The 45039-nt window shown below is 38.4% G+C and carries 43 protein-coding genes and 3 pseudogenes (1 of these 46 only partly in view); 29 read left to right on the top strand and 17 right to left on the bottom strand.

Annotated features, from left to right (window positions below):
* From ACF8D3_RS08435 to ACF8D3_RS08425, 3 genes are all read left to right on the top strand, one after another.
* On the top strand, window positions 1-903 hold a 903-nt coding region (locus tag ACF8D3_RS08435; protein WP_392471075.1), incomplete at its 5' end, for a DUF2345 domain-containing protein.
* A gap of 2 nt (window positions 904-905) precedes the next feature.
* Window positions 906-2015 (top strand): DUF2515 family protein, encoded by a 1110-nt coding sequence (locus tag ACF8D3_RS08430; protein ID WP_392471074.1) that lies wholly within the window; start codon window positions 906-908, stop codon window positions 2013-2015.
* Entirely contained in the window at window positions 1999-2889 is an 891-nt protein-coding gene (locus tag ACF8D3_RS08425) for a hypothetical protein (protein ID WP_392471073.1), read from the top strand. The genes ACF8D3_RS08430 and ACF8D3_RS08425 overlap by 17 nt, the downstream gene beginning before the upstream one ends.
* A gap of 120 nt (window positions 2890-3009) precedes the next feature.
* On the opposite strand, the gene ACF8D3_RS08420 is transcribed toward ACF8D3_RS08425, so the two are convergent.
* On the bottom strand, window positions 3010-4005 hold the full coding sequence (locus ACF8D3_RS08420; RefSeq protein ID WP_392471072.1) for a glycosyl transferase family protein: 996 nt from the start codon (window positions 4003-4005) through the stop codon (window positions 3010-3012).
* Between the two features lie 247 nt (window positions 4006-4252).
* On the opposite strand from ACF8D3_RS08420, the gene ACF8D3_RS08415 reads away from it, so the two are divergent.
* Window positions 4253-5398 (top strand): acyl-CoA dehydrogenase family protein, encoded by a 1146-nt coding sequence (locus ACF8D3_RS08415; RefSeq protein ID WP_392471071.1) that lies wholly within the window; start codon window positions 4253-4255, stop codon window positions 5396-5398.
* 42 nt (window positions 5399-5440) lie between these two features.
* Here ACF8D3_RS08415 and ACF8D3_RS08410 read toward each other — a convergent pair.
* Together ACF8D3_RS08410 and ACF8D3_RS08405 are read right to left on the bottom strand one after the other, a co-directional pair.
* Window positions 5441-6041, bottom strand: a pseudogene (locus tag ACF8D3_RS08410) (hypothetical protein).
* Window positions 6042-6329: 288 nt separating this feature from the next.
* A complete protein-coding gene (locus tag ACF8D3_RS08405; RefSeq protein WP_392471070.1) occupies window positions 6330-7277 on the bottom strand; it encodes an alpha/beta hydrolase in 948 nt (315 codons plus the stop codon).
* A 195-nt stretch (window positions 7278-7472) separates the two neighbouring features.
* Between ACF8D3_RS08405 and pheA the strand changes: the two genes are divergently transcribed.
* The 5 genes from pheA (at window position 7473) to ACF8D3_RS08380 (ending at window position 14883) form a co-directional block, all read left to right on the top strand.
* Window positions 7473-8582, top strand: coding sequence for a prephenate dehydratase (pheA, locus tag ACF8D3_RS08400; RefSeq protein WP_392471069.1), 1110 nt, complete (start codon window positions 7473-7475; stop codon window positions 8580-8582).
* 106 nt (window positions 8583-8688) lie between these two features.
* The gene (locus tag ACF8D3_RS08395) at window positions 8689-10938 is read left to right on the top strand and encodes a bifunctional prephenate dehydrogenase/3-phosphoshikimate 1-carboxyvinyltransferase (protein ID WP_392471067.1); all 2250 of its coding nucleotides are present in this window, start codon (window positions 8689-8691) and stop codon (window positions 10936-10938) included.
* Window positions 10939-11205: 267 nt separating this feature from the next.
* Entirely contained in the window at window positions 11206-11589 is a 384-nt protein-coding gene (locus ACF8D3_RS08390) for a hypothetical protein (protein ID WP_099948572.1), read from the top strand.
* 237 nt (window positions 11590-11826) lie between these two features.
* On the top strand, window positions 11827-13257 hold the full coding sequence (locus ACF8D3_RS08385) for a formylglycine-generating enzyme family protein (RefSeq protein WP_392471066.1): 1431 nt from the start codon (window positions 11827-11829) through the stop codon (window positions 13255-13257).
* A 165-nt stretch (window positions 13258-13422) separates the two neighbouring features.
* Complete coding sequence (locus ACF8D3_RS08380; RefSeq protein ID WP_392471064.1) at window positions 13423-14883, top strand: aminoacyl-histidine dipeptidase; 1461 nt, start codon at window positions 13423-13425, stop codon at window positions 14881-14883.
* A 33-nt stretch (window positions 14884-14916) separates the two neighbouring features.
* Here ACF8D3_RS08380 and rtcA read toward each other — a convergent pair whose 3' ends face one another.
* The 4 genes from rtcA to ACF8D3_RS08360 form a co-directional block, all read right to left on the bottom strand.
* Window positions 14917-15963: an RNA 3'-terminal phosphate cyclase gene (gene rtcA / locus ACF8D3_RS08375; RefSeq protein ID WP_392471063.1), complete on the bottom strand. Its 1047-nt coding sequence runs from the start codon at window positions 15961-15963 to the stop codon at window positions 14917-14919.
* A gap of 258 nt (window positions 15964-16221) precedes the next feature.
* Window positions 16222-16680 (bottom strand): DIP1984 family protein, encoded by a 459-nt coding sequence (locus ACF8D3_RS08370; RefSeq protein WP_212639478.1) that lies wholly within the window; start codon window positions 16678-16680, stop codon window positions 16222-16224.
* A gap of 26 nt (window positions 16681-16706) precedes the next feature.
* On the bottom strand, window positions 16707-17264 hold the full coding sequence (locus tag ACF8D3_RS08365; protein WP_392471062.1) for a hypothetical protein: 558 nt from the start codon (window positions 17262-17264) through the stop codon (window positions 16707-16709).
* Window positions 17265-17293: 29 nt separating this feature from the next.
* Window positions 17294-18565, bottom strand: a complete 1272-nt coding sequence (locus ACF8D3_RS08360; protein ID WP_392471061.1) for an RtcB family protein — start codon at window positions 18563-18565, stop codon at window positions 17294-17296.
* 649 nt (window positions 18566-19214) lie between these two features.
* Here ACF8D3_RS08360 and ACF8D3_RS08355 point away from each other — a divergent pair.
* Window positions 19215-19506, top strand: a pseudogene (locus ACF8D3_RS08355) (hypothetical protein).
* Window positions 19507-19525: 19 nt separating this feature from the next.
* Here ACF8D3_RS08355 and ACF8D3_RS08350 read toward each other — a convergent pair.
* Window positions 19526-20486 (bottom strand): annotated as a pseudogene (locus tag ACF8D3_RS08350) (ribonuclease Z).
* 114 nt (window positions 20487-20600) lie between these two features.
* On the opposite strand from ACF8D3_RS08350, the gene ACF8D3_RS08345 reads away from it, so the two are divergent.
* The gene (locus ACF8D3_RS08345) at window positions 20601-20816 is read left to right on the top strand and encodes a hypothetical protein (RefSeq protein WP_392471060.1); all 216 of its coding nucleotides are present in this window, start codon (window positions 20601-20603) and stop codon (window positions 20814-20816) included.
* A 104-nt stretch (window positions 20817-20920) separates the two neighbouring features.
* Window positions 20921-22516: an RNA repair transcriptional activator RtcR gene (gene rtcR, locus ACF8D3_RS08340; protein WP_392471059.1), complete on the top strand. Its 1596-nt coding sequence runs from the start codon at window positions 20921-20923 to the stop codon at window positions 22514-22516.
* Here the strand turns inward: rtcR and ACF8D3_RS08335 are convergent, their stop codons facing one another.
* A complete protein-coding gene (locus ACF8D3_RS08335; protein ID WP_392471058.1) occupies window positions 22517-23587 on the bottom strand; it encodes a DUF2157 domain-containing protein in 1071 nt (356 codons plus the stop codon).
* Between the two features lie 88 nt (window positions 23588-23675).
* Window positions 23676-24305 (bottom strand): alpha/beta hydrolase, encoded by a 630-nt coding sequence (locus ACF8D3_RS08330; RefSeq protein ID WP_392471056.1) that lies wholly within the window; start codon window positions 24303-24305, stop codon window positions 23676-23678.
* Between the two features lie 124 nt (window positions 24306-24429).
* On the opposite strand from ACF8D3_RS08330, the gene yaaA reads away from it, so the two are divergent.
* The 4 genes from yaaA to ACF8D3_RS08310 are packed head-to-tail and all read left to right on the top strand — an operon-like array spanning window position 24430 to window position 26609.
* Window positions 24430-25212, top strand: coding sequence for a peroxide stress protein YaaA (gene yaaA / locus ACF8D3_RS08325; RefSeq protein ID WP_392471055.1), 783 nt, complete (start codon window positions 24430-24432; stop codon window positions 25210-25212).
* Between the two features lie 19 nt (window positions 25213-25231).
* Window positions 25232-25495, top strand: a complete 264-nt coding sequence (locus ACF8D3_RS08320; RefSeq protein ID WP_061518360.1) for a hypothetical protein — start codon at window positions 25232-25234, stop codon at window positions 25493-25495.
* A gap of 10 nt (window positions 25496-25505) precedes the next feature.
* Window positions 25506-26123, top strand: a complete 618-nt coding sequence (locus ACF8D3_RS08315; protein ID WP_392471054.1) for a metal-dependent hydrolase — start codon at window positions 25506-25508, stop codon at window positions 26121-26123.
* Window positions 26124-26153: 30 nt separating this feature from the next.
* A complete protein-coding gene (locus ACF8D3_RS08310) occupies window positions 26154-26609 on the top strand; it encodes an NUDIX hydrolase (protein WP_392471052.1) in 456 nt (151 codons plus the stop codon).
* Between the two features lie 54 nt (window positions 26610-26663).
* Here ACF8D3_RS08310 and ACF8D3_RS08305 read toward each other — a convergent pair whose 3' ends face one another.
* The 5 genes from ACF8D3_RS08305 to ACF8D3_RS08285 all read right to left on the bottom strand — a co-directional run bounded on the left by ACF8D3_RS08305 (window position 26664) and on the right by ACF8D3_RS08285 (window position 29394).
* On the bottom strand, window positions 26664-27449 hold the full coding sequence (locus ACF8D3_RS08305; protein ID WP_392471050.1) for a thiazole synthase: 786 nt from the start codon (window positions 27447-27449) through the stop codon (window positions 26664-26666).
* Window positions 27450-27472: 23 nt separating this feature from the next.
* Entirely contained in the window at window positions 27473-27670 is a 198-nt protein-coding gene (gene thiS, locus ACF8D3_RS08300; RefSeq protein ID WP_004879934.1) for a sulfur carrier protein ThiS, read from the bottom strand.
* 10 nt (window positions 27671-27680) lie between these two features.
* A complete protein-coding gene (locus ACF8D3_RS08295) occupies window positions 27681-28046 on the bottom strand; it encodes a DUF423 domain-containing protein (protein ID WP_136457882.1) in 366 nt (121 codons plus the stop codon).
* Window positions 28047-28153: 107 nt separating this feature from the next.
* A complete protein-coding gene (rpoH, locus tag ACF8D3_RS08290; RefSeq protein ID WP_007481934.1) occupies window positions 28154-29023 on the bottom strand; it encodes an RNA polymerase sigma factor RpoH in 870 nt (289 codons plus the stop codon).
* A 131-nt stretch (window positions 29024-29154) separates the two neighbouring features.
* Window positions 29155-29394 (bottom strand): sulfurtransferase TusA family protein, encoded by a 240-nt coding sequence (locus ACF8D3_RS08285; protein WP_312103510.1) that lies wholly within the window; start codon window positions 29392-29394, stop codon window positions 29155-29157.
* Between the two features lie 354 nt (window positions 29395-29748).
* Between ACF8D3_RS08285 and ACF8D3_RS08280 the strand changes: the two genes are divergently transcribed.
* From ACF8D3_RS08280 to fba, 3 genes are all read left to right on the top strand, one after another.
* Window positions 29749-29961 carry a cold-shock protein gene (locus ACF8D3_RS08280; protein WP_000126912.1) on the top strand — a complete coding sequence of 71 codons (213 nt, stop codon included), beginning with the start codon at window positions 29749-29751 and terminating at the stop codon, window positions 29959-29961.
* 101 nt (window positions 29962-30062) lie between these two features.
* A complete protein-coding gene (gene rhlB, locus ACF8D3_RS08275; RefSeq protein WP_004879923.1) occupies window positions 30063-31214 on the top strand; it encodes an ATP-dependent RNA helicase RhlB in 1152 nt (383 codons plus the stop codon).
* A 204-nt stretch (window positions 31215-31418) separates the two neighbouring features.
* On the top strand, window positions 31419-32456 hold the full coding sequence (gene fba, locus ACF8D3_RS08270; protein ID WP_004879920.1) for a class II fructose-bisphosphate aldolase: 1038 nt from the start codon (window positions 31419-31421) through the stop codon (window positions 32454-32456).
* Between the two features lie 91 nt (window positions 32457-32547).
* On the opposite strand, the gene ACF8D3_RS08265 is transcribed toward fba, so the two are convergent.
* Both ACF8D3_RS08265 and ACF8D3_RS08260 read right to left on the bottom strand, forming a co-directional pair.
* Complete coding sequence (locus ACF8D3_RS08265; RefSeq protein WP_392471049.1) at window positions 32548-33864, bottom strand: peptidylprolyl isomerase; 1317 nt, start codon at window positions 33862-33864, stop codon at window positions 32548-32550.
* Window positions 33864-36317: an LPS-assembly protein LptD gene (locus ACF8D3_RS08260; RefSeq protein ID WP_007481857.1), complete on the bottom strand. Its 2454-nt coding sequence runs from the start codon at window positions 36315-36317 to the stop codon at window positions 33864-33866. Before ACF8D3_RS08260 ends, ACF8D3_RS08265 begins: the two co-directional genes overlap by 1 nt.
* A 118-nt stretch (window positions 36318-36435) precedes the next feature.
* On the opposite strand from ACF8D3_RS08260, the gene ACF8D3_RS08255 reads away from it, so the two are divergent.
* From ACF8D3_RS08255 to kdsB, 10 genes are all read left to right on the top strand, one after another.
* Entirely contained in the window at window positions 36436-37449 is a 1014-nt protein-coding gene (locus tag ACF8D3_RS08255) for an aminoglycoside phosphotransferase family protein (RefSeq protein WP_392471048.1), read from the top strand.
* Entirely contained in the window at window positions 37449-38138 is a 690-nt protein-coding gene (gene murU, locus ACF8D3_RS08250) for an N-acetylmuramate alpha-1-phosphate uridylyltransferase MurU (protein ID WP_392471047.1), read from the top strand. Before ACF8D3_RS08255 ends, murU begins: the two co-directional genes overlap by 1 nt.
* Before the next feature lie 175 nt (window positions 38139-38313).
* Window positions 38314-38949 carry a 16S rRNA (guanine(527)-N(7))-methyltransferase RsmG gene (gene rsmG, locus ACF8D3_RS08245; RefSeq protein WP_392471046.1) on the top strand — a complete coding sequence of 212 codons (636 nt, stop codon included), beginning with the start codon at window positions 38314-38316 and terminating at the stop codon, window positions 38947-38949.
* 18 nt (window positions 38950-38967) lie between these two features.
* Complete coding sequence (locus ACF8D3_RS08240) at window positions 38968-39750, top strand: ParA family protein (protein WP_061518366.1); 783 nt, start codon at window positions 38968-38970, stop codon at window positions 39748-39750.
* Window positions 39747-40634, top strand: coding sequence for a ParB/RepB/Spo0J family partition protein (locus ACF8D3_RS08235; protein ID WP_392471045.1), 888 nt, complete (start codon window positions 39747-39749; stop codon window positions 40632-40634). The genes ACF8D3_RS08240 and ACF8D3_RS08235 overlap by 4 nt, the downstream gene beginning before the upstream one ends.
* Window positions 40635-40681: 47 nt before the next feature.
* On the top strand, window positions 40682-41311 hold the full coding sequence (locus tag ACF8D3_RS08230; protein ID WP_019384477.1) for a MotA/TolQ/ExbB proton channel family protein: 630 nt from the start codon (window positions 40682-40684) through the stop codon (window positions 41309-41311).
* A 15-nt stretch (window positions 41312-41326) separates the two neighbouring features.
* The gene (locus ACF8D3_RS08225) at window positions 41327-41755 is read left to right on the top strand and encodes a biopolymer transporter ExbD (RefSeq protein ID WP_004879903.1); all 429 of its coding nucleotides are present in this window, start codon (window positions 41327-41329) and stop codon (window positions 41753-41755) included.
* Complete coding sequence (gene msbA, locus ACF8D3_RS08220) at window positions 41752-43479, top strand: lipid A export permease/ATP-binding protein MsbA (protein ID WP_392471043.1); 1728 nt, start codon at window positions 41752-41754, stop codon at window positions 43477-43479. The genes ACF8D3_RS08225 and msbA overlap by 4 nt, the downstream gene beginning before the upstream one ends.
* Before the next feature lie 2 nt (window positions 43480-43481).
* The gene (lpxK, locus tag ACF8D3_RS08215) at window positions 43482-44495 is read left to right on the top strand and encodes a tetraacyldisaccharide 4'-kinase (RefSeq protein WP_392471042.1); all 1014 of its coding nucleotides are present in this window, start codon (window positions 43482-43484) and stop codon (window positions 44493-44495) included.
* Between the two features lie 9 nt (window positions 44496-44504).
* Window positions 44505-45039 carry the 5' portion of a 3-deoxy-manno-octulosonate cytidylyltransferase gene (kdsB, locus tag ACF8D3_RS08210; protein WP_392471041.1) on the top strand. Its footprint extends 227 nt past the window's final position, so 535 of the gene's 762 nt are visible here — the first part of the coding sequence; its start codon is at window positions 44505-44507; the stop codon falls past the right edge of the window.

Below are 45039 nucleotides of genomic sequence, written 5' to 3'. Positions count from 1 at the left end.
GCAGTACGTGCAGGTGAAGGCTTACTCATCACCACTCATAGCCAAGAACAAGCTGAAGGTGAACATCTTGATGCACAACCTGCTAAGCAACAGCTGGAAGGCAACCAGAGCAATGCCAAAGCCTTGAGTGAAGTGGCGAAGAACCAACAGACGGATGAGATTGAATCGTTAGAACAGCTAAAAGACTTTGCTGATCAGATTCAAGAAAAAATCGCCCAATTTAAAAAATCATTATTGTTGTTGAACTCGCCAGCAGGTATTGGTCTAAGCACCAATGAAGATATTCATCTTTCTGCGGATGGACAGATCAACAAGTTTGCAGGCGACAGTATCAATTTAAGTACACAGAAAAATCTGATTACGCATGCACAAAACCGAATCAGCTTGTTTGCCGCGCAGAGTGGGATTAAGCAGGTCGCTGCTAAAGGCAAGTTTGAAGTTCAGGCACAGTCAGATGGAATGGATTTGCTTGCTAAGCAAGGGATTCAGATTATTTCGACCGAAGACCGCATTGAGATCACTAGTCCGAAAGAGATTGTGATTACAGCGGGTGGTTCTCAGATCAAGTTGGATGGTTCAGGTATTTTCCCGACCACAGGTGGAAAGTTTGAGGTGAAGGCCGGGCAGCATTTGTTTAAAACAGGTCAGGCATTAGGTGTAAATATTAAAGGGTTACCAGCCTTAGAGTTATTTAATGAACAGTTTGCATTAACACTTCCTTCGGGGGAGCCTTTTAAAGAAATGGATTATAAAGTTAGTTCTGGTGATGAAACTTTTATGGCACAGACCAATAAGAAAGGATTGACTAAGCGTATCCATTCACCACAAGAAAAAGAGCTTAAGCTGGAGTTGAATTGGATGAATTTACAAGTTGACCCTGACATTAATGGAGATCAGGAGTAAAAATGATTGGAAGTTTAGAGTGGCAAAGCAATACCAATACGACTGAGAATAGTTGTAAAGAAGTACAGTGTGACTGTTCTACTTTTTGGGAGATTTATCAACAGCAAGCCATTATGCGTTTGTCAAACTTACAGGATCAAAAGACCAATACTTATAAGTTAGAACCGGGCTATGAAGCCCGAGCACGTCGTATAGCCTCTGTATATGCAAAAATATATTTAGAGCAAGAGATTTCGGGAAATAAACAGTTAAAAGGGCGCTACTATTGGATGGGTCTAGGGGCTTTTGCATCTAAAACAGTCGCTGCAGTTTTTAAACATGGATTAACAAGAAATGGATATAAGTGGATACCTTTAGGTTTTGTACGTGATCCAGTACATTCATTTGCTAAAGGTAACTTATGGCTATTTATGGATATAGCCCCATGGCATTACGGATGGAGTGCTTCATCCTTCTCATTTAATCAATGTAAAGTTCAGAGAAATGTTTCTAATTATAGGCATATTAAAAAGGAGGTTATGAATTTACCTTGGTCAAATTGTCTCCCTGTTATTAGCAACTTACAGTGCACAAATGAGATAATGATTGGATTTGCTAAATTACCGGCTATTGAGCAAGTTTTCAAACAAAGTCTTGCAGAACAAAAAAAATTTAAAACCTCTGCAAAAGATCTTTTTTTACATCTTTTGACTATTGCTGTGCAAGAACAGTCAAATATTTTACAGGAAGTTGTATGGAAAGATTGGAAAGTACAAGGTCAAGCTATTATTCAACGTACGACAGGAACACCAGAAAGTACATTAGTTTTATCTAGTGACTATGACTCGGATGTGGTTAGGAAAAATAAACTGGGACAATATAAGGGGCGACTTGCAAATGAATTATCTCAATTACCTGAAAGTGCGTATAGTGAGCCAATCGAAGGAACAAAAGTTGAGAACTATGATAGTCGCATGAAATGGATTCAAAAGGCGGCTGAAAAATATCATCGTCTTATGCAGAATGAAAAAGGTCGTAAATTCTTAGAAAAAGAGCTAATGATCATCGCAGGTTGGGGGAATAGTAAAGCTGAGTTTAAAGTAGGGAGTGATAGTAATGATGGAAAAATTTAAATTATTATTTTTCTTTCTAATTTTTACTTTATTTGTATCCGCTTGTCAGCCTACCACTAATTTAAATGAGAATTCAGAAATGAATAGACCACAAGAGTATATTTTGCATTTTGGCGCACAGGGTGTTCAGGATTTTTCAAAATATAGTAAAGAAGACGTAGATCATCAGCCTGCAGGAATGAGCTTCCATTCATTAGATTTTTCACCACCGAATTTAGCTAAGATAAAAATTGAAAATGGAACGAACAGTTTAATATTGGATAACGTGTTTTCAGTGTTGGGTAGTCAACTTTCTTCAAAATCGAAAGACGGAATTCAAATTTTGGATATTAATGCAGGGTTGACTAAAGAGGAATTTGTTCCCCCTGAACAAGCGTATGCTGCTTATGTTGATTTGATGAAACGTATTAATCAAGCAGGATGGAAAAATTACTTTTATCGTTTTTCTCCTCGAATCTCAAAGGAGGATAACTTAAAATATGTAATGGGAAACGGAGAGGTAATAGATCCTGCTTATATTTTCACTTTTGATGAGTGGAAAAAAGTAATAAGTCATGTTCCTGCAAAATCAATTGGCTATAGAGTCTATGCTAATGACATACTTTTAGATATTACATTACAACAAACATCTATAAGTGAATCGAATCAAGAACAATATATGTTGCGCTATAGTTTTCAAACAATTCGATACGATGAGCTTAATAGTATTTCAGATTCAGATGAAATGACAGCTAACGAGCTTGAACAAGCATTTCAAAGTTCTCTTATCGAAGATAAGCAATCACGAACTAAAGCAGAAGAAGAAGCGAAACAGAAGGGATATAAAATAGATGAAAACTATCAAGATCCTCAAGTTTGGAATTATGTGAAATAATAGATATAGTTAATTTAAAGTGTGCTAGCTCAAACTCAACCTGACAGGAACACTAAAAAATGGGTACCCGTCGGATCAGGTTTGAGCTAGTGCATATAAATCATTTTGGATTGCTTTTTATTAGGAACGACTATTCCATAACTCTTTCGCCATTTCCATCGCTTCATCATAACTATTCACAGCACCCATGGTATACAACGCGATTCCCATGGTTTCGATGACCGCTAATTCGCCATATTCATGAGACTGTTCGCCAATCCAAACTGCTTTAAATACAGCAAGGTCTAATTCTTCTTCAATCGGGCTACGGTCTGGTGTTAATTTTGGCAATTCATGTTCATATAATTCGCCGCTTTTAATTCCACAAATTAAAGTCTTTGCATCTGGATTACGTTCAAACTCTCCACCTTCACCTTTAATGACAGCACTTTTTTGATAGCCTAAACGAAAAGCCGTTTGCTGATGTGAAGTACGATAAGCAGGGTGGAAAATTGCTTGTAAAGTCGCTTTAGCATCAAAAGGATTAATCAATCGAGCAAGCGTATGAATTGGAGAACGAAGCCCCATCACATTACGTAGTGAAATCAATTCACTGAGAATTGGTGAAATGACTTCAAGTGGTAAAAATGCAAAATTGTGTTGAGCAAGCTGATTTTGTACATCATGTTCACTTTGGCAAATCGTATAGCCCAAGTACTCTAAAACTTGTTCAGTATAAACGCGGTTGATAGTGTGACCTGATGCACCGTGCATCACAATTTTGTAACCATGATGAGAGAGAGTCAGTGCGGCTAATAAGAACCACGGATAATGTTTACGCTTACCCGCATAAGAGGACCAATCAAGGTCAACTTCGAGAGGTTTAAATGAGAGTTGATCACGAGTAGCTTGAACAAAACCTGCAAGTTCATCTACAGATTCTTCTTTTACGCGAAGTAGCATAAGAAAAGCGCCGAGTTGAACATCAAGTACTTCATTTTTAAGGATCATGCTAAAAGCTTGATAAGCTTCTTCGTAGCTAAGTGAACGAGAGCCAGTTTTACCTTTACCTAAAATACGAACATATTGCGCAAAAGGATGTTCTTCGGTTTTGTAAATATTTCGTTTCGTGTTCATGATCGTATTTAAAGCGATGGCTAAGAATTAAAACCAATATGACATAAAAGTGACGTATTTAGCGTAAAAAATGAAAGAAGCTGTTTAATCAGTAAACAATTGTCGTTATGAAAAGCGTATTGCAAACAAAATTATTGACCGAATGAGTCTAGTGATTTGATGCAAACGGGACATGACATCTCGAAAAAAAGTTATTAGCATGACGGCGAACTTATTTTTAAAACAAAGAAAGCGAAAGGAAATAATGATGTTAGCTTACGATGCAGATTTGGAACTCTTCCGTGATAATTTTAAACGCTTTATGAGCGAAAATATTGCTCCCCATTACGACCAGTGGGAACGCGAGGGCATTATGCCGCGTTCAGTTTGGACATTGTTAGGTGAAAATGGATTCCTGTGTGTAGATGTACCAGAAGAATATGGCGGCTACGGTGTTCCTACCCATTATTCATTGATGTTAGTTGAAGAGTCTGCACGTGCAGGCTATTGCGCATTATCAACAGCTATTTCATGTCATTCTGAAATTGCTGCGCCATATATTCAACACATTGCTACAGAAGAACAGAAAAAGCATTGGTTGCCAAAAATGGTTTCAGGTGAAGTCGTTGGTGCAATTGGGATGACGGAACCAGGTGCTGGGTCTGACTTACAAGCAATGCGTACTAGTGCAATTTTGCAAGATGATCATTATATTCTTAATGGCTCAAAAACTTTTATTTCAAATGGTCAACATGCTGATTTAGTTGTTCTTGCAGTGAAAACAGACCCGCAAGCGCGTGCTAAAGGTGTGTCTTTGATGCTCGTAGACACACATCTTGAAGGCTTTAAAAAGGGAACGAACTTAGACAAGATCGGTTTGCATTCACAAGATACATCTGAATTATTCTTTGATAACGTCAAAGTACCCAAAGATCAATTGCTTGGGAATGCTGGATCTGGTTTTGCTTATTTAATGCAAGAATTACCGCGTGAGCGTACTGCAATTGCTTCTACAGCACTTGGTGCAATTCGTGGTGCAATTGATTTAGCGACGGCTTATGTCAAAGAACGCCAAGCGTTTGGTCAAGCAATTGCGCAATTCCAAAATACGCGGTTTGTTTTAGCTCAAGCAAAAATTGATGAATTGGCAACTGCTGCATTTTATAACCAAAATGTAGAGCTCTACATTGAAGGTAAATTAGATGTGGAAACAGCGGCTGCATTAAAGAGCTTTAGTACTGATATGCAAATGAAAGTAGCAGATAATTTACTACAGTTATTTGGTGGTTATGGTTATATGACCGAATATCCAATTTCACGTTTCTTCATTGATGCACGTATCCAGCGTATTTACGGTGGAACAAATGAAATCATGAAAGAGATCGTAGCTCGTGGATTGATTGGTAAAGCCTAGTTAACTTAGATCAGCCTGTTCAAAACAGCAGGCTGGTTTTGATTATTTTGATGAAAGAATAACGATAGGATAATTCTGCTGCTTAGGTTGTTTTTGCAGTGCTTGATTTATTTTAATTAGAAAAGCATCAGCCTTGTCTTGATTTGGCCAATGATCATTGTATTGACTTCTCTTTTGAATATTTACACCACAACCCGTGATTTCCATGTTCTTGGGATTAAAAGACCAATCGTTTGGATCTTTTAAAAGAACATCTAAGCGATCATCGCAACTTTTCCATAACTGAGCAAATTCATTGTTTATCGCTGGGGCAGCGTCTACGACACGGTAAGCAGTAAAGCCTTTAAACTCGGAATTGAAGAACTGTAAAAAAAGTTGTGACTGGCGTTCCTCCCCAGATCATTGCTGTATTTGGTGCAAGTTCTATTTCAGTCAAATTTCTCTCATCTAATGCTTTGTATTGTTGATCTATTTGTTTTGAATCTATCAGTTTATAGGTGAGTTTACTTTGTGAGGGAACGATTAAATGTCGAACGTGGGTTGTTGTGGTTGTATAAAAATAAGGGGAAGCATCCCGGCCACAGCCGTTTGGGTTATAGCAGCCAATACAGCCTGTTAAACCTAAACTACTTAGTACAATCATTGGAAATGAGATTATTATTTTCATTTTTACTATTTGGTCTTTTAAAATTTGATTATAACCAATTCAGCAAGAATGAAAATTTGGATTTAAATGTTTTGTTAAAAGCATTTAAACACTCAATGTTTTTATCATTTTTAGTGTGTAATTGGCCGTTGGATCAATTGGTCATTCTGTTGCATAGGTAATGAAGTAACTTGAGTTATCGCTACAATTACAACCCGCATTAGGCAACCACTACATGCAGTTAAATTGATACTCACTAAACTTAGTCAACTAAGGCCGAAAATTTTACTCATTGTTTTCTTGTATCGGTTCATCAAACAAATTCGCACAACTTTCTAGCTGACAACCAGCAAGCATGATTGCTTTTGGTAAGCTTGCGTACATGTTTGTTAAATGTTGTTCAGCAGGGTGTTTGAAGTCCCAGTATAAAAACTGTTGGGTACGTTGGTTTTTGAAGTTTTGATAAAAGTGATTCTGCTTTTGTTGAGATTGAAGATCAGGAGTTGCATTTTTGCGATGTTCATGTGTTCCAACAGTAGTCATTAACATCAGTGATTTAGTTTTATCTCTTTTATTCAACCAATCATTTTGCTTTTCTAAAAGCATATAGTCATCAAACCATAGCGAAGGGCTTGCAGCGATGTATCGTTGAAAGCTTTGTGGCTGAGTAAATATCGCATGAAGTATAAATAACCCACCAAATGAGTGTCCAAATAGGCTTTGTTGTTTTGTATTTACGTTGATTCGTGACTCGATTTCAGGTTTGAGCTCTTTTTCAATAAATTGAAAAAATTGATCTGCTCCTCCGTATTTGTATTTGGCTTCAGATTGAAATTTTGCAGAAGCTTTCGGGGTATAGTCTAAAGCGCGTTTTTGAACATCAAATGTACTTTGATTAGGATAACCAATCGCGATTACAGCTACAGGACTTAAACCTAATTTATTAGCACCAGCACCAACGGATTTTGCTATGTTAGTGGCACTATCAAATGCAGCATTTCCGTCCAGTAGATAGAGTACTGGAAAGCCATCTTTTGGCGTGTCTGTTGTAGGAACAGCAACTTGGATTAGATATTCATGTGCAGTGTATTTAGAGTTTAATATAAAGCTTAGTTTATTTTCAGTCTTTGTGAATGAATGATTTATTTTTTCATTCACCGAAGTTGCTTGGGCAGATGTAGAATGAATGCTTGTAATGATAGCGAAAGCCAAAATACTAAAAAGTTTGAACATGATTGAGTTCGCAACAATAAAATCTAAAAGAATTTAATATATAATGAAAATCATTATCAATAAAGAATGTTTATAAAAAAGAGTTAAAACTCATCGTGTTTAATGCGTGAAAGTATTGCTATACTAAGCCGAATAAACAATTCAACGATGAATTGTAATCCATTCTTATAGATGATTTTGCTGAGGCTGCATTCAATGGTAAACGATGGACAAAACACATCGACTTCACTTAATTTAGAACAAATTCGCGACGATATTGATAGTGTTGATCAACAAATCCAAGAATTACTTAACCGTCGTGCTTCTTTAGCTGAAGCTGTAGCGAAGGCAAAGTTTGCAGCTGAAGATAATCCATTGTTTTATCGTCCTGAGCGTGAGGCGCAAGTCCTTCGTAAAGTGATGGAGCGCAATCAGGGGCCACTTTCTGATGCGACAATGGCTCGCTTATTCCGTGAGATTATGTCTGCTTGTTTAGCACTTGAAGCACCGCAAAGTATTGCTTTCTTAGGGCCTGAAGGGACTTATACACATTCAGCTGTATTAAAACATTTCGGTAAAGATGCAGTTGTGCGCCCATTACCAACGATTGATGAAGTGTTCCGTGAAGTTGAAGCTGGTGGTGCGCATTATGGTGTTGTTCCAGTTGAGAATTCATCAGAAGGTATCGTAAACCACACTTTAGATTGCTTTAAATCATCTACTTTAAATGTGATTGGTGAAGTAGAACTTCGCATTCATCATCAATTTCTCGTATCTGAAAATACTCGTAAAGACAGCATCAAACAGATTTATGCACATCAACAAACCCTTGCTCAATGTCGCAAATGGTTAGATGCGCATTATCCAGGTGTAGAGCGTGTAGCGCTTAATTCAAATGCGGAAGCTGCTCGCCGTATTCGTAATGAGTGGCATTCTGCCGCTATTGCATCAGATATTGCTGCAAGTATGTATAACTTAGAGATATTACATAGCAATATTGAAGATAACCCTGAAAATACGACTCGTTTCCTTGTGATTGGTCGCGAGAAAATTCCACAAAGTGGTAATGATAAAACGTCTTTACTGATCTCTGCACATGATCGTGCGGGTGCTTTATTGGAAATCCTTGCGCCATTTGCCAAACATAAAATTAGTTTGACTAGTATTGAAACTCGTCCAGCGCTTCCTGAGAAATGGGCTTATGTTTTCTTCATTGATTTGGAAGGGCATATTGATCAAGAAAATGTAGCTGCAGCATTAGATGAAATTCGACCTAATGTAAAAGAATTGCGAGTATTGGGTTCATATCCTATCGCTGTTTTATAGTTCAATTTATTTTAAATCCGTTCCAGTCTCCCTTTTTAAAGGGAGATACTTTCCGATCTTTTTTAAAGAGAGGTTAGAGAGATTTTCAGATAGGCAAAAATGTTTTATGTCTCAACCATTATTTAAGAAAGTTGCATTTATTGGGCTTGGGCTGATAGGGTCGAGTCTTGCTCGTGTGATTGTGGCAGAACAGCTTGCTGGTCAAATTGTTGCGTCAACACGCTCAAAAAAAACATTAGAAGATGCCAAAACACTAGGGCTTATTCAATACGGTTATGCAACACCTGAAGAAGCTGTTCAAGATGCAGATTTAATTGTTTTAGCCTTACCTGTCAGAGCGACGCAAAAAGTACTTGAACAGATCAAACCTTACCTAACTGAAAATGTCATTATCACAGATGTTGGTAGCACTAAAGGTAATGTGGTTGAAGCTGCTAAAGCGGTCTTTGGTGAAAATTTACCTATAGGTTTTGTACCAGGACATCCAATTGCAGGTGCCGAACATACAGGTGTGCATGCGGGTAAAGTTGATTTATTTGCCAATCATAAAGTGATTTTGACGCCACTACCGACTAGTGCAGATTGGGCTGTTGAGAAGTTGATTCAACTATGGTCTGCTGCAAAAGCAGAAGTTATATGCATGGATGTGAAGAAGCATGATGAAGTGCTTGCACATACAAGCCACTTACCACATTTGATGGCATTTAATTTGGTTGAGCAGCTTGCAAACCGTGAAGATAATTTAGACATTTTTCGCTATGCTGCAGGTGGTTTTCGTGATTTCTCACGTATCGCAGCAAGCGATCCTCAGATGTGGCATGACATTTTCTTTGCCAATAAAACTGCAATCTTGAATGCTGTAGAGGGTTTTGAACAGCAGTTATCAGTTTTGAAGAAACTGATTGAACAAGAAGATTCACAAGCATTGATGGGTTTGCTTGGCCATGCGCAAGCTGCACGCCAACACTTTAATCATATGTTAGCCAAAAAACCTTTGATGGAGAAAAACAAGGTGACACAGCAATTTACCATTTTGCCCGGAAAGAAAACATTTACAGGTAAATTCACCGTACCAGGTGATAAGTCTGTGTCACATCGCTCTATCATGTTTGGTGCGATTGCAGAAGGCACAACTCATGTAACAGGTTTCTTGGAAGGCGAAGATGCTTTAGCAACTCTCCAAGCTTTTCGTGATATGGGAGTGAGTATCGAAGGTCCAAAGAATGGTGAAGTGACGATTCATGGCGTTGGAATGCAAGGTCTAAAAGCACCTGCTGGTGCTTTATACATGGGTAATTCAGGCACAAGTATGCGCTTGTTGTCTGGAATGCTTTCTGCTCAAAAATTTGATTCTGTCATGACAGGTGATGCGTCGCTGTCTAAGCGTCCAATGGAGCGTATTGCAAAACCATTGCGTTTGATGGGAGCGCAAATTCAAACCACAGGTGAGAAAGGTACACCACCAGTTAGCATTACGGGTAGCCAAGTTTTAAAGGGTATTGATTACGACTTACCAATGGCTTCTGCTCAAGTTAAATCAGGTATTTTACTAGCAGGTTTATGGGCTGAAGGTGAAACTTCGGTAACAGAACCAGAGCCAACGCGTGATCACACAGAACGTATGTTGCGTGCTTTTGGTTATGATGTGAAAACCGAAGGCAATAAAATCTCACTTGAGGGTGGTGGTAAGTTAGTCGGTACTGATATTCAAGTTCCTTCTGATATCTCATCGGCTGCATTCTTCATGGTGGGTGCCGCAATCACAGAAGGTGCTGATGTTGTTCTTGAAGCTGTTGGAATCAATCCAACACGTACTGGTGTGATCGAAATTCTTAAGCAGATGGGTGCTGATTTGACGGTAGAAAATGAGCGTATCGCAGGCGGCGAACCTATCGCAGATATTCATATCAAAGGTTCTCGTACACTCAAGGGTATTCACATGCCTGAAGATCAAGTACCTTTAGCAATTGATGAGTTCCCAGCATTATTCATTGCTGCAGCATGTGCGGAAGGTCAAACAGTATTAACTGGAGCTGCTGAATTACGTGTCAAAGAATCTGATCGTATCCAAGTGATGGCAGATGGCTTGAAAATCATGGGCATTGATTGTACGCCAACAGAAGACGGTATCATTATCGAAGGTAAAGGCAAGTCAGGAGACTGGTCAGCAATCTTTAATGGTGGTGAGATTGAATCACACCATGACCATCGCATAGCAATGAGTTTTAGTATTGCTGGTTTAAGAACCGCTGGTGCGATTACAATTCATGGTACAGAGACGGTTGCGACTAGTTTCCCAACTTTTACTGAACTAGCAAATGCTGCTGGTTTGGATTTACAAGTTGTGAACCAATAATTTTTAGGATAGCAGCATTTAATTCAATAAATGCTGCTATCTCAAGCTGATTTATAACAATAAAGTTTCAAATCTCTCATCTCTATTGAAAAATAATTAAGTTTTGTTTTGTACATATCTAATCGGGTCGAAATTCCTAAAATTTGAACAAGAAGTAAGACAATCGGCTAATCAATTAAAGACAATTGTATATATAATAATTCATACCGCTGCAGTAGGCTTTACTCTGCGATCCAGAGTTAAAAACATAAAAATAGAGGGAATACCATGAGAACGTTGCAATTCATAGCAGATTGCCCAAAACATGGATTGATCGATCATCCACCGAATGAATGTTACATTACTCAAGAGTATGTAGCAGCGTTATTGTATAAGCAATTAGAACAATATGGTTTTGATGCTCAACACATTAGACATGAACATCAAAAGATTGAAGTTCGTATAGATAACCATCATTTGCCACTCTCTATTTTATGTTCTCAGCAAGATACGGAAGGACATATCTTGTGTCAAATTTCAGCCAATCCGCAGCAAGAACAAGCATGGTTTGAACGTATTGAGACACAAAGCATCATTCGTCAATTAGCTCAAGCTGTTGAAAATAGTTTAAAAGCTGAACATAGTTTTTCTGATTTTGTTTGGAAATCTTAACTATACATTTTCAGTTCTATATATCTAAAGTGGATAACAAATCTGTTGATCCACTTTTTTTATTAATATTAATTAGAAATATTTTTTTTTGTAGTGACATTATTTAATAAAAATCAACAAATGAAAAAATAATAGTGTTTGAATTTTGAACTACTTTTCTATTAATTTAAAAATGATTTTTAACAAAGAATTACTCAATCTCCTCCTTTAATTCATAATATTTTCCAGAGAATTAATATGACCACTATATCTAGTAATTATCTTAAAGGCTTTAGTGTATTGTTCGTTTCTTTACTTGCGGCATGTAATAGCGATGATCAAAATACAACTAAAAATGCTTCTAACCAAAAACTAGTCGATGGAACAATTTTATCCCTACAGAATTTAAGTCAAAATTTAGTATGGCAAGAAAATCAATGTGATAGTGTTTATTCTAAAGTGATAAATGATGCGAACATTGCTGAAAAATCGGCTTTGGAGTTAAGAGCAAAGCTTAATGATACAAATAATTTAAGTATGTTCTTGGATCAGCAGATTATTCCAAAATTGACTCAGCTCACTGATGAGTCAACTACATTAAGAGCTAGATGTAATGCTCCAGATTATGACGGAACAGGGGTGAGTATTGAAAGGCCTGCGATGTTAAGAGAGATGTTAAGCGAATGGCAAGGGACTATAAATTTATTGATTCGTCAAATAAATAACACTCCTAATATGAATCCTAAAATTAAATTAGCAGCTTTAACACATACAAACATTAATGAAGCAACACCAGAAAAAACAAAGTTTAAAGACTGTTCGGATAGTTTTTGTCCAGAAATGACGGTTATTCCTTCTGGTAGTTTTTTGATGGGTGGAAATCTGCAAGAGCAAGAACAACAAAATGTTCCCGCTCAGTCGCGACCGTATGAATTACCCCAACACATGGTGAGAATCGAAAAGCCATTTGCTATGTCTACATATGAAACAACCATTGCAGAGTTTCAAGCATTTCAAAAGGAAACTGGCTGGCAGGGACAAGGCTGTCGTAATTGGGAAGCACGTGATGGGGTTTTTAATATGTGGTATCGAGATGATTTAAACCCAACTAACTCAGGTATGAACCAAACGCCGCAAGATCCTGTTGTATGTGTACGCCGTGAAGATGGGAGAGTATTTGCAGAGTGGTTATCCAAAAAAACAGGGCAAACCTACCGTTTACCTACAGAGGTCGAATGGGAATATGCTGCTCGTGCAGGAACTTCGACTGCATTTTACTGGGGTGATGATTTGAATCGAGATCAAGCTTGTAAATATGCAAATGTGTTAGATCCAACCACAGTTTCTGCATTGCCACAAACAAGCTCGTGGAACTTATTTAATTGTACTGATGGCTATGCTTATACCTCACCTGTTGGGAAGTTTATACCAAACAACTTTGGTTTATACGATATGACAGCAAATGCACGGGAGTGGGTAGATGATTGTTGGCACTCAAATTATGAGAATGCACCTGTAACTAATCGTATTTGGGGAGAGGAGAATAACGGACAATGTAATTTCCCTGTGTTACGTGGAGGTGCATGGATATACAACACTTATAATGCTCGAACAGCCTATCGAAATGCTTATGTAACTTCTCAAGCACGTTCGATCATGTGGGGATTCCGCTTAGTTCGTGAAATTTAGCTATCACTTTTAGTTTACTAAGGAATGATTGATCATTTTCATTAAAAATCGACGTAAGTTTTAAGCTAAGAAATAAACTAAATTTACGTTGATTGAATATTTACTTTTTAATGATTTAAGTATATTTAAATCCATCATATACATTATTTTTGTGAGTATAACTGTATGATACAGTTTGATTTTTCTAAACTATCTCCCCAAGTGGTTTGGCGACATTTTGAGAATTTGTGTGAGATTCCACGACCATCAAAACACGAACAACAGTTAAGACAACATCTAAAAGATTGGGCGGAACAGCGCAACCTAGAAACCTATGTTGATGACATTGGCAATTTAATTATTCGAAAAGCTGCTACAGCGGGTAGAGAGCAAGTTGCAGGTGTGATTTTGCAGGGACACTTAGATATGGTGACTCAGGCAAATCGTGGTACTCAACATGATTTCTTTAAAGATCCCATTCAACCTGTATTAAAAGATGGCTGGCTTATTGCTGAAAACACGACATTGGGCGCAGATAATGGTATCGGAGTAGCACTTGCACTTGCTGTATTAGAATCAAATGATGTTGCGCATGGTCCGATTGAAGTCCTACTCACTATTGATGAAGAAGCAGGAATGAGCGGTGCTCGTTTGCTTGAGTCGGGTGTTTTAACAGGGCAATGGCTATTTAATATTGATACCGAAGAATGGGGTGAGCTCTATCTTGGCTGTGCAGGCAGTATTGATCTAGAAGTAGGACAGTCACTTCAATATGAACCAGCACCTGAAAATTTGATTTTTGTTGATCTGTTGGTATCTGGACTAAAAGGTGGTCACTCAGGTGTTGATATTCATCTGGGGCGTGGTAATGCCAATGTAATTTTAGCTAATTTCCTGAATGACTATTTAGCGCAATCCAATGGACGATTGGTTGAGTTTATCGGTGGAACCGCACGCAATGCTATCCCACGTGAAGCTGTAGCAACAATTGCAATTAAATCGGGACAATTACTTGAGCTAGAAAAAGCAGTTGCTGTGATACAAGCTGAATGGCAAAAAAAGTTACAAGGCATTGATGATCAGTTGCAAATCACCGTGCAGCAGAATGCTAATCAGATAAATGAAGTTATTATCTTACAACAGCAACAAGCTTGGTTGCAGGCATTGGCAACGTGTCCATATGGTATTTCACAGTGGAGTCGTGCTTTACCTGATGTGGTTGAAACCTCGAATAATATTGGTGTGGTCAAACTGACTAAAGATGAGGCGAAGACTTTAATTATGGTTCGTTCGATGGTGAACCAAGAAGCACTAACATTCGCCCAGAATATCCAACTGCACTTTGCCAATTTTGAAATTCAGTCTGAGTTAACGCCGTTGGTGTCGGGTTGGACACCAAATCCAGATTCAGCTGCATTGAAATGTCTGCAACAAGCTTATCAATCTGCATTTGAAATTGAGCCGAATTTAAAAGTCATACATGCAGGTTTGGAGTGTGGAATTATTGCTGAACACTATCCAGATTTACAGATGGTATCTTTTGGCCCTGATATTCAAGGTGCACACGCACCAGGTGAAAGAGTTAAAGTAGATACGGTGGAGAAGTGCTGGAAATTATTGGTCACGGCTTTGGAATCTGTAAGATAAATTTCATAGAAAAGAAGCTCATTCATGAGCTTCTTAAACTTTGACAATGACCTGAAACAGATTTTTGTCTAGTTCAATAAATTCAATTGCACAATCAATAAATTTTTCAATCATCACGACTTGTGTGCGGGTATGTTCGCTAATACATTGTGCGGTAAATTCACCACCTTGCCCCAATGCCAAAGGTAATAGTAACTGATCCGCTAAATATTCATCGACAGCAGCATTAGATTCCATATATTGCTTCACCTGTTCAGCCAAATGATTGGCTATTTGTTCTGCACTTTTGCGCATTTCACCTAAAGCTGTGAATAGCTGAACGTGATGTTGATGTTCAACTTTGACATACGCTGTATTGCCTTGACTGATGCCATTTAAATGGAATTGCTGCTGAGTATCTAATTTCAATCTTTTATTTAACGTTGCAAGTTCCCGTTGTGCAATTTGTGCTTCTTCGGAAAGGTTGAGTGCTGCTGCAAAAGCCTCAGTACTTTGCAAAGCACCACGATCTAATAAATTTAGTTTGTTTCGATGTTGCCAAGGCTGAATCTTGATTTGAATTTCACCAGCACCAATCGGGAAGAAACCTGCTTTATTTAATTTAAACTCGACTCCTATTCCAAGTTTTTCTAATGCTGGTAAAAAGCAATGCTCGATAAAATCTGCCGTTGGCGCAAGCGGATTGTGAGTGCCGCCAGAAATAGCTAATTCACTTGCTTCATGTTGCAATAACAACGCAGGTAAAAGAGTTTGCAAAACCAGTGTTGTACTTCCAGCTGAACCAATCTGGAATTGGTATTTTCCATTTTGTACATGCTGTGGCGCAAAATATAAACGCTGGCTATGGAGTTCAGCACCTTCTACATAAGCTTGGCTGATGTGTTGAGATGCCTGTACACAGACTAAATGCTGACGCATTAAGCCTGGCTTTTTACGCCCAGCGCGAATGTTGATTAATTCAAATGCTTGACCTGTAATCATCGAAAGGGCCAGGGCAGTTCTTAAGATCTGCCCGCCACCTTCACCTTGTGAACCATCAATTTGGATGGTTGCTGGCATATTTGCCAAAGCCTTATTCACGTCTATTTTCCTTATTTTCTAATTTAATGAACATACTGTCAGTACATGGTAATGCGAAGTAACGCGTGACTTTGCTTTTGGCAAAGGTTTGCTAGGTACATGGTGCTGAGCCTAATCAGTGAAGATTGATGCACGGCTCACATGCTGCCATAGCCGCCTGAATTATTTTCAATCCCTCAGATCGGAGTAAAGCAGGATCTTGTACTCGCCCAGTATGTCCAAACTGTGCTTGTGAACTAAATCCACAAAATTTGTTGTCTATTCGACTAAAGTAATCTGCCAGTTTGCAGCCTGAATTTTGATATTTAAATCACGTAATTTTGCACTGATATCATCAGCTTGTTTTTGCAAATTGGAAACAGGAATGACTTTTTGCCACTTAATTTCCCGTGCGCTATAACGGTCAGGTTCACGATGTGTGTTGGCAATCGCATCAATGAGAATCTTATGCTGTTCGGCATAACTATCACGTAAGCTTAATAGGGACAGCAATATTTTGTCATCCTCTAATTTTGCTTGCGCATTGGTTAAATGAATACGGCAAATCAACTGATTGCTTTCTTGGGTTAAAGCAAATACCTGTTTGATCAGTTCATTTGGATCTTCACTCGGTTCATCACCATCTTGTACCAATACATTGGCGTTGATCCGTTGTTTTAATGAAGCGAGCTTTTTTTGTTGATCGCTTCGAAGTAAAAGTGCTTCTGCGAGTTTCATCTTTTATTTTCCTAAAAATTTATTCTTTAATCTGTTGAGCTTGCAAGTAGTAAACAGCCTTTCTTTAGCTGTGGTGAGTAGACAGTTAGGCACCAATTCCCCCACCATTCTCGGCCGGGTTCAAAATAATCATTCCATTCGGAATCGTTATCTCGACCACTACCTGGGTAGCCAACCCAATCATATATTTCACAGTCTTTTTCAGTTAAAAGACATAATTGCGTAAATGTTTTGAAGAATGCTACTCGATGAGACTGGGCAAGGGTTGTTCCATAGGGTGGATCAATGATTGCCTCTAACAAGCTTAAAAACCAATTGTGTCCAGAAAATAGATTAGGTTTGTCCAAACAATTAAGATTTACTAGGCTGCGATCTAATTCCTCTATGGCTAGTGAGTTCAAGTATGACGTTCTTTCTAAGGCTAAACTTTCACAATTCAATAGCATCTGTTGATGAATAGTCAGCGTATTTGAAGATTCTGTTTGATGTGTGACATCAAACAACAAAACTTCAAATACGGCTTGTATGGCATCAAGATTAGATTGTAAATCTTTGGTCTTCAAATGATCTAATTGGACAAACATATGCTCACCTTCTGGTTGTGCTCAGGTATCTATCCCTTTACACAAACCACTTGTCGTAATGTATAAACCACTTCAACCAAATCTTTTTGTGCATTCATTACATCTTCAATCGGTTTATAAGCTGATGGAATTTCATCAATCACAGCCGCATCTTTACGGCATTCCACACCTTCAGTCTGGGCGACCTGATCTTCGACAGTAAAACGGCGTTTGGCTTCCGCACGGCTCATCACACGACCTGCACCATGCGAACATGAACAGAAGGATTCCTGATTTCCAAGACCTCGAACAATAAAGGACTTAGCACCCATTGAACCTGGGATAATTCCATATTGTCCAAGTTTGGCACTTACAGCGCCTTTACGTGTCACCATTACTTCTTCGCCGTAATGTTCTTCCTTTTCCACATAGTTATGGTGGCAGTTTACGGCTTCCAAACGTGCTTGGAATGGCTTTGGAATAATCGTTGCTAAAGCCTTGATCGCGGCTTGCATCATAATTTCACGGTTTTTCATCGCGAAACGTTGTGCCCAGCCTACAGCAAACCAGTAATCATCAAAATGTTCTGTTCCTTCAACTAAATATGCTAAATCTTTGTTGGGTAAGTTAATAAAGTGTTTTTGCATATCTTTACGTGCCAGCTCGATAAAATGATTACCGATGGCATTACCCACACCACGCGAACCGGAGTGCAACATAATCCAAACATGGTCATGTTCATCCAAACAGACTTCTACAAAGTGATTTCCAGTACCTAGTGTTCCTAGCTGTTTTCGGTTATTGGTATTTTTCAAGCGAGGGTGCTTCGCACAAATCAACTCAAAATCTGCAACTAAATCGGCCCAAGCTTGATCTACCATTTCAGGTGGATTTTCCCAAGAACCACGATCTCGTCCACGGCCTTTGGTCATTCCGTGTGGAATCAAACGTTCAAGTTCGGTTCGTAAAGCATGTAAATTATCAGGTAAATCCGATGCGGTTAAGCTAGTACGTGTGGCCATCATTCCACATCCGATATCGACACCGACCGCAGCAGGGATAATTGCACCTTTAGTTGGAATCACACTTCCGATTGTTGCACCTAAACCAAAGTGAACATCAGGCATAACAGCCATCCATTTATAAATAAAAGGCATTTGCGCGGTTTGTAGCAATTGTTGTTTTGAGTTGTCATCAACAAGTACTCCGTTGGTCCACATTTTGATCGGCATACTTTTTTCATTTTGAAGAACCTGATAAGCACGTTGTTGCTGTTCTTGTTCAAATTGAGCTTGTTGGTTGATTTGTTCAACGACAGACATTTTCATTTTCCTTTCAAAGCCTGCCTGCCAAGCGTTTGCAGGCAGGTGATATTCACAAGATCCCAATGATGTTGTGTGATTATACTGTTGCAGTGAGTGTGCCAACTTTTTTAAAAATGTAGTAAATTTAATTTAATACATTGATATTTATTAATAAGATTTAATATTCAAATAACATTATTCATTTTGATAATGAAAATTTTAATAAATAATATATAAAAATATATATTTTTTTATCTTTAATTCTATTTAATGCCCCGCTGCATTTTTATTTGTTCGAGCGAATTGTTGTTCTTTTTCAATTTTTAACCACAAAGTACTCTTGGGCGAAATGTGCGTTTGGAGTGATAAGCTGTGATTTCGATAGCTTAAAATTGCTTTCATTTTCTTTCGGTTACGATTTAAGACCGATGATTTTTAAAATAGCCAAATCGTTTTTTATACCAACGAGTAGCTTGTAGGTGGTAATGCTTTTGATTGAGCAAGTATAAAGCTTGATCAATGTCTTGATCGTCTTGAAGATAGACTGTAATGGACATGCTTTGCGTTTTTTAGACTGACACCTGTCTTTTAAGAAAAAGAGTTATATAGGTCTTTGTTTAAAGACATGTTATAACCATAGCAAAATAGAAATAAATTGCCAATTCCTATGGGTATTTTGCGTTATTTGCTCTCGATTTTTTTTATTTATTACTGGGATATTTTGTCTTATAAATTTTTTAGTAGACGATTTTAATCTTATATTTCTAGCGATAAGTTTGGTCTGTTTTCTGCTTGTTTATTGGGTAAAACCAAAACGAGAAAGCCATCGCCATCGAGATAATAGTTGGAATTGGCTAGATTTAATTGATTTTCCGGTAGAGATTATTTACTGGATCATCACTTTACCATTTCGCTTGTTACGAGGTCTGTTTGACTTTTTATCTCCAGACATCCCTTAATTAAAATGCCGTATCTCATTTATTTTGGCTTTACTTTACTTAGTTGTCCTGTCGCATCTAAGGAAAATTGATCAAAATCATCAGCTAAATAGAAATTACCTTGATAATATTGATGGACTTCATCAGCAATCGCTTGCTGTCCAGCACTGTCTTGATGGCGTGGGCTAAAGTGTGTCAGGATCAGATTAATTAGACCTTGTTGTTGAGCAAATTCTGCAACGATCTTTGCGGAACTATGCATTGGGCCTGACCCCACTTTATCTAAAACGGCTTGGGTGTAGGTGCTTTCATGAATCAAGAGTTGGGCATCTTGGCAAGCTTGTGCCAACAACTCAGGATGATCATTGTCACCACCAACAATCGCTTGAACGCGTTGTGTTAGGATTTGAATAAAATCAGCCGCTTTTAATGTTTGCTCGTTAAACTGGACGTCTAAGCCTTGCTGTAAATCGCCCCAAACTTTGCCTTTTGCTACGCCGAGTTGAATTAAGGCTTGTGTATCTAACTTCTTCTGAGTGTATTGCACAATAATACTAAATGCAAAACTGGGTACGCGATGACTGAGTCGATGGGAATGAATCGAAAGTTCATCAGTTATTTGCTGTATTTGAGTTGCCTCATTTACATCAATGAAATTAAGCGGGTAGGGTAAATGCAGATCGGTCAGCTGGGCTGTGATTTCATCCATTGTTGAATTTCTTTGGGGCGATAATGGTTAAAGATGCGGTACGTGCATTCATGCCTGCACTCGCCAATAAACCAACTAATCCATAACAGTGATCGCCGTGAACATGAGTAATGCAGATCGCAACTAGGTTTTGTAATGAGAGTTTAGCCTGTTGAATGCGATGCTGTGTGCCTTCACCAGCATCAACTAATATCCAATCTTTATTCTTGCTATTACGGATCGCTAAAGCTGAGACGTTGCGTGTCAGTGTGGGTGTACTTGAAGATGTGCCTAAAAAAGTAAAATGAAGCATCTTGTTGGAATTTTTTTAATGAAAAGGTCATTGTATATGAAAATATAAAATTTTATAGAAAATGATGTGCAAAGATCATAAGATCAATAAAAAGATTTAAGGGCATAGCCTCGAATGAGTAAACTAGGATGTGTATGTGGTCATGTGATTGTTGATCAGACAGATCAAATTCCATACAAAGCTTCTTTTATTACTGATGTTGATTTATTTGATTTTTATGATGCAGTCGATGACACGATGAATACTTCTTTAAATCATAAAGAGACATTTTCTGAGCAGATTATAGATAGGTTTATAAGATATTCTGCAGATATGTATGAATGTACGTAATGTGGGCGATTATGGATAGGTATTGGAAATAATCAGTTTAAGGCTTTTCTTCCTGAATCAGGGAAATATCAAGCTATTTTAAATATTCAACATGATAGATTTAAATGAATAAAAAAAACGTTGTAATTGGTTTTGTTGGTTCTACTTTGGATCAAGGGAAACGTCCTGATCGTTGGCAGCGTTGGCGTCCAACGCTGAGTCTTCTAATGCATGAAGATCTGATCGTGGATGAACTGGTACTATTACATGATCGACAGCATCATAATTTAGTCAAATTTATTGCTCAAGATGCTCAGAGCGTGTCACCGTCTACTACGGTGTCGGGTCAGCGAGTAAGTATCCGTGATCCTTGGGATTTTGCTGAGGTTTATGGTGCGCTATATGACTTTGTGAAAAGTTATTCATTTGATACCGAAAAAAATAACTATCTTTTGCATATCACCACAGGCACGCATGTTGCTCAAATCTGTTGGTATCTCTTAGTTGATGCCAATTATTTACCTGCCAAACTAATTCAAAGTGCGCCAAATCAACAAAAAACACCCGAAGGTGAATATCGCATCATTGATCTTGATTTGTCTCGCTATGATGTTCTTAAACAGCGTTTTGAAGATGAACAGCAACAAAACTGGCAACAATTGAAAGCCAATATTTCAACCTATAACCATGAGTTTAATGAGCTGATCACAGAAGTTGAGTTGGTTGCGACACGTTCCAGCGCGCCGATTTTGATTATGGGCGCAACAGGTGTAGGTAAATCCCATCTAGCCAAACAAATCTTTCAATTAAAGAAAGATAAGTTTCATTTAAGTGGGCGTTTTGTTGATGTGAACTGTGCGACGTTGCGTGGTGATAGTGCTATGTCGAGTCTATTTGGTCATATCAAAGGTGCGTTTACAGGGGCAGCAGCTTCACGGACAGGATTGTTGAAAAGTGCCGATCAAGGTATCTTGTTTTTGGATGAAATTGGTGAGCTTGGACTAGATGAGCAGGCGATGTTGCTTAAAGCGCTTGAGGATAAATCCTTTTTTCCTGTCGGAAGTGACAAAGAGGTTCAGGCCGATTTTCAATTGATTGCAGGAACGAATAAAGACCTGAGAGCAGAAGTGCAAGCAGGTCGTTTTCGTGAGGATTTATGGGCTAGACTAAACACATGGACTTTCTTTTTGCCGAACCTTAAAGATCGAATTGAAGATATTGCTCCAAATGTTGAGTTTGAATTACAACGTTTTGCTGCAAACCATCAAAGACAATTACGTTTTCAACGTGATGCACTCGATATGTATTTAAAATTTGCTAAATCAAGAGAGGCATCGTGGCAGGGTAATTTCCGTGATTTAACTGCCAGTGTGACACGATTAGCAACCTTATCCAGTGGCGAGTTAATCCGCTCAGAAACGGTGGAAAAGGAAATTCAACGTTTGAAGCAGCTGTGGTCGATTCAAGCCACACAAAACCACTCTAAAGACGTAGATATTCTACTGAAATACTTAGATCAAACGCAGTTGAGCGAGATTGATGAGTTTGATCAGATTCAACTACGAGGAGTACTTCAAGTCTGTGAAAATTCTAAGTCGATGGCAGATGCTGGACGTCAACTGTTTGCTGCTTCACGCCAGCAACGTAATACCACCAATGATAGTGACCGAGTCAAAAAGTATTTGGCTCGGTTTGGTTTAAATTGGAGTGATTTTCAATAGTTATTTAACAGGATGATTTCTTTTGTTCTGAGATTGGCTCGAGAGAAACTCTAAATTCCATAGTTTTTCAGCATGTCGACCAATCCACCAGAACGAGGCTGCGAGCACAATAAAGAAAATTGCTTTATGCATTCCATTCCAGAAAAACTCAAAATATTTGGTATAAAGATTTAGAAATAAAAAGGTAATACCAAAGCCACGAGATGTTGCATCATCATGTTTTAAACCATATACGATTGCAATAATCGCAATAAAACCAAATAAGATGCCCCAGTGTAAGAGTTCATATTGTTTAACACTGTACCAACTATTCAAGTCGCCATAATTTCCAAAGATTGACAGAATCCATAATGCAATAAATAAATACAGTAATCCCATCACGTAAGTTGAGTGTGCAAAGTTTTTAAAGTAAGTATATCGTTTAAACAGTAAACTCAAGCCAATCAGTACTATGCCGAACATGACGAAGCGTAAAGGAAAATTCATGCCTAGATAGTATGCGCCCCAACCTGACATATAGCCTGTCTCTGCACCGAACCATGAACCTAAGGAGAGAAGTGAAAAGACCCAAATGAGTTTGGATGGAAACCAAAATGCGAGTGCAGCATAAATGACAGTGGAGAGTAAAAATAATAAAGAAAAATGCCCGCTGCCCGTGTCGATTGCTTGTCCAAAATAAGCAACAGAAGCTGCAGTGGAAATTACGCCAGCAAAAATAATGGCCTCATTACTAAATTGATGTAATGGTTTTGTTTTGCGTCGACGATAGGCAAAAGCATAAAAACCAGTTGCCACGCCAGCAAAAATCAGACATGGAGTGATCTTTGAGTCAACGAATATTCTCGCAATCAAGTCTAATAAGAATTTATCGGCAGTGATTGCAGCAATTGCTATGACTGCACAGATCATTGAAATCCAAAAAGAATATTTAGCTAGCCGTTCCCAATCAAAGGAGCGAACAGAAAAGCTATTTTGTAAATCCTTTGCAACATCAGGGGTGATCGTACCTTGTTGTTGCCAATACTCAATGGTTTGCTTTAAAAAAAGTCCCTGTTTTTTATTTAACTTCATATAGAACCCTAATGCCTATTCATCTTTACTGATATAACAGACATCGGATTCAAAACAAGTATACTTTTTTAATAATTTGTTGTTAATTCTACAGTTTTAAAAAGCGAGAAATGACTTGTCTTAATTGCTTTAAATAACCTGTAAAAAAGTGGTTAGCGCCTGGCAGAATAGTAATCGGATGTTTTTGCGGTTTTGCCCAAGCGATCATGTCTGAAAGCAACGTAATATCATCTTGTTCACCATGAACAAATAGAATATCTCCGTCAATCGCTGGCGTTTTATAGTGACGTAAGTCAACCACAGAACCAGTAGGTAGTCCGCATAATATCAATTGTTTTGGGCGTAAGTCTTCACTCAACTGAGCTTGGCATTTCGCTAAAACATGAGAACCAAAGCTGAAACCACCTGCGTAGAATGTTAAGCCTGCATGCTTTGAACGTGCGTATTCAATCACAGCCATAATATCATCCGTTTCGCCGTGTCCTTGGTCATGCGTGCCTTCACTACCTGATAGACCGCGAAAACTAGGGCGATAAACAACGCAGCCCATTTCATTAAATATCTGAGCCAATAGGACGGGAACTTTGTGGTGAGGTGTTCCACCTTGTAAAGGATGAGGGTGGCAGACGACAGCAAAGCCAGTAATTTCACCTTTGGGTTGATCTACAAACATTTCGATTTGACCAACAGGACCTTGGATGAAGATTTGCTCAGACATAAGATAAATAATGAATAATGGAAGAATCCACTATTTTACCGATAATGAAGAATGAAAACACGAATTGGCATTAAAAATTATCAACTGTTATAGTTTCACTAAGATAAATTGATATTGATTGAATATGCTTGCTTTAATTTCTCCAGCGAAAACACTAGATTATGAAACTGCTTTACCGACAGACACATACACACAGCCTCGTTTATTAGAACAATCACAACAATTGATAGATGTATGTCGTAAGTTATCTGCAACCGAAATCGCCACTTTGATGAGTGTAAGTGAGAAAATTGCCAACTTAAATGTTGATCGTTTTCGTGACTGGAATGCGGATTTTGATTTTTCCAATGCACGCCAAGCTTTGTTTGCATTTAAAGGTGATGTGTATACAGGTTTAGATGCATATCATTTAAAAGATCAAGACATTGATTTTGCCCAACAGCATTTACGCATGTTGTCTGGTCTTTATGGTTTGTTGCGTCCGTTGGATTTGATGATGCCGTATCGTTTAGAAATGGGTACAAAACTAAAAAATGCACGAGGTCATAATTTATATGAATTTTGGGGAAATATGATCACGGATCAAATTAACCAAGATTTGGCTGAAATTGATGCAAAAGTATTGGTAAATTTAGCTTCTGACGAATATTATAAATCTGTGAATGAAAAGAAAATTCAGGCAGAAATTATTAAACCTGTATTCTTAGATCAAAAAAATGGAAAATATAAAGTCATTAGTTTCTATGCGAAAAAAGCGCGTGGCTTAATGGCAAGATATTTGATTGAAAACAAATTGAATCAAGCAGAACAATTAAAAGCGTTTGATAGTGAAGGTTATTACTTTGATGCCGAAAGTTCTTCAAATAAAGAATTGGTATTTAAAAGGGATGAGCAACACGCATCTTAAAAAAAAGGGGAAAGGTGAGATGTTAACTAAAGAACATTTATTAAAACATGCAATCTCACCAGATCAAGTCTCTATCAAAGGGCATCTGACTGAACCACGTAGTTATGGTGTTTATGCCTTACCTTTAGATGCTGATGGAACAAGACGTTTTCGTTTTGGAAATCACCCAGTACGTCAACAGGAACTTAAACATGAGTTTGGTTCCTGTAAGCTTTATCAATTATTTCTTGATCGAAAACAAGCAGAAACTTTAGCGAAGTGGTTGAATAAAGAAATTCAGTGATGGAGCTATCATGCAACAATATTTAGCGATCCTAGAAAACTCATGGTTCGATTTAGATCGACATTATCAATTTTCTGAACCACAGAAAGTTTTTAATAAGTTGATTGCTGCCTACAGTGAAAAGCAAAGGGCCTATCATACCGTTCAGCATTTGTATGAATGTTTGCTTTTAGTTGGAACGATTCGATCTGATTTAAATGATGCGAATGCAGTTGAGTTAGCACTTTGGTTTCATGATGCGGTCTATGATCCGCAAGCAAAAGATAATGAGCTGAAAAGTGCGGAGCTATTCGTACAGTATTTGGCTCAAGATTTATCAATTGATATTGTTGAAAAGATAAAGCTATGGATTATTGCGACGCAAAAGCATGAAGCAACGAATGAGCTAGATTTGCAATTTTTACTGGATATTGATTTGACCATTCTAGCTGTTTCACCAGAGCGTTTTGATGAATACGAACAGCAGATTCAGCATGAATATGCTTGGGTAGATCCAGATGTTTATTCGATTAAAAGAAAACAAGTCCTAGCGCATTTTTATCAGACAGTACCGCTGTATCAAACTGAATATTTTCAACAGAATTTTGAGCAGAGTGCCAAAAATAATTTAAAGAATATAATAGAATAAATGATTAAAGTTCATTCGTTGAGTTTGTAAGTGAAAGATTTAACATTAGATATTGCAGAGGGAAAACTAAATATTCGTGTGGCTGCTTGGATAGAGCATGAAGATCAGATTTTGGTTTCTACATTTCCTGATGGAAGTATTTCTTTAGTGGGGGGTCGATTAAAATTTTCAGAAACTACTCTAGAGGGGATTCAACGAGAAGTGCTTGAAGAAACAGGAGAGTATTTCAATTCGCCTGTGCTTTTCGCGATTGTTGAGAACTTTTTCTATGATCCTGTCGTAGGACAGCATTTTCATGAATTTCTTTATATTTATAAGGGTCAGATCCAAGCCAAAGCTTTTTATCTTGATGATGCAGCTGAAGCTCAAGTGATTTCATGGATGCCAAAGCATGAGATCAAACAGCTAAAGCCAGATGTTTTACATGATCTTGCTTTACGATCGTCTGAACACGTTGCTCATCTTGTTAATCTAGAATCAAGATAAATTGTAATTGTATTAAAAAAGGGAGCTAAAGAGCTCCCTCTAATCTTTGTTTTCTTACTTAAAGAAATATCCAGTCTCAGGCGAGCTGGCATTGGCCATACGCTTACGCGGCATACGACCCGCCAAGAATGCTTCACGACCTGCTTCAACGGCTTTTTTCATGGCAGAAGCCATCAAGATTGGATTTTGAGCCGCAGCAATCGCCGTGTTCATCAGTACGCCGTCACAACCCAATTCCATTGCAATCGCAGCATCACTGGCAGTACCCACACCTGCATCCACTAATACAGGAACTTTGGCATTTTCTTTGATGATTGAAATGGTATGTGGATTCAAAATACCGAGACCAGAACCAATTAAGCTACCCAAAGGCATGATCGCAACACAGCCCATGCTTTCAAGCTCTTGAGCGACAATTGGATCATCCGAGGTGTAAACCATGATTTCAAAACCATCATCGATCAAGGTTTGCGCTGCTTTAAGTGTTGCAGTGACATTCGGATATAGGGTTTTTTCATCACCAAGGACTTCTAACTTCACTAGATTGTGACCATCAAGCAGTTCACGAGCCAGCATGCAGGTGCGAATTGCGCTATCCGCATCGAAGCAACCTGCGGTATTTGGCAGGATTGTGTATTTCTCAGGTGGAATCACAGAAAGCAGATTTGGTTGATCGGCATGCTGACCAATGTTTACACGACGAATTGCAACGGTGACAATTTCAGCACCACTGGCTTGAATGGCTAAATCAGTTTCATTGAGATCTTTATATTTACCTGTTCCAACCAACAAACGAGATTGAAAAGTTCGTGAACCAACAATTAAAGGGTAATCTTGCATGGGCTTACTCCATTTTTAGCCGATTAGCCGCCACCAACAGCTTGAATAATTTCAATACGATCTTCAGGAGCAATTGCAGTTTGCTCTAGTCTACTTTTCGGGATAATTTGTTGGTTCTTCTCTACAGCAAAGCGTTTGCCTTCTAGAGCTAGTGCTTGAATGAGTTGCTGAAGGTTTTCGCAAGGCGTGTCTGTTGACTCACCATTTAAATAGATATGCATGAATCAATCCTTATTTCGCATGCTTGATTGCCTGCCATGCAAGCATTACCCATCCTGCAATCATAAATGCACCACCAATTGGCGTAATTGCGCCTAAGATTCTAGGTAGGCCAAGTGCCATAATGTATAACGAACCGCAGAAAAAAATGATGCCAATTTGGATCAAAATAAAAGGGATTTTTATAGGAAAACTAGGAGAGGTGCTTTTTAACACGCTTAAAATAAGTAAACCAATTGCGTGATAGAAAAAATACTGTGTTGCTGTACTCCACCAAGCAAGCTGCTCAGGTGTGGCAAAAGATTTAAGTCCATGAGCACCAAAAGCACCTAACATAACTGCAAGTGCAAGATTAAGCGCAGAAATTGCTATCCACATAATGAAAATGGAACTTGAAAATTGATGAACAAAGTTAACATATTCGAAGCTTTTAACAAAGCTTGATAAAACAAAAGGGCGTTGTCGCCCTTATGTTTGTCTTGATTTTAACTTGCAGACATCGCAGTTTTGATTTTTTCCATTGCATTTTTTTCAAGTTGGCGAATACGTTCAGCAGAAACATTATATTCAGCAGCAAGTTCATGCAGGGTTGATTTGTCATCATCTAACCAGCGGCGTTGTAAAATATTACGTGAACGATCATCAAGCTGATCCATGGCCTCATGCAAAGCAGATGTGCTTTGTGCTTCGTAATCTTCTTCTTCAACTAAACGCGCAGGATCGTAACGATTATCTTCCAAATACAAAGCTGGAGCAGTATGTGGGGTATCGTCATCGTCATCGCCTTGAGCTTCAAAAGCAGCATCATAAGCAGTTAGACGGCCCTCCATCTCAAGTACTTGTTCTGGAGTCACATTCAAATCATTGGCAATGGCTTGAGCTTCTTCTAAGGTCAGGCGTTTACTCGATTTTTTCAGACTGCGTAAATTAAAGAATAACTTACGTTGCGCTTTGGTCGTTGCGATTTTAACAATACGCCAGTTACGAATCACATATTCATGGATTTCAGCTTTGATCCAGTGAACCGCAAAAGAAACTAAACGAACGCCCATATTTGGATCGAAGCGTTTAACTGCTTTCATTAGGCCAAGGTTGCCTTCTTGAATTAAATCGCCTTGAGGTAAACCGTAACCCGCATAACTACGAGCAATATGAACGACAAAGCGTAAATGAGACATCACCAATAATTTGGCAGCATCGAGGTCTTGATCATAATAATAACGTTCAGCAAGTTCTTTTTCTTGCTCGGCAGTTAAAATTGGAATTTGATTGACAGTACTGATATATGCACCGAGATTTACACCTGGCGCAGACAATGACAGGGGCATCAATTGATTGCTGCTGTCAGTAGTCATGGATTCTCCTTATAGGATGGTATTTAAGTCAACAATTTCATCTTAATGCGAATGTTCTTCATCACTAAGGAAATTTGAGTATAGAAATGTAAATTTATCTATCTAGTCTTTACCAAGAGTTTAGCAAAGAATCATGTAGATTCAATTAAATAGTGAAATTCATTCTCAGAAATTTTTTGAGTCTGGCATTGAAGTTGCTGAATTTGGCAATATCGTGTTACATCAATTTCACTATGTGGATCAGATGATTTCAATAAATATTGTCTAGGTGCATTAGCTTTTTTCAAAGCACGTTTCAGCATCAATAATGGCATAGGGCATGGTTGTCCCATTGCATCAATGATTTCAGGTGAATGAGATGTATCTGACATAATAATTCGTGAAGCTTAATTCAAAATTATCTTAACAAAATTTTTTGTAATTTTAGAGAGAAAAATTACAGCAAAAAACAGCTAAATTATTGAAAAAAACAGATAGAAATATTTGAAATAGTCTAAATAAATCTATTAATTGTCATAAACCCATGTTAAGCTCGATGCGTTTTAGGATGTGTTTGATATAATTTATTGTAATAAACCCTATAACAAATGGATGTAACCGGAAATTGTTGATAGTTTTACAGAATGATTACAAGCTTTAAAATTATAAAAAATTTTAAAACCTTGTTGGCTCTGCTGTTTGCAACACCGGAAGGTCCTTATCTTTCAATATCTGAGGATTGACTTATGACAGCTCGTGAACAAGGCGTAGTAAAGTGGTTTAACGACACTAAAGGCTTTGGTTTTATTCAGCGTAATGGTGGTGATGACGTATTTGTTCATTTCCGTGCAATCGTTGGTGATGGTCACCGTTCATTACGTGACGGTCAACGCGTTGAATTCAGCGTAGTTCAAGGACAAAAAGGTTTCCAAGCTGAAAACGTTCAGCCTTTAGACTAATTTGTTGCCTTAACGCAATATAAAAACGCTCCAATGTTATTTGGGGCGTTTTTGTTTATAATAGCCACTTTCTTTTGGTCATTGATGGTTCGAGAGCATATATGACATCTGGTTTTGAAACCTTAAATTTACATCCGCAGTTGAAGAAAGCAATCGATGCTTTGGGTTTTACGAAAATGACCCCAATTCAGCAAAAGGTTTTAAAATATACATTAGCAGGGCATGATGCTATTGGTCGAGCACAAACGGGTACAGGTAAAACTGCGGCCTTCTTAATTAGTGTGATCAATGATTTATTGAATAACCCAGTTCAAGATCAGCGCTTCCGTGGTGAGCCGCGTGCTTTAATTTTAGCGCCAACACGTGAATTGGCGCTACAAATTGAAAGTGATGCGAAAGCATTAACCAAATTTTCAGACTTACATCTCGTAACATTGTTAGGTGGTGTAGATTTTGATAAACAAAAGAAAATGTTAGATCGTAACTTTGTCGACATTATTGTGGCGACACCGGGGCGTTTAATTGATTTCGTTGAACAAAAAGAAGTTTGGTTGGATCGAATTGAATTTTTGGTGATTGATGAAGCTGACCGATTGCTTGATATGGGTTTTATTCCGTCGGTAAAACGAATCGTTCGTTATTCGCCATTTAAAGAGCAACGTCAAACTTTAATGTTCTCAGCAACATTTAGCTATGATGTTTTGAATCTTGCGCGTCAATGGTTATTTGAGCCTGTGACGGTGGAAATTGAGCCTGAACAGAAAACTAATAACGATGTTGAGCAGCGTGTGTATGTTGTAGAAAATAAAGATAAATACAAACTACTACAAGAAATTTTGAAAGATGAGCCGATTGATAAGGTGATGATTTTTGCGAATCGTCGTGATCAAGTACGTCGTCTTTATGATCATTTGAAACGTGATGGTTATAAAGTTGGTATGTTGTCAGGTGAAATTGCGCAAGACAAGCGCCTAAAAATGCTCGATCAATTTAAGCAGGGTAAAAATAATATTATGATTGCAACTGATGTTGCGGGTCGTGGTATTCATGTTGATGGTGTATCGCACGTCATTAATTTTACTTTGCCTGAACAGTCTGATGATTATGTACATCGTATTGGCCGTACTGGTCGTGCAGGTGCACAAGGTGTAAGTATCAGCTTCTTGTCAGAAGATGATGCATTTTATTTGCCAGAAATTGAAAAGGCGATTGGTAAGAAATTACCTCTAACACGTTTGGAAGGTTATTGTTAAGTTAAACAAAATCTATCATTTGACTTAATAAAAACATTTATAAAAAGATCAAATCATGCTGTGATTTGATCTTTTTTATTTTTAAATACAATTTAGTACTCAAATTACACAAAAGATTGAGGATTTTTTTTGATTTACTGTGATTAGTTGCTGAATTGAAATAAATCAACATGTAGAATATGGCGCATTACCTGGGAGGATATTATGGCACTTATCTCAATGCGCCAGCTCTTGGATCACGCTGCAGAACATAACTACGGCGTACCAGCGTTTAACGTAAACAACTTAGAACAAATGCGCGCAATCATGCTCGCGGCAGATGCAACTAATTCACCTGTAATCGTGCAAGCATCAGCAGGTGCGCGTAAATATGCGGGTGCACCTTTCTTACGTCATCTTATTCTAGCTGCAATTGAAGAATGGCCACATATTCCAGTGGTAATGCACCAAGATCATGGTACAAGTCCTGATGTGTGCCAGCGTTCTATCCAATTGGGTTTTAGCTCAGTGATGATGGATGGTTCATTAGGTGCTGATGGTAAAACACCAACTTCATATGACTATAATGTTGATGTAACACGTCGTGTTGTTGCGATGGCACATGCTTGTGGTGTGTCTGTTGAAGGTGAGATCGGTTGCTTAGGTAGCCTTGAAACTGGTATGGCGGGTGAGGAAGATGGTGTTGGTGCAGAAGGTGTGCTAGACCATTCTCAGTTGTTAACTTCTGTAGAAGAAGCAACCCAGTTCGTAGCTGATACAAACGTTGATGCTTTGGCTATTGCTGTGGGAACATCTCATGGTGCGTACAAGTTTACTCGCCCACCTACAGGTGATATCTTAGCGATTGATCGTATTAAGGAAATTCACGCCGCATTGCCAAATACGCATCTTGTAATGCATGGTTCAAGCTCTGTACCACAAGAATGGTTGGCGATTATTAACCAATATGGTGGCGATATTAAAGAAACTTATGGTGTGCCGGTAGATCAGCTTGTAGAAGCGATTAAACATGGTGTGCGTAAGATCAATATTGACACTGATTTGCGTTTGGCTTCTACAGGTGCAATGCGCCGTATGATGTCTGAAAAACCAAGTGAATTTGATCCACGTAAATTCTTTGGTGAAACAGTTGAAGCAATGAAAGATATCTGTGTTGCTCGTTACGAAGCATTTGGTACGGCTGGTAATGCAGATAAGATTCGCCCAATCTCTTTAGAGAAAATGGTTGATCGTTACAAATAATCATTTTGTAATGCAAAAATAGCGGCAATTGCCGCTATTTTTATTTTTAGGGGTGAGATGAAAAAGCCAGTAAATTGCTGGCTTTTTTCTGTTATTTATTCTGTTGAGCTTTGGAATCTAAGCTCACGTCTTTGATTTCAACATAGGCATTTGCACGAAGTTCACGCATCCAGCTATCAACCTCGGTATCAAACTGACGTTCACCAAGAATTTGACGAGCCATACGTTCTTGAACCTCTTTGGTCATGTCTTGTTGGCGCGTATCGCTCACTTGCAGAATGTGCCATCCAAACTGTGTTTGGAATGGTTTGCTGACTTGACCAACAGGTGTGTCTTTCATAACTTGTTCAAATTCAGGAACCATGGTGCCTGGGCTCACCCAACCTAAGCTACCGCCATCACGTGCAGAGCCAGTGTCGTTTGAATATGTTGCAGCTAGAGTGCCAAAATCTTCACCAGCTTTAGCACGATTATATAAGCTGTCGATCATTTGTTTAGCACGATCAAGGCTAACAACTTCTGATGGCTGAATCAGGATATGACGTGTTAGATATTGAGGCACAAGCGCTTTTTGATCATTTTGTTTGCGATCAAGTAATTTTAAAACATGCACACCATCACGAACATTAATAAGTTCAGTGGTTTGACCAACTTTCAATGGCGCAATTCGTGCAGATAGTTCAGTTGGTATTTCTGATAATGAGCGGAAGCCCATGTCAGCACCATCAACAGTTACCGTAGAAGTAGAAAATTTAGAGCTAATTGCTTTAGGATCATCATTGTTGGCTAAAGCTTGCTTAACTTCTTTTGCTATTTTTTGAACTTCTTTAGTGTTGTCACCTGAAATCCGCATATGAATTACGTGTGCTTGTGTACCAAGTGCAGCTTGACCTTCAGGTGAGTTTAAAAAGTTTTCAACATCGTGATCGCTAATTTTAATACGTGACATTACTTGTTGTTGGCGTAAACGACCAATCGAAAGATCTTCTGCAATACGAGCACGTAGACTCTCGTAAGTACCCGGAGCAATCGCATCTAATTTTTGTTGGAATGCTTCTAGGCTATTTGCGCCTGATTGATTTGCAACTTTTAGAACAGCAGCATTTAAACTTTTCTCATCAGGTTTAATACCATATCGTTTTACTTGCTCTAACTGAGCTTGACGAACAATAAGCTGGTCTAGAACCTGCATTTGCAAATATTGTAATGGGGGAACAGTTTTGTTTTGCGCTTTAAGCTGGTGTTCTGTTTCTGCAATCCCTTGTTCTAAATCACTTTTAAGAATGACACTACTATCAACAATTGCAACAACCTCATCCGTAGGTTGTGCAAAGCTTTGCATTGATGAAGAAATTAGGGCAGCTAGAACAGTGGCTCTAAAGATATGTTGAAAAGATTTTATCTTCATTAACGTTGTGTCCAAGATTGATTAATTTTGTTGAAACCCAAAACTCTATTTTCTAACAGAGATGCAAGTTTGTTGTTTAAAGCACCTAGCCCTTTAAGAGTAAACTCCGCCATGATGGCTTTCTTTCTATGAACGTCAGGAAGCGTGGGATCATCCAAATCGTTATAGTAAGAACGACCATAAACGGAAACTGCCCAACAACAAGACTCATAATTTACACCGAGTAAATATTCGCGCATTAAATTATTATCTAAATCATATTGAGCGTGACCCATAATACGCCAATTATCTTTCACGGGTTGTATAAAGGATGCAACAGCTTGGTCGTATGCATCTTGGCGATCTGGAATGTATTTACGGTAGAAGTAACCTAGGTTATACAGGTTGCCTTTATCACCTACATAGTAAGCTTGGAAATCTCGTTGAGCATTATCACCACTATCCATCCATGCTGAATTCGCAGCAATAGTGAAGTTTTGGTTGAGTTGGCTAGACAAGCTTACAATAGGGCCAGTACGACGTTGTTTGTCGAATTCATCTGGCTCTTGATTTAGTGTTACGCGTCTATCACTAAAATAATAACTCTGCCCAATACTCGCTTTGATTCGCTCTAAGCCTTCGGTATCCAATAGGCTGTATGTTACGCCTAGAGACAAAAAGTTATTGTCATCTAAGCGGTCATGTCCGTAGAAGCGATAAGGATTGAAGAGTTGATCATAACTAATTGAAGCTGTTGTTGAGTCAAAGTTAGGGTAATCTTCTTGGTTTTTGTAAGGTGAATATGCGTAAAAGGCACGTGGTGAAATGCTTTGTAAGTATTTACCGTCTTTTTCGAATGTTACACCTGTTGCAAAAGTAAATTGTGGAACCACAACTGACTTTTGTAAATCGTCAGATCCACGATTTACTTGGGCGTCCTGATCATAATAAGTGTTGATGCTTCTTACAGAAACTTCAGGAATCGCATAGAACCAAGATGGGGTTAGATAATTATATCGAACTGCAAATTGGTTGTAGATACGTGTACCACTTGACTCTAAAGCTGAGCCATCATTAATCGATTTTTTGAAGTAAGCTGTATCATTGTTAAATTCGTATTGAAGACCTTGAGGGTCGCCAGTGACGTAATTTAATAAGAATTGTGGAAGACGCGCATAAGGTTTATCTGCATCTTTAATTGTTTCATCCAGTGTTTGGAAGTCTTCGACTTTCAATTGTGCCTTAAGCCCGGGAATACCATTTTGGTAGTTTAGCTCCCATGCGCGGCGTAAGTTCAAGTCCGTTTTTGAATTTGGGCTTGTATTAAAGTCTGAGAAATAATCTTTATCAGATGCATGGTTGTATTCTAGGTTTGTAGACCATTGATCGTTAATTTTCCAGTTATGCAGGAAATGTAAATCTTCACGATCTTTGTTGTCGTATTGATTATCTGTTGGTAAATAACCACCCCAAATACGACCAGAACCAAAGTTTTCAGTCATGTATCTAAATTCGGCATCTAACTTGACACCGCGTTTACTCATGTAGCTTGGGGTTAATGTTAGATCATAGTTTGGTGCAAGGTTTAGATATACTGGAACAGTAAGTTGAGCACCACCATCATTACTATAACCAAAGTTTGGATTTAAAATACCAGTCGTGCGGCGATCATCAATCGGGAAGTTAAAGTAGGGCACAGCGAGAACAGGAACATCCTTAACATATAACTTTGTACCGCGAGTTACACCTCGGCCTGTATCTTGATTCAGCTCAATTTCTTTAGCTTGAATTCGCCAAGCTGGTTTCTGCTCGGGTGGGCAAGCCGTATAGCTCGCATCTTTTAAAATAACAAGATTTTCATTCGCACGTTTGATCTGACTTGCATGGCCATGTGCATGTTGTTGTTCAGAAATATAAAAACTATTGTTTAAATCGCCAGTTTGGGTCTTTAAGTTATAGTTAATTTGGTCACTTTGCGTTAATAAACCTGATTGTGCAAGCTGAACACGACCTTGTGCATTTGCATATGTTTGAGTTGAATCAATCGTCACTTGATCTGCACGAATGGTTCGTCCTTCTTGGTCAATTATAACGTTGCCTTGTAGGACTGAATCACCTTCAGGATTGTAGTGGCCATAGTCAGCCGTGATGACAGAGGTTGTGCTACTTGCATCAACAGCTTTGGTTTCGGGGTTAATCGGTGTAACCCATGTTCCTTGGCAGAAAGAAGAGCTTAAGTAACGGTTATCACGTAACTGTGCTTCTGGTGCAGATTTATCAACGTAATACTGTTGAAAAAACTTTTGACCAGGAAAGCTTTCTTGGTCTTGTTGAAGTTTAGCTTTAAGCTGGGCATTGTCTAAAGTCGAGACATGAGACGAATCTGTTGCTGCGAAACTTGATTGAATCGAGCCGCCACACAAGAGTGTCAAAATAGCAGTTGCTAAAGGATTAAATTTAAACTGATGTTTCATTGTCTCATTAACCAGTACGCTAATTCACAATTAATTATTGTCGCATCATAGAGAAAAAGTTGATAAGTGGCTACACTTAAGCTTTCAAAATCTCAGCTAGTTTTAGATTTTATTGCAAATGAATACACAACGTGAACAATTGATACAAACTTGGCTTCAAGCCACTCTCCAATCAGATCAATTTGAGATCAGCTTTTTGGCAGGAGATGCGAGCTTTCGTCGTTACGCACGAGTTAAGTTACAAAACAAAACATATATGCTTATGGATGCGCCGCCTGAAAAAGAAGATTGTGTTCCATTTGTGACCATTGATGAGTTTTTTGACAAGCATGGTGTGCGTGTTCCGCATATCGTTGCAAAAGATATCGATCAAGGACTGTTGCTGTTGGAGGATTTTGGTGATGTGGTTTTATCTACATTGTTAAATGATACGACGGTAGATGAATATTACGCTCAAAGCTTTAAGCAGTTAATTGAATTGCAGCAGATTGATGCCAAAGAATATTTACCAGAGTATTCATATGACAAACTGATGTCGGAAATGCGTTTGTTGACGGACTGGATGTTACCATCATTGAATATTCAGCCTTCTGAACAGCAGTTAGAAACAATTGAGCAAGCATTTGATTTCCTTGCTGTAGAGGCAACTCAGCAACCGCAAGTCATTGTGCATCGTGATTTTCACAGTCGTAATTTGATGAAAATTGAAAATGAACAAGAATTAGGGGTGATTGATTTTCAGGATGCTGTGATTGGCGCAGATACTTATGATCTGATTTCCATTACGCGTGACGCCTACGTGCAGTGGAATGCTGACCGTGTCTATGAATGGTTTGAAGTTTTCTATAACTTATTGCCAGCAGCAGCGAAAGAAAATCGTAATTTTGAACAGTTCAAGCGTGATGCGGACTTAATGGCAATTCAACGTCATTTGAAAATTTTAGGTATTTTCGTTCGTTTGTTTGAGCGTGATGGAAAATCGGGATATTTAAAAGATTTACCGCGTGTAATGTGGTATCTGCTAGAAGAAAGCCAAGGTTATGATGAACTAAATGATTTTATGCAGTTTATCCGTGATGTAGTTATGCCAAAGTTTATTATCAAATATGGTGACTATGAGGTTGCAGCATAATGAAAGCAATGATTCTAGCTGCTGGTATGGGCAATCGTATGCGTCCGCTGACCTTGAACACACCTAAACCTTTACTAGAAGTTGGTGGCAAACCATTAATTGTTTGGCATATTGAAAAGTTACAAAAGATTGGTGTAACTGAAATTGTCATCAATACAGCATGGTTGGGTGAAAAACTTGCGAATACTTTGGGGGATGGCTCTCAATTTGGTGTCACGATATTATGGTCTCATGAAGGTGAGGGGTTGGAAACGGCAGGAGGCATCATTAATGCTTTACCGTTGCTAGGAACTGATCCTTTTATTTTGGTCAATGGTGATGTCTGGACAACAATGGACTTTTCTACATTGTTGGATGTTGATTTGGGTGATAAGCAAGCACACTTGGTGTTGGTTGATAACCCGCCACAACATACCAAAGGCGATTTTATTCTAGCGAATGATTTGGCTTACACTTTTGAGCAAGATCAACTCGGTGAAGCACTTACGTATAGCGGTGTTGCTGTATTACAACCGCAAATGTTTGTGGGTTTAGAGAATGGCAAACGCCCGTTAGCCCCTTTGCTTAAACAAGCCATGCAGCAACAGCGAGTTTCAGCTGAAAAAATGCAAGCAATTTGGGTTGATGTGGGAACACCTGATCGTTTAGAACAACTTGATCAGCAAATCAAACAAGGTGTGTTCTGCTAATAAAATTAATTTTTGTCACTCTTTGATTTGTATAAGGAAAGACAAAAAACTGATGGATTGTGCAGTTTATCATGAACATAGATGTTTAACTGCATAATCGTTCAACAAGTCCTACTGTGTCTTGTATCAGAAATCGGTATACTGCACAGCAAATTTATCGAGATGTTACACCGTTATGCATCCTTTTTTTCAAGAATTAAAGCAAGGTAGCCAAGCACTAGGTTTAGATCTAAGTGAAGAGGCTTTAACTCTCTTATTGAAATATCAAGATGCACTCGTGCTTTGGAATAAGGCATATAACCTGACAGCCATTCGCGATCCAAAAGAAATGTTGGTTAAACATTTATTAGATAGCTTAAGTATTTTAAAAGATTTACCGGAAGGTCGTTTGTTGGATGTTGGAACAGGCGGTGGTATGCCCGGCATGATCATTGCATTGTGTCAACCAGAGCGTTCATGCGTTTTATTGGATTCAAATGGAAAAAAGATTCGATTCCTAAAACAATTTATTGCTGATTTAAAACTAACAAATGTAATTGCAGTTCAAACACGTGTTGAAAATGAAGATAGCATTGGGGAGCTTGGTCAGTTCGATGTCATTACAAGTAGAGCCTTTGCATCTCTGATAGATTTTGTAAATGCTGCACAGCCGTATATGCATCAACAAAGCATTATCGCGGCGATGAAAGGTCTAATCCCAACGGATGAGGTTGAACAAATGAAGGATGAATATTCTTGTAAGGTTGTTGAGCTTCGTGTACCGAGATTAGATGAACAACGTCATTTACTTTTACTTCAACGTATTCAATAAAAAATATTAAGGGTAATCATGGCTCAAATTATTGCGATTGCAAACCAAAAAGGTGGTGTAGGGAAAACCACAACAGCAGTAAATCTTGCTGCATCTTTGGCGATCTTAAAAAAACGTGTCTTGCTGGTTGATATGGACTCGCAAGGGAATGCCACCATGGGGTCTGGTGTTCAAAAGAATGACTTACTTTATTCTGTAACTGATGTTCTATTAGGTGAAGTACCTATCGAAACGGCTATTCAAAAAGCTGAAGTAGGATATAAAGTTTTAGGTGCAAATCGTGAACTTGCTGGTGTAGAGCTTGCAATTGCTGAGCAAGAAGGGCGTGAGTTCATCCTGAAAAATGCTTTGCAGGAAGTCGAGTCAGCATTCGATTATATTATTGTAGATTGTGCACCAAGTTTGAGTCTAATCACCGTGAATGCCTTAGCGGCTGTGAATGGTGTAATTATTCCAATGCAATGTGAATATTATGCTTTGGAAGGTTTAGCAGATCTAACGCAAACAATTGATCGTATACAAAAAGCCCTCAATCCAAACTTGGAAATCGTAGGGGTATTACGTACCATGTACGATGCACGTAATGCATTGACGCGTGATGTTTCGGCTGAATTAGAACAGTATTTTGGTAAGAAACTTTATGACACAGTTATTCCAAGAAATATTCGTTTAGCTGAAGCGCCAGCACATGGTTTGCCTGTGATCTATTTTGAAAAAAGCTCAAAAGGTGCAGTTGCATATTTGAATTTAGCAGCAGAAATGTTGAAGAAAAGTAAAGTGAAAAAAGGAAGTGCGGTATGAGCATCAAAAAACGCGGATTGGCTAAAGGTCGTGGTTTAGATGCGCTGTTGGGTTCAATTCAAAAAGAAAAATTGCAACTTGAAGCACAAGCCTTAGATCATGGTCAACTCAAGCAAATTGATGTCAATTTATTAAAACGTGGTGAGTATCAGCCACGTCGTTTTATTCAAGAACAAGATTTACAAGAGCTTGCATCATCAATAGAAAAGCATGGTGTAATGCAGCCAATCGTCATCCGTCCAGTTGATGATGAACAATATCCTTACGAAATCATTGCAGGTGAACGTCGTTGGCGGGCTGCTCAACTTGTGGGCTTAGCAGAAATTCCTGCGATTGTACGAGATCTAAATGATCAGGTTGCAATTGCTTTAGCGTTAATTGAGAACATTCAACGTCAAGATTTAAATCCGATTGATCAAGCGCTTGCACTACAACGTTTCCATGATGAATTTGGTTTAAGCCATCAGGAAATTGCGGATACTGTTGGCAAAGCTCGTACTACAGTAAGTAACTTATTACGTTTGTTAAGCTTAGCTGACCCAATTAAAGATTTTATGCAGCAAGGTCAAATTGATATGGGGCATGCCCGTGCCATTCTAGCTTTGAAAGCAAAAGATCAATTGGAAGTCGCTAAAATCGTAATTGAAAAAGATTTGTCAGTGCGTCAAACTGAACAATTAGTTCGTGAGTGGAGTGAACCAAAACCTGAAAAGGAAAAGGTGCAAGTTTCTCCTGATATTGAGCATTTAACTCAGAGACTTTCAGAGCGTTTCGGAGCAAATGTGAAAATTGACCATAATCAAAAAGGCAAAGGGAAAATGGTCATTCATTACCACTCATTGGATGAGTTGGATGGTATTTTGAATATTTGTTTACCTAACTAATATTTAGGGTGCGTCCTGTTATATTTTAAATATTATTGGGGAATAATATGTGGGAACTCGTAAAGGCTGGCGGTTGGTTAATGCTGCCTCTCATTCTCTCATCAATTTTTACGGTTGCGATTACATTAGAGCGTTATCTTAGATTAAAGCGCTCTCAAGTTTTACCACAAGATTTACTTGTAAATGGTGCTGATTTAGAAACACTTGTTGCTAAGTTAGAACAAGAACAGGCAATGCGCAGTCCATTAGGACGAATCCTGAAAGCTGGTTATGATCATAAGGATCAAGGTGAACAGTTTGCTCGTGCTCAAATGGAAGCAGCAGCATCTCAAGAAATTACTCATCTAGAAAAGAATATCAATTTTCTCGGTACACTAAGTGCAATTGCACCGTTACTTGGTTTGTTGGGTACTGTATTAGGTATTATTGAGTCATTTCTAGTGATCGATGTTGGTTCAGCGGGTAATGCAAGTACAATGATGCCAGGTATTTCTAAGGCGCTAATTACAACTGCTGTGGGGATGCTTATTGCAATTCCAGCGATGATTGCTTATCGGTATTTCCAACGAGTTGTTCATGAGTATGTTGCTGAACTCGAGCAACAATCAACTTTGTTTCATGCAGCACTTTTCTACAAAAAAGTACCACATGTTCAAGAACATCGCCGTGCAAGCTAAAGCATAGGTGATCTCATGAAATTTAAACGTTCTCAAGTTGAAGATATTCATATTAATTTGACACCAATGATTGACTGTATGTTATTTATTTTGGTGTTTTTATTACTTTCAACGACTTTTAGTCAGCAAAGCCGTATAAATCTAACATTGCCAGATGCTCAGGGTGTTCCACCTAAACAATTCGATCATAAAATTGAAATCATGGTAGACTCCACAGGGCATTATTCCGTGAATGGTCAAGCATTATCCTCCAAAGATGTTGCTGATCTCAGCACTGCAATTAAGCAAGTTGCACAAGACCGCAGAGATTTTATGTTTATTATTGCGGCGGATGCTAAGGCAACTCATCAAGATGTAATTCGAGTTATGGATGTTGCAGGCCAACTAGGTTTTGTAAACGTCAATATCAGCACAAAAGTTCCAACTAGAGGTTTCACTGAGTGAATCAAGATTTTAAGGTTTATGTTCGCCTTTTAGCTTATTTAAAATCTTATTGGGGCGTAGCCTTATTTGTATTGATCGGTTTTGGAATCAACGCTGCTACAGAAGTTTCTGTAGCTAAACTTCTTAAATATATTATTGATGCTATACAAAATGGTAGTCGTGAAAACTTAGATTGGTTTCCAGTACTCATCGTTTTGTTGATGTTTTTTCGTGGTGTGGGTTTATTCCTTGGTGGGTACTTTACAGCGGTTATTTCAAGACGATTGGTATTTAGTATTCGTCAAGAAGTCTATGCAAAGCTATTAAGACTTCCTGCGCAGTATTATTTAGATAATACCTCAGGTCATATTAGTGCTAAGTTGATGTACAACGTTCAACAATTGACAGCCGCATCTTCTGATTCATTACAAACCCTAGTTAAAGATGGCTTGATCGTCATTGGTCTATTAAGTTATTTGCTTTATACCAATTGGCGTTTAACACTTTGTATTATCGTTTTCATGCCTGTGATTGGAATCCTTGTTCGTGTAGCAGCTAAACGGATGCGTAAGCTGTCTGTTCAAGTTCAAAACACGATGGGTGATGTAAACCATGTCGTGCAAGAAACGATTAACGGTAACTCTGTTGTAAAGAGTTTTACTGGCGAAGCATTTGAACAACAACGTTTTTATAAATCATCTGAAGAGAACCTTCGTCGTGGTTTAAAAATGGTTGTTGTTCAAAATATTAACAGTCCAATTGTCCAATTGATTCTGTCGTGTGCGATGGCTGTAATTCTTTGGCTAGCTCTGAGACCACAAGTGTTTGGTGACACCTCTGCAGGCGAATTTGTTTCATATATCACTGCCGCTGGTTTAATTTCAAAACCAGTTAAAAACTTAACTGATATTAATGAAAAATTACAGCGTGGACTAGCAGCGGCACATTCTGTTTTTGAATTACTCGATTTGCCTGAAGAAGAAAACAATGGTCAGCTTAAACCTGAGCTAAAGGGGAACATTCGCTTTGATCAAGCAAGCTTGCAATATGAGGATGGCACGAAAGCGATTAAAGATTTTTCTTTAGATATTCGTGCAGGGCAAACAGTTGCGCTAGTCGGGCGGTCTGGTGCAGGAAAAACTTCTCTAGTAAATATGTTACCTCGTTTCCAAGAGTTGAGCAGTGGGCAAATTTATTTTGATGATATTCCTGTAAAAGATATTGAATTGCTTTGTCTGCGCTCACAAATTGCCATGGTGAATCAGCAGGTTGTACTTTTTAATCGTTCAGTTCGTGACAACATTGCGTATGGTCAATTACAAGATTCAAGTGATGAGCAAGTAATTGCTGCAGCTAAAGCAGCTTATGCACACGACTTCATTATGAACCTGCCACAAGGCTACGACACTATTTTGGGTGCGCAAGGGTTAAATCTTTCAGGTGGTCAACGTCAACGTCTTGCAATTGCGAGAGCCATTTTAAAAGACTCTCCAATTTTAATTTTGGATGAGGCAACGAGTGCCTTAGATAACGAATCTGAATATTTTATCCAGCAAGCATTTGATGAGGCAATGCAGGGTCGTACTACGATTGTGATTGCACATCGTTTATCTACTGTTGAAAATGCCGATTTGATTGTGGTGATGGATAAAGGACAGATTGTTGAACAAGGCACACATGCAGAATTACTTGCAAAAAATGGTATGTACTATCAGTTGCATGAACGTAATTTTGAGGAAAACTAAGTATGTCTTTAGCGCAACATATACAGGATGCTTGGAATAAACAAGCTTCATGGTTAATTGTGTTGCGTCCATTATCATGGTTGTATCGATTCGTATTTAATCTGAATAAATCTCTGTATAAATCTGGCATTAAAACTGTTTATAAAGCACCAGTACCAGTGATGGTGATTGGTAATATTACTGTAGGTGGTAGTGGTAAAACACCTTTATTAATTCAGTTGGTTAAATACTTACAACAGCATAATATCCGCGTTGGCGTGATCAGCCGTGGTTATGGGGGACAAGGGCCTTTCCCAGCATTAGTTAATCGATTGTCAGAACCAGATACTGTTGGTGATGAACCAGCATTGATTGTGCAGTCAACTAGTGTACCTATGGCTGTTGGGCCTAATCGCCATGCCTCTATAGAGTTGTTATTGCAATCTCATACATTAGATTTAATTATTAGTGATGATGGTCTTCAGCATTGGGCACTTGATCGTCAGATTGAATGGATCGTGCTAGATCAGAATCGAGGTTTGGGTAATGAAAGATTATTACCTGAAGGCTATTTGCGTGAACCAAAAGCTCGTTTATCGCGTAGTACTGTTATTTACCATACCAAAGCTAAAGCTGCTCAAGTTTCCAATAATATGCATTTACAAATAGGCTTGCCTTATCTGTTAAATAAAAATCTTGATTCTGTTTTGTTTGACCGAGAAAAATATTTTAATGCTGTCGTAGGAATAGGTTTTCCTGAACGTTTTTATCAAACATTGAGTCAGATTGGCGTGATTCAGTACCAAGCACATGAATTCCCAGATCATCATGATTATGAGATTTCAGATTTAACTTTTGATAATCAGGATGCAATCATTACGACTGAAAAAGATGCTGTGAAATTTAAGGCATTATTATCACAAAACCCTAATTTTAATATCCCGATTTGGGTTGTTCCTGTTGAAGCAGTTTTATCATCCGATTGTTATGAGTTGTTGAAACAACAATTACAACAAGTCGGTATTCAATTTTCTTAGAGCACTATCATGAAACATATTGTTATTCCTGCTCGTTTTGCGAGTTCACGTTTACCAGCGAAGCCATTATTACTAATTCATGGTCGTCCAATGATTTTACGTGTAGTGGATCAAGCTAAAAAAGTAGCAGGGTTTGATGATTTGTGTGTTGCTACAGATGATGAGCGAATTGCTGAAGTTTGTCGTGCAGAGGGGGTGGATGTTGTATTAACAAGTGCGGATCATCCTTCTGGTACTGATCGTCTCAGTGAAGTTGCTCGTCTAAAAGGGTGGGCGCAGGATGATATTATTGTCAATGTACAAGGTGATGAACCATTATTACCTGCACAACTAGTACAACAAGTATCTCAGCTCTTGGTTGATAATCCGCAATGTTCGATGTCAACTTTATGCGAATCGATTCATAATTTGGATGAGTTTCATCGTGATAGCATTGTAAAAGTCGTCATGAGCAATCGTAATGAAGCATTGTATTTTAGTCGAGCAACCATTCCTTATGATCGTGATGGTGCAAAAGAAACAGAAGCTAAACTACATGATCAAG

This window comes from Acinetobacter sp. YQ_14 (genome assembly GCF_043102985.1).
Lineage (GTDB): Bacteria > Pseudomonadota > Gammaproteobacteria > Pseudomonadales > Moraxellaceae > Acinetobacter > Acinetobacter venetianus.
The sequence above is the reverse complement of the archived record's forward strand: the minus strand, read 5'-3'. Positions and strand labels throughout refer to the sequence as shown.

Coding starts and splice junctions, on each gene's coding strand:
- ACF8D3_RS08315 (WP_392471054.1), top strand. CDS start 25,506: ATGCAACAATATTTAGCGATCCTAGAAAACTCATGGTTCGATTTAGAT.
- ACF8D3_RS08415 (WP_392471071.1), top strand. CDS start 4,253: ATGTTAGCTTACGATGCAGATTTGGAACTCTTCCGTGATAATTTTAAA.
- ACF8D3_RS08240 (WP_061518366.1), top strand. CDS start 38,968: ATGGCTCAAATTATTGCGATTGCAAACCAAAAAGGTGGTGTAGGGAAA.
- rsmG (WP_392471046.1), top strand. CDS start 38,314: ATGCATCCTTTTTTTCAAGAATTAAAGCAAGGTAGCCAAGCACTAGGT.
- murU (WP_392471047.1), top strand. CDS start 37,449: ATGAAAGCAATGATTCTAGCTGCTGGTATGGGCAATCGTATGCGTCCG.
- ACF8D3_RS08370 (WP_212639478.1), bottom strand. CDS start 16,680: ATGAAACTCGCAGAAGCACTTTTACTTCGAAGCGATCAACAAAAAAAG.
- ACF8D3_RS08335 (WP_392471058.1), bottom strand. CDS start 23,587: ATGAAGTTAAATAAAAAACAGGGACTTTTTTTAAAGCAAACCATTGAG.
- ACF8D3_RS08425 (WP_392471073.1), top strand. CDS start 1,999: ATGATGGAAAAATTTAAATTATTATTTTTCTTTCTAATTTTTACTTTA.
- ACF8D3_RS08395 (WP_392471067.1), top strand. CDS start 8,689: ATGTCTCAACCATTATTTAAGAAAGTTGCATTTATTGGGCTTGGGCTG.
- ACF8D3_RS08420 (WP_392471072.1), bottom strand. CDS start 4,005: ATGAACACGAAACGAAATATTTACAAAACCGAAGAACATCCTTTTGCG.
- ACF8D3_RS08285 (WP_312103510.1), bottom strand. CDS start 29,394: ATGTCAGATACATCTCATTCACCTGAAATCATTGATGCAATGGGACAA.
- pheA (WP_392471069.1), top strand. CDS start 7,473: ATGGTAAACGATGGACAAAACACATCGACTTCACTTAATTTAGAACAA.
- ACF8D3_RS08260 (WP_007481857.1), bottom strand. CDS start 36,317: ATGAAACATCAGTTTAAATTTAATCCTTTAGCAACTGCTATTTTGACA.
- ACF8D3_RS08330 (WP_392471056.1), bottom strand. CDS start 24,305: ATGTCTGAGCAAATCTTCATCCAAGGTCCTGTTGGTCAAATCGAAATG.
- rpoH (WP_007481934.1), bottom strand. CDS start 29,023: ATGACTACTGACAGCAGCAATCAATTGATGCCCCTGTCATTGTCTGCG.
- fba (WP_004879920.1), top strand. CDS start 31,419: ATGGCACTTATCTCAATGCGCCAGCTCTTGGATCACGCTGCAGAACAT.
- ACF8D3_RS08385 (WP_392471066.1), top strand. CDS start 11,827: ATGACCACTATATCTAGTAATTATCTTAAAGGCTTTAGTGTATTGTTC.
- rhlB (WP_004879923.1), top strand. CDS start 30,063: ATGACATCTGGTTTTGAAACCTTAAATTTACATCCGCAGTTGAAGAAA.
- ACF8D3_RS08225 (WP_004879903.1), top strand. CDS start 41,327: ATGAAATTTAAACGTTCTCAAGTTGAAGATATTCATATTAATTTGACA.
- ACF8D3_RS08230 (WP_019384477.1), top strand. CDS start 40,682: ATGTGGGAACTCGTAAAGGCTGGCGGTTGGTTAATGCTGCCTCTCATT.
- yaaA (WP_392471055.1), top strand. CDS start 24,430: ATGCTTGCTTTAATTTCTCCAGCGAAAACACTAGATTATGAAACTGCT.
- ACF8D3_RS08280 (WP_000126912.1), top strand. CDS start 29,749: ATGACAGCTCGTGAACAAGGCGTAGTAAAGTGGTTTAACGACACTAAA.
- ACF8D3_RS08235 (WP_392471045.1), top strand. CDS start 39,747: ATGAGCATCAAAAAACGCGGATTGGCTAAAGGTCGTGGTTTAGATGCG.
- ACF8D3_RS08255 (WP_392471048.1), top strand. CDS start 36,436: ATGAATACACAACGTGAACAATTGATACAAACTTGGCTTCAAGCCACT.
- rtcR (WP_392471059.1), top strand. CDS start 20,921: ATGAATAAAAAAAACGTTGTAATTGGTTTTGTTGGTTCTACTTTGGAT.
- lpxK (WP_392471042.1), top strand. CDS start 43,482: ATGTCTTTAGCGCAACATATACAGGATGCTTGGAATAAACAAGCTTCA.
- ACF8D3_RS08305 (WP_392471050.1), bottom strand. CDS start 27,449: ATGCAAGATTACCCTTTAATTGTTGGTTCACGAACTTTTCAATCTCGT.
- ACF8D3_RS08295 (WP_136457882.1), bottom strand. CDS start 28,046: ATGTGGATAGCAATTTCTGCGCTTAATCTTGCACTTGCAGTTATGTTA.
- thiS (WP_004879934.1), bottom strand. CDS start 27,670: ATGCATATCTATTTAAATGGTGAGTCAACAGACACGCCTTGCGAAAAC.
- ACF8D3_RS08365 (WP_392471062.1), bottom strand. CDS start 17,264: ATGTTTGTCCAATTAGATCATTTGAAGACCAAAGATTTACAATCTAAT.
- ACF8D3_RS08430 (WP_392471074.1), top strand. CDS start 906: ATGATTGGAAGTTTAGAGTGGCAAAGCAATACCAATACGACTGAGAAT.
- ACF8D3_RS08405 (WP_392471070.1), bottom strand. CDS start 7,277: ATGTTCAAACTTTTTAGTATTTTGGCTTTCGCTATCATTACAAGCATT.
- ACF8D3_RS08380 (WP_392471064.1), top strand. CDS start 13,423: ATGATACAGTTTGATTTTTCTAAACTATCTCCCCAAGTGGTTTGGCGA.
- ACF8D3_RS08390 (WP_099948572.1), top strand. CDS start 11,206: ATGAGAACGTTGCAATTCATAGCAGATTGCCCAAAACATGGATTGATC.
- ACF8D3_RS08265 (WP_392471049.1), bottom strand. CDS start 33,864: ATGAAGATAAAATCTTTTCAACATATCTTTAGAGCCACTGTTCTAGCT.
- ACF8D3_RS08360 (WP_392471061.1), bottom strand. CDS start 18,565: ATGTCTGTCGTTGAACAAATCAACCAACAAGCTCAATTTGAACAAGAA.
- ACF8D3_RS08345 (WP_392471060.1), top strand. CDS start 20,601: ATGAGTAAACTAGGATGTGTATGTGGTCATGTGATTGTTGATCAGACA.
- ACF8D3_RS08320 (WP_061518360.1), top strand. CDS start 25,232: ATGTTAACTAAAGAACATTTATTAAAACATGCAATCTCACCAGATCAA.